The organism is Listeria marthii, from assembly GCF_014227425.1.
GTDB classification, from domain to species: domain Bacteria; phylum Bacillota; class Bacilli; order Lactobacillales; family Listeriaceae; genus Listeria; species Listeria marthii.
Genome location: NZ_JAASWB010000001.1, coordinates 346,029 through 403,699 on the forward strand (window position 1 = coordinate 346,029; position 57,671 = coordinate 403,699).

A 57,671-nucleotide genomic window follows, 5' to 3' on the forward strand; every position below is an offset into this window, starting at 1 on the left:
AAACCTTGATCTGCAATGCGTTCTTCTTCCTCGGTTGGCTCGCGTTTTAGGATGAGCAACATCGCTGCCGTGACACATGTGCCAATTAGTAGCGCTAAGCAGAATAAAAATGGTTCGTTCATCGCTGGGACAATAAACATTCCGCCTGATGGAACTGGGGAACCAATCCCCCACGTCATACTTAGTCCCCCACCAACCGCAGCTCCCAGCGTACAAGAAATAATAACGCGAATCGGGTCCACAGCGGCAATCGGAATAACGCCTTCTGTAATCATGCAAATTCCCATTGGAAAAGCAATTTTGATATTATCTTCTTCTGATTTTGTATATTTTTTCTTTTTAATCAGTTTGGAGACTACCCACGAAAGTGTAACTCCAAATGGCGGCACCATCGAGGCTAGAATTTTCACAGCTTCTGGTTCTTTGACACCTTCTAAAAGTAATCCATCGGCAAATAAGGAAGCGACTTTATTGACTGGTCCACCAAAGTCAAATGCAGCCATGGCCCCGAGTATAGCGCCGAAAACAAATCGCATACTGCCTTGCATACCTTGTAAGAAACTCGTCATCGCTTCTGTTGCCCAAACGATTGGAACACCGACAACGAAATACATTAGGAGTCCGATGACCAAGCTACTAATGAGCGGAATAATCATCATCGGCATTAAACCTTGCGCCCATTTTGGCACTTTTACATATTTGACAAGAATAAGGATAAAATAACCAACTAAGTACCCACCAAGCATCCCACCTAAGAAACCAGCACCGATGGAATTGGCGATGAGCCCCATGAGTAGCCCTGGCGCAATCCCGGGCCTGTCTGCTATCGAATAGGCAATCGCGCCGGCAATAACTGGTGCAAGTAATCCCATACCGAGAACCCCGAGAGAAACGAGCGCATCTGGAATAGAGTACGGCGCTTTGTAATTTTCAATAACCTGTCCACTTGTTAAATTTCCAATGGCAATAAGTAACCCCGAGGCAACAACTAACGGTAACATATACGAAATCGCTGTAAGTGCATGTTTTTTGATTTGCAGTTTTTTCATCATACCGGTTCACTCCCTAGTTATTTATTTCGTTGTCTATTTTATTGATAATTTGTTTTGGTGCTTTAATTGCTAAATCAGTCGGAATTTCAACCACACGTTTCCCTTTAAAACGATCTTTTCCACTGATTTTAATATCGGCTGCAATAATAACCACATCGGCATTTTTCACCTGCTCTGCTGAAAGTTCGTCTTCAATACCAATCGTGCCTTGCGTTTCAATATGGATGGTATGCCCGAGTGCGATGCCCGCTTTTGTTAATTTTTCCTTGGCAATATATGTATGTGCGATTCCTGATGTACAAGCTGCGATTCCAATAATATTCATCCCAAACTCCTCCTAATCTTGGTTTTTAGCTAATAATTTAATAAAATCTTCTTTTGTCTGTACGGTTTGAAATTGGCTAATCACCTCATCATCTGCGAGTAAAATCGCTACTTTTTGGAGTAACTTGATATGTGTTGTTGTCGCATCCGAATTTTTTACGGCAAAAAGGATAATAATATTAACTGGCTTTTCATCAAGTGACTCCCACTCTACCGGATTCCTCGTTCTTCCAACAGCAATCGATGTATTCGTGACGCTGGCTGATTTCCCGTGCGGAATAGCGACACCTGCACCGAGCCCTGTTTTCCCTTCTTCTTCGCGATATAATACATCCGCTATAAAAGTATCTCTATCTGCTACAGCGCCAGTTTTAACAAGTAAATCGGTTAATTCTTCAATTACTTCTAATTTCGTCGTTGCTGCTAAGTCCAAATCAACAAGTGCCGGACTTATCACTTTGCTAATATCTAATTCTTGGATATCCATGGGTTCGCCTCCTATAAAGTTTCCATCAATTTTTTCACCATCATTTTATCTTTTTCTGTAAACATCGCACTGACGAGCAGCGATGGAATTTCTTTGTTACTTTCTGCGTTGATTGTTGTTAGAATAAAATCAATATTCTGATAGTCTTGCAAACTATTTTTGTATCTAGTAGATGATAAAACGTCTACTATCTCGACATCTGGAAAAGCTTTTTGAACCTTTACTTTTAAAAGTTCGGACGTTCCGATGCCGCTTGAACACATGATAATAATTCGTTTGACAAGTGGGGATGCTTCCATGTGTTTGGCGAAATATATCGTGATATAGCCAACTTCATCATCAGATATTGTGCTTAACTTAAAGGTTTCCGCAACATCGCGGGCGGTTTCTTTGATGATATCAAACAGTTTTCCGTACTCTAATTTAATGTCGCTTAATAAGTTATTTTTTATGTTAATTTGATGATTCATTCGGTTGACCATCGGCTTCATGTGGCTGAGTAGCTCAATCTTTAATTGCTTTTTATTAATCGGCATATTGATTTTAGCCGCCACTTGATCGATATAAAAATCAGTCATTTCCTCCACGATAGGTAAAACTTTACTCGGAACTAATTCAATTTCATGATTAAAACGAGAAGAAATCAAGTATTGTAAAAAATGAAAGATTTCCCGCTTTGGTAAAGTCATTTTTAAATATTGTTCAATCGCTTCAATGGCTTCCACTGCAATCGTATGCAGTTTTTCATTGGTGACAATATAAGTGTCCTCACTTTCGTTAAAATCTTCCACTTCCCCTTGGCGAAAACGATTGATCAAAATATACAGATGCGAAAAAATATTAATATCGTATGGATACGGAATGTTAATCATCAGCTTGCTTTCAATCATTTCCATTTGCCTAACAATGAACTGAACATCGGCTTTATTGAGGTCGCTATATTCCGTTTTTAAATCATCGTAGCTCGATAAATCGATGTTATTAATTACTTCATTAATTGCAGTGCGAATATTTTCTTCCGTACCGACCACCCGAATTTCTTTTTGCCGTTTCTCAAGAGCCAATTCGTATTTCTCGATGGATTGATTTAAAAGCGCAAAGTCATTTTTGATTGAATTATAGCCAACGTAATAATCTTCATATAGTGCCGTTACATCCAAGTATTTAGGGGATTTAAATAATACTTGTAGTAAAATTTTTTCTCGTCTTTCTGTTGGTGTATAGCCGAAAATATCTCCTGTTGTTTCTAATTTCGCTTGAATATACGCCTTGTAATCTAGTTTAAAACCACGCCCTTTTTCAGATATAATGATATCTTTTGCTTCTGTCGTGGCGTTGATGTTTTTAATCTTTCGGTAAATGGTTTTAGAGGAAACGTCTAGAATTTCAGCTAGTTGCTTGGCTGTCAAAAAATCGTTTTTCGTTAAGAACAAGTTAATTAATGCACGCTCCGTTTGGGTAAGAAGCATTTCATCACCTCCCTCTACGCTCTATTATACACAAATAAAAGAAAACGGTTACACTAAGTTATGTCCACTACACTAGACAATTTTTTGGCAAAGTTTGTGAAAAGCTAATTGCTATAGCCCTTTACTTCTAGCAAGACAATCCCCCGATAAAACCGTATAATAAAAACAGGGAAGATTTTAGAAAGGGGTGCTCATGTGACGCTTGAACTACATAATGTGACGAAGAATTTTGGAACTAAAGTCGCGGTTAATGATTTATCGTTTCGCGTAGAACCAGGGAAAATACTCGGATTAATCGGGCAAAATGGCGCTGGTAAAACAACTACCTTTCGTCTTATTTTGCATTTTTTAGAAGCAACTTCTGGGAAAATTACGTGGGACGGCAAAGAAGTAAGTAAAATTGATCCAAATATTATCGGCTATTTGCCGGAAGAACGCGGTTTATACCCAAATGTCACCATTGAAGAACAGTTGATATTTTTCGCCGAATTAAAAGGGTATCCAAAACAAAAAATTAAAGCAGAAATTGATGATTGGCTTGAACGCGCCGAAATCGTCGGTAAAAAAACAGACTTAATCAAAACACTATCCAAAGGAAATCAACAGAAAATCCAGCTGTTAAGTACGATTATTCATCAACCAAAACTAGTTATTTTAGATGAACCATTTAGTGGACTTGACCCTGTCAATGCAGAGATTTTGAAGAAATTTGTATTTGATTTGCGTGCTTCTGGCGCGGCAATTATTTTCTCCAGCCACCGCATGGAAAATGTCGAGGAGCTTTGTGATTCCCTTTTAATGCTCAAAAAAGGAAACGTGGTACTTCAAGGAACGACCGAATCAGTAAAATCGGTATTCGGTCGTAAACGGATTTTGATTGAATCCAATCATACGGCGGACGAACTAGCCGCATTGCCAGAGGTGTTACGTGTAGAGAAGCATCGTGACGGCGTTCTTCAACTTGAAATTGCCGAAGAAGCAGATGCAGAGAAGATTTTTGACTACGTGACAAAAGATGGTTTCATCCAAACATTCAGCCTCCAAGCTCCAACGCTCGAAGAAATATTCAAATGGAAGGCTGGTGAATCTCATGAGTAAATTTTGGGTGATAACCAAGCAAGTTTACAAAAGACGTGTAAAAACTAAATCATTTTTAATTTCGCTACTCTTTCCTGTTTTAATCGCCGCACTTATCGCGGGCATTCCGAAAATGGTGGATTACTTTGATTCTACTAGCGATGTTACTAAAATCGCCGTGCTGTCTGATGATCCAGTTTTCGAAAAAGCATTAGCCTCAGACAAAAACCATTTCAAAGTAAATACGGATATCAACGACAAAAAAGTTGCCCAGTCTGCTTTGAAAAATGGCAAAATAGACGGATTTGTCACGATTACGGAAGAAAACGATACAGTTGGCGCGGTTTATACAACCCAAGAAACAGCTGGACAAGACGTGATTACGCGTTTAACAGAAGATTTGACAGCTACCAAAATCGCCGAAAAAGCTGCTGCATATAAAATTACCAATGAGCAATTGCAGTCGATTACGTCCCCTGTTTCCGTAACCAATGATTTAGAGTCCAACAACCAGCTTACTAACCACGAAAAAGATGTCATGAGCGCAGCCGTACTTGTTTTAACGCTCGTTATCTTCATTTTCGTTATGAGCTACGCAAACATTGTTGCATCAGAAATCGCTACAGAAAAAGGTACACGCATTATGGAAGTCATTTTATCGAGTGTATCGGCGACAACGCACTTATTCGCCAAATTAACAGCAATTATTTTTATGCTTCTGACACAAATTGGTTTTTATGTCGTTTGCGGCGCGGTCGTTCTGATTGCTGGTCGTAACACGGAAATGGTCCAAAATGTCTTAGATCAAATTGCCGTTTTCCCAGCATATTACCTTGTGCTAAATCTACTATTTGTTATTTTAGGTTTATTGTTATATATTTTACTCGCAGCAATGATTGGTTCGATGGTCCCAAATGTCGAAACCGTTGCGCAGTTTATTTATCCAATGACAATTCTCGCTATTATCGGCTACTGGGGATCCATTGCAGCAGCTAATGCACCTGACAATTTACTCGTTATCATCGGTTCGTACATTCCAACCTTTTCACCGATGATGATGCTAGCGCGAATGGACTTATTATCCGTTTCAACTATCGGTATTTTTAGTTCACTCGCCATTCTCCTTGCGAGCGTTATCGGCGCCTTTTTCCTCACCGTTCGCCTGTACCAAGGAAATGTCCTGCTATACAGCAACGATGGCTTGTGGAAAACATGGAAAACCTCGCTATCCTATGCAAAAAGAAAATAAAGAAAGTTGGTAAATTATGCAAATTAGACTATCTAAGCGCGAAGATGCTGCTTCTATGATTGAGTTAGAACATTTAGTTTGGACGCCGGGAACAACACCCGGCAATATCCATTTTGATAGCGAGGCAGACTTTTTACTTAAATGCCCTCCAGGTTCCAAAATTGTTGTCGCAACTGAGGATAAAGTCGTTGGGATTCTTGGTTACAAGTCCCCTATCCCGCTCTCGTCCAACCAACACGTTGTCGAAATTGATATCGCTGTCCATCCTGACTTCCAACGTGCTGGCATTGGTCAGCTTTTAATGGACAAAATGAAAGAAGTAGCGCGTGAAAAAGGCTATGTTAAAATTGCCTTGCGTGTTCTATCCATTAATAAAAAAGCGATTCACTTTTATGAAAAAAATGGCTTTAAACAAGAAGGGTTGCTAAAAAAAGAATTTATTATTCAAGGCGAATATGTCGATGATATTTTAATGGCTTATTTCCTCTGACAAAAGGCCTGGCTTAAAATGCAAACTATGACTTTATAATCATTTTACAAATAAAGCGTTTACATTTATTTAGAACGGTTATATATAGAGTACAACGAACAAATAAAAGGTGATGCGAATGACAAAAACTTGGTGTACAAGCTGATTTTTTTCTCAGCTTTGTCATATGCCGGCAAAACGTCTGGTGAAGGATTGTAAGTGTCAAACAGCTATGGTTAGCTGACAGGAGGAAGGCGAGGAGTATACGCCGCGTCAAGGACTTTACGCTAGCTTAGTTGTAGGAAGACGGAATTTCGTTACGTCGCTCGTTTATCAATATTTTTATCCTCACTACATTGGTAAATAAGCGAATAAAGTATCGTATCATTCATGGCCACTATTTAAGCAAGTTACGGGCGCTCATTTATTCGTAAGTTAGAATATCTTGAGAAGTAAGTAGCAAGACAAATAATTCGCCTACTTGTTTGAAAATGCCTCACCGTTTTCCGATTGTTGTATGTTTATTCAGAAACATCCAGACATGGTCCGGCCCATCAGATGAGTGGCAAGACAAGCTCATCCGAAAAGAAAAACCCCGCGTGACGAAATCGTCATTCGGGGTTTTTTGATTCGGAAAAAAAGATTGAAATATTTTTATCATAAAATCTTTGAATGACCAAGTGGCATTTTTCAAATTCTTTTGCTTCTAGATGTGTCACTAATTCTTCTAGCGTTTCTATCACGTCCATCGTAAAATCTTCAAAAAGTGGCTTTTCATTCTCATTCTTCATATTTCGCAGCGTTTGGCTAAGAATATCGATATTTTTCTCCATCGCCGGCATTTCAGTATAGTGAATCATACAAGCATAAAAGTTTTTCACGTGATTAATAAATACATCTGTATCTTGTTCCGCAACAGCCAGTTTGATATATACTAGCTCTTTACGAAGGCAAGTTGCGCAAATTTCTGCGTCTTGTTCTTGTAGTTTTTGTACCGCATAATTCAGATGAAAAAAAGCTAACTTTACTCGTGATTTTTCGCGATGCTGAGCTTCACTAGTCACTGCAACTGAAAAACCATTTCCTCCGCTGTTTTTGCATAATATACCACTTTTATGTAAACAATGAAGCGCACTAAAAGCTACTCGTTTGCTGACCTGAAATCGTTTCATGATGTCGTCTATATCCACTTTCTCGCCACTTTCCAAAGTGTTAGCCATTATCTCATTCTTGATTTCTCCGTAAATAGGATCTGCAACAAATCCACTTTTCTCCATAATTTGAACCTCTTTATTTTTTATTGCTTTCACTGTTATATTTTACACGAAAAAATTCCATTTAGATATGGCTTTTTGCGAAAAAATGTGTCCATTACGTTACAAAATTGATTTCCAGCACATAACATTTCAATATAAAAAGCAGAGCCACAAAGCCCTACTTTTCACATTATTCTACTGCAACTCAATCGTTAAATCCCCTGTTTTCAAGCGTTCTCTTTTAACAAGAATCGGTCTGACAATAAGTGCAATAACACCTGGCAAGACAACTGCCACCAAAATAAAAGCAGCAAGTGTGCTGAATCCGTAATTTGCTATTAAATAAAGTGGTGCAACAAAGGCGCATAAGCCAAGACCAGCAACTTCACTCGCGGCTTGAATATGAAATACCATCACACCAAGAGGTCCAGCGATTAATGTCGTCAGTAACGGCACTAACATTAAACTAGGCTTTCTAATAATATTAGGTGTTTGTAATTTCGGCGTACAGATAAGTTGCGCGAAAAATGCACCCCAGTTATTGTCCCGATAACTTAACACCGCAAATGACACGAATTGAACCGAGCAACCAATCAACGCCGCAGCACTAGCTGTTGGATCAAGTTGGAGCGCAATCGCGAGCGCAGCAGATGAAGCCGGACTAAGTATCAGTAACCCAAACACAAAAGCAATAACCATCGATGAAATCAGCGGCGAACCACCAATTAATGAACTAATTCCAAGACTTACAGAAGCTAAAATTGGCGCCATAATCTTTGCAAATAAAATACCGCTAAGTCCGCCTGCTAAAAGTGCTACGCCAGGAATTAAAATCATATCAAATTTCGTCTTCCCAGTGACTCTTTTCCCAGTCCAAACCGCCACAATAACGGCCAAAATAGCGCCCACCGGTTCTCCGCTAGTAATCCCAACACCACCACCAGCTAAAGTCACTACCGCCCCGCCGCCAATAACAGCAGATGCAGCCGCACTTATCGTCACAAGCGTATTCGCATGCAAGCACATCGCAATACCAACACCAATTCCCGGAATGAGCATCGTTTTACCAATCGCACCAATCGTTACAAGAAATGAAATTCCTGTCATCTGGCCAATCGTTTGCAACAGAAGCCCAATCCCAAGCGTTACAAGAACCGCATTCGCAATCCCCATAGAAGCCTTATAGGAACGATCTATAAAATATTCTTTCATTACTTCTCCCCTTCTAAAATGTATTCTTCCTCATTGTAATCACTCCCTTGTTAAAAAGCTAGTTTTATTTACTGATTTTCCTTTAAAAATGTTAAAAAGGTTTCCGCAATCCGATTTTCCAGTCTTTGTTTATTTTTCAATACTGAAAATTTCCGCATAAGGCTGCCTGCCTCATTGAAAACGCGTAATTTCCCTTCTGCAATTTCCGTTTTAACGACGCACCGTGAGATCACCGTGTAGCCCATTCCCTCAAGCACCATTTGTTTGACCGCCATATTACTCCAGGCAACGACTTTTTCAGTAACATTCCAACCATTCGTACTCAATACATGATCCAAATATTCGCGCGTTCCAGATCCTTCTTCTCGCGCAATCCACGTTGCCCCTTGCTCAATTTCCGCAAGCGAACCATCTGCCCGTCCAACAATGCACATTTCGTCATCCGCAAAAGCACTTATCGCCAAATCTTTCTTGCTCACTTGGCCTTCAATAAGCCCAGCATCCACTTGAAGCAGTTCGACTTTATCAGCAATTTTAGCCGTATTTTCAATGATGAGTTCGATGGTAATATCTGGATAGTGCGCATGAAACTTCGCAATCAGCGCCGGCAAATAATACTCTCCTATCGTAAAACTCGCACCAATCCGCAGTCGTCCTTTTAAATGGTGGTGATACAAACTAATTTCATCTTCCACTTGTTTATACAAACCTTCTAATTGTTTCGCGCGGTGGTATAGTATTTCTCCCGTAGCTGTTAAAATAAACTTTTTCGCTTGCCGGTAAATAAGCTCGGTTTCATAAGTCTCTTCTAATTTCTTTAGTTGCAAGGATACTGCTGGTTGGGAAATGTGCAATTCTTCGGCCGCCTTTGTAAAACTTTGCAATTCTACAACCCTTATATACGTTCTCAACGCCTCGTCCATTTGAGCACCTCCATAAAAATAACTTATCAATAATATAATTAATATAAATTTTACTAATAAAAATAGAAATGGTAAAGTAAAAGCATAGAAGAAAGGGGGATGAATATGAGTCAAATTTTATTTAAAACGAAGACTTTTTGGTATGGTATTGCGCTTACGTTCTGTATCGCTACCTTATCTTATTTTTTAGCAAAATTACCATTTTTAATGATTCTTGGGCAACTTGTTACTGCTATTTTAATCGGAATTATCATTCGTGCCCTTTTTCCAGTTCCGGATAAATGGTTTACTGGCATTCAATTTTCGAACAAAGTGATTCTTCGTGCTGGGATTATTTTACTTGGTTTCCGGCTAAATTTAGTTGATATTTATGATGCTGGCTGGCGCGTATTCTTGATTGCTGCCTTATGTCTTAGTTTTGGGATTGCAGTTGTTTACTTTTTGGCAAAACTTTTTGGCGTCGATAAAAAGCTAGCGATTCTGGTTGCTTGTGGCACAGGGATTTGCGGGGCTGCAGCTGTGGTCGCCATTTCACCACAAGTAAAAGCTGACAATAACCAAACCGCGGTGGCTGCTACAATTATTGCACTACTTGGAACTATTTTTACAATCGTGTATACATTAATTTATCCAATTCTGCCACTCGGACCAGATGGCTATGGTATTTTTGCCGGGGCTACGCTTCATGAAATTGCACACGTGATTGCTGCAGCAGATCCAGGTGGAACGTCTGCTGTCGATATGGCAGTTATCGTTAAATTAACTCGCGTGGCGCTACTTGTTCCCGTCTGCTTTGTTGTTGCAAAAATGGTGAACGCTGGAACAAATAACCGCTTTTCATGGGCTGAACTTCCTGTACCTTGGTTTATTTTTGGCTTCCTAGCTACAAGTGCTATCAATAGTTTTGGTATTATTCCAACATCTATCACCAATTTCCTCGTTGTCTGTGCCTATTTCCTTATTGCTATGTCAATGGGCGGACTTGGATTAAATGTCCACTTACCTTCTTTTGGAAAAATGGGTGGGAAACCTTTTGTGGCAGCGTTTATTGGTTCGGTCTTGCTTTCTGCTTTTGGGTTAGCTTTAGTACTTTTGTTTCATTTAGCAGGTTAAGTTATCCTCGGCAACTCAAATTGTGATACAATAGCAAGCACGAGGTGACTATTACATGACGAAAGCAATTTGGACTTGCCGAGCTTTTTTACTCGGATATTTTCTTGTTTTACATTTTACCGCTGACACGTATACTTTTTTAATTTTAAATGTTGGGCTTGCTTATATACCTTTCGAAATAGCTGTATTCCTCACAAAGAAACCTCGTGTATGGTGGATTTTTTGGCCACTCGGCATTGTTTGGTTAGTATTTTTCCCAAATGCGCCTTATCTACTCACTGACTTGCTACATTTACAGCGCTTAGAAATTTACGGAGCTGAAGGAATACTTTCGACATCGCCTTGGTTATGGCGCCACTTCACTTATATTATCGTTGGCGTATTCTTTGGATTATTTATTGGCTTCTGGTCCTTTGCAAAAATGCTCGCTGAAATAAGAAGACGCTTTAATTGGACTAGCTGGTTAAGTTATCAACTACTAACAATTGGTTTAATCTTATTATCAAGCTATGCTATTTATATTGGCAGATTTTCACGCCTGCATTCGATTCATTTACTAACACAACCAATCGATTCTATCCAAATCATGTTTAGTGTTTTTCACTGGCCATTCTGGAACTTTGTGTTCTACTTCTCGATTATTCAATATGTTATTTATACGCTATTTAGCAGGTTTTCTAGCTCACTAAAAAACTAAAAACGTTTGTATTTAAGACAATTTCTTAAATACAAACGTTTTTTTAATCGATATGCAGTTTGCTACGTTCCGCTGAAAAGCCTTGCGGATAGCGGCGTTTTAATTTTTCGATATTTAATTCGGCAACGGTTTCCATGCTTATGTCCGCCCATTTAGCAATTTGCGATACGTACCAAAGAACATCTCCTAGTTCTTTCGTCAAAGCATCTTTATCCAAATCGTGGCCATGAAAAGCATATTTCTTAATCAAATCAGCAACTTCACCGGCTTCTCCAGCTATTCCAAGTCCGTAATTCGTTAATGCCTGTTCGTGTGTTGCTGCAGTTCTATTTGCTAAAACTTGATACTCTTTAAAATCCATGTGTTGTCCTCCTTGCCTCTCTCACTTTCTTACTATAACAGATAATTTTTTTCGTTTGCAGTCTTGACTATTTGGAAATTATGCGAACTGATGCTCTATCAATGCCTTTCATCTTTAAAATTTTTTTCTCTTTAAAGGCTTATTTTTTTCCAGTTATTCCTTTATAATAGAGATAAGATTTCTGAAAGGAGCTTTTAAATGAAATTAGCTAGCTTAGTTGTACTTCTTGTTGGTCTGATCGGCTTTGGTTTTTCGTTTAGCATAACTGGACTTATCGGTTTCGGCGTTTGCATCATTTCGCTTATTTTGGTCGCAGCAGGAATTTTTGCAATGATTCGTTCCAAAAAAAGACGTAAACGATCTTATTCTTATTAAATAAAAAGCTGCTTTAGCCTATACGGATAAAGCAGCTTTTTCTATTTTTCCGGCCATATTCGTGTCCGGTTTTCTGCAAGCTTTGAACGAACAAGCTCTTCGCCATCAGCTCCCATACTTTCCGCGATTTGGAGTGCGTATATCATGACATCCGCTACTTCTTTTAAAATCGCTTCCTGGTTTTCTTTCACTGCCACCTCATCTTGTTTCCACTGAAAACATTCCAGTAGTTCTGCTGCTTCGAGCGACAAAGATATTGCTAAATCTTTTGGTTTATTATACTGATCCAACCAGTCACGTTCTTCCAGAAATGCAGTAATTTCATCTTGTAATTGTCTCAAACCCCCAACCCCTTCTGTAAATCAAATCACAAATAACGATAGAAAAAAGAGCAATAAGTCGCTTAGTAGCAAGGACTTATCACTCATTTAATTACGCGTTTAAAGAAATAGCTTCTTCGATTTTGTTTGGTGGGATAAATCCGTTTAAACGGTGGATTTCTTCTCCGCCTTTGTAAAGTACAAGTGTTGGTGTTTGTTGTACATCGCGGTCAAAAAAGAAGTTTTCGCCCATTTCTTCTAGTTTTACTTTTAATACTTTCACTTTGCTTGCGATTTCAGAGTTTTTGAATTCAGCAAACGAAAGATCAAGCATTTTACAATTAGGACAATTGTCTTTCCAATAATCTACATATACTAATTCTTCTCCGCTAATATGAGCTGCGAATTCTTCAGGTGTTTTAATTTCAATACTTGTCATTTGATTCCACTCCTTAACGCTAAAATTTTCTTGACCCAATTGTCTATTTCAGCCGCATCTTGTTCTGTGTGCGGCATTTGTTCTATTTTTAAGGTTGGGTAGCTTGTACCGAAATATTTAACCATTCGGTCGACAGCTCCGCAATAAAAATCCATACCCCATTGTGTTTCCCCAGTGCCAAAAATGGCTACGTTCTTGGGCTTTACAGCTAGTTCCGCGATAAAATCTTTCATATCTGGCGGTGTTCTTCCGTAGTCGACTGTCCATGCCCCCAACACGTACAAGTCAAAATCCTCATCAAGCGGATATGCAGCGGAAGGAGATACACGTAAGGACACAACTTCGTGCCCTTCGCTTTGTAATCTCGCTTCAATTTCATCCGCTACCATTTTGGTGTTCCCGCTTAGAGAATCATAGGCTAGCAAGATTCTCATAAATCGTCGAATCCGTTATCCATATTCGTTTTTTTATAGCTTGAATTGCGCATTTCGAAAAAGTCGGTTTTTGTTTCTGTAAAGTTATCTGCGTAAGCTTTAATCCATGTCATTGTGTTGTCGCTATGTCCTGGATAAAGTTCTGGAATACCAAGCATTCCTAGCATTTTGTTGGCACGATATTTCACGTAATCAACCATTTCTTCTACGTCAATGCCTTCAATACCTTGTAAAACTTCTTCGGACCATTCTGTTTCAAGTTCAACAGCGTGGCGGAAAGCTTCATGCGTATATTCCACTAACTCATCTGTTTGTAATTCTGGGTTTTCCCCAAGGATTGCCCGGATTACTTCAGAAATAAATTTCGAGTGAGCTAGTTCATCACGATTGATAAAGCTAATGATTTTCCCAGTTCCTGTCATTTTATTTTGACGAACAAGATTGTAGAAGTAAGCAAAGCCACTGTAGAAATTAATTCCTTCTAAAATAGAAGATTGAATCAATGCTTTGACAAGTGTTTCACCTGTTTTATTATTCATGAAATCATCATACGCTTCCATGATTGGCTCGTTACGTTTGATGATTGTTGGATGTGTTCTCGCCAGTTCAAATACGCGATTTTGTTCTTGCAAGTTTGTAATAGAAGCAAGTACATAAGAGTAACTTTCATTATGGATTACTTCTTGTTGCCCAATAATTGCTGCGTTTGCATGCACAGCTGGGTCAGTAATGTATTCCGCAATGTTGTAAATGAAACGTGTTTGCGGAGAATCAAGTGTTGCTAGTAAGCCAATGATGGCATCAAAAGCATATTTTTCTTCTTCTGAAAGATTCGGATATTGTTTTGCATCACTTTTCATATCTACTTCATCTGGAATCCAGTAGTTAGTAGAAAGTTCTTTATAAGCACGGTAGAAAGATGGGTACGGGATATCATTCCAGTTCAAAATCCCACTAGTTTCTCCGTTTATGATTGAAGTAGAACGATTAGGAAATAAAGGTTCTAAAATTTTAATACGAGTAAGTTGTTCTTTTTGGTTAGCCATCGAGGCAAGCCCTCCCTTTCATTTTTGCGTTATTCGTCAAGTGTTTAGAGATTTATCAGCTTGAGCACCATTCGCACTCTTCTACGTCGATATCGTTTGAACGGACATAGTAAGTTGTTTTTAATCCTTCATTCCAAGCAGTCATGTGTAGTTCAAGTAATTTACTTGCTTTGATGCCACTTGGTACATAGAAGTTAAAGCTTAGTGATTGGTCTACGTGACGTTGACGGCGACCATTTTGACGAACACTTGCGAATTGGTCTACTTTGTATGCACCTTTTTCGTAGTATGGGTATGTGCTTAAGTTTAAGTCTGGTGCGATTACTGGACGGCGGTAATCTTTTTTCTCTTCATAGTAGAACGCACTGTAAATTGGGTCGATGGAAGCAGTGGATCCAGCAATTTGAGCTGTACTCATATTTGGTGCTACAGCTACAAGGTACGCATTACGTAAGCCTTTTTCTGCTACTTCTTTTGCTAATTCTTGCCATTCAGCTGAATTATAGTTACGACGTGCGAAATATTCTCCAGTGTTCCAATCGCTTCCTTTGAAGACTTTGTAAGCACCTTTTTCTTGAGCTAGTTTGTTACTAGCGCGAATTGCTAAATAGTTGATTTGTTCATATAATTCATCGGCATATTTCTCAGCTTCTTCTGAGTCCCAAGCGATATTTTTAAGAGCAAGCAAGTGATGCCAACCGAATGTTCCAAGTCCGATAGAACGGTATTTTTGGTTTGTAATCGTTGCTTGTGGTACTGGTAGTTCGTTTAAGTCGATAACGTTATCAAGCATACGTACCTCAACTTCGATTAAACGTTCTAACGTGCCTTCTTCTTCTGCCACAACTGCACGGCCTAAGTTAACAGAAGATAAGTTACATACAACAAAATCTCCCGCTTGTTTTGTAATAACGATTTGATCACCAGAAATAATTTCTTGAATCATTTTTGTTGGGCTCATATTTTGCATGATTTCTGTACATAAGTTACTAGAATAAACCATGCCTTCGTGTTTGTTAGGATTCATTCTGTTTACTTCATCGCGGTAGAACATGAATGGGTTACCTGTTTCAAGTTGACTTACCATCACACGTTTCATAATATCAATTGCTTTAACGATTTTTTTGCTGATTGTTTCGTCAGCTACTAATTCGTCATATTTTTCACGGAAAGTACCTTCACCTTTTGTTTCATCGTAGAAATCTTGTAGGTACCAGCCTTTTTTCGCTTTTACTTCATGTGGATCGAATAAATACCACTCGCCACGACGTTCTACAGCTTCCATGAAAATATCAGGAATACAAACAGCAGTAAATACATCATGTGCGCGTAAACGTTGGTCACCATTGTTTAAACGTAAATCAAGGAAAGATTCGATATCTTTATGGAAAACGTCTAAGTAAACTGCAATTGCACCTTTACGTTGGCCTAATTGGTCCACGCTCACGGCTGTATTGTTTAATTGTTTAATCCAAGGAATAACGCCGCCACTTGCACCTTTTACGCCGCGGATAGCAGCTCCTGTTGAACGAACATAACCAAGATATGCGCCAACACCACCGCCATGCTTAGAAACTCTAGCCACGTCTGTATTGCTGTCATAAATACCTTGCAAGCTATCATCCACTGTATCAATGAAACAACTAGATAATTGTCCGCCAACTTTTCCTGCGTTTGCAAGCGTTGGTGTTGCTACAGTCATATATAGGTTACTTAAAGCCCAGTAAGCTTCTTCTACTAATTTCATGCGTTTTTCTTTTGGTTCATTTTGCATTAAATAAAGTGCGATAGTTAACCAACGTTCTTGTGGTAACTCATACACATTGCGTTCGGAGTCAGTTGCTAAATAACGAGTTGCAAGTAGATACAGGCCATTATACGTAAATAATTTATCTTTCTCAGGGTCAATTAATTTCCCTGCTGCAATCAAATCTTCTTTAGAATAATTTTTCAGGATATTACCGGAGTAAATACCACGTTCGCCTAAACTTTCTTGAAGTCCAACGTAAGAACCATATTTATCATCATCATTATAAAAACGGTTTTTACTCGCTTTTTTATATAATTTATTTAAATAAAGACGTGCCGCGAAATGTTCCCATTCAGGAATGTGAATATCTGTACGAGCTTCTGCTTCCCTAATTAAATAATCGACTAATTCGTCAGCCGCGTAATCTTCCTTCTTCTCTACAAAATTAAAAACCTTACGTTTGTAATCTTCTAAATCAAGTTTCGGAAATTCTTCATGGATTTTCTCTAAATAACCATCCAATCGGCTTTTGTCAAAAGGTAGCTTTCTGTTTCCCCCGTCTTTTACTATGTAAGTTGTCATTTGCAATCCCCATTTCATCCTTTTTTCCTCGTTGTAAAAATATCTGATTCATTTTGCGCTTTTCATTCGTCCCCGAACTATTTGTGGTCGTTCCATGGAGCAAAAAAATTAACTTTTAAAGGAGCAAATTCCCCTGATAAAAGTTAAAAGGCGATGAAGCAATATTTCGCTTTCGATACTATATATAGTATAACTTTTTTTATGTGAATGCAAGATATAGTACTTTGATTTTCTGGCTAAAAAGGTCAAAACTCTGATTAAAACAAGGTTTCCAGCAAATAAAAAAATTTTTTCAGGCAATTGTGTGTTTTCGAGCATATTTTCAGTACCAAAATGCTACTACTTGTAGTGGCTATTTTTTTCATAGATTCTATATTTAGTAGTTTAAAAATATGCTTTTTATAACTTCACAATCTTTTATGATTTCGTTTTGTCACCTTTCTGACAAAATTGTAAGATTAACGATTGATTTTGTTAGTTAGCAAAAGGGAAAAACTTGTCTTTTCATTGTAAACTTAATGTAATAAAACAAATCAAGAGAGGATGAAGGAGAAATGTTTAATAAAAAAAGAGGTTTAATCTTATTAGCTGCAGTTCTTCTCACTGTTTGCGCAATTTGGGAGTACGCAATGCCAACCGATGCCGCAGTAAAGTCCTACTATCTTAAAGTTGAAGCTACTGGAAAACCCGTTCAAAAAAATCAATTCAAAGGGTTCAAATATAACGCAAAAGTATATGATGATAAAGGAAAACAAAAACAACTTACCTTTTACTCAGAAAAAGAATTAACAAAAAACGACCAATTTAAAGTACTCATCGGTGAAAATAAAATGGTCGTTAATTATAAAAAAATCAAAAACGTTCCAGATACAATGAAATATTTAGCAGAACAATAAAAAACGCTTTGTTATAGCCTTATCAAAAGGCTAAACAAAGCGTTTTATTTTTTATTAAGGTGTAACAATGTTGAAGACTGGGTTAAACTCATCTAGCAACGAAGCAAACTCAGCAAATTTCTTCGCATCGCCTTCTAGTTTTACGGTTTGGTCAGCGAAGGCTTCTTCAAAACTTTTCACCCCACCGAAAATATGATTAAACGTATCGCGAGTTGTTGTTAATGTTAAGTCCGCTTTGTCATCTGCCTCACTATCACGATAAATCAATACCGAATTGTTTACGAGCAAATGATAATTTTCATCCACATCTGTCAGCTTCCAATTCATTGAAATCCGTTTATCAATCGAACGTTCGCCATTTAAACGAATACCCATATAATCTAAAATTAAGTTAAATGGCATACCCTCAACGATATCAAGTGTAACACCAGAAATAACTTCCTCTGGTACTGAATTTCTTAATTCATCTGCGCCAGCTAAGAACACATTGCGCCATGGTCCAGACTCTGATTGATAGCCAAGTTGTTCTAGCGCATCAGCAAGGAGGGCTCTGGCTTCACCATTTTCTCCGTCCGCGAAGACCGCATGTTTGACTACTTCCGCAACCGAGCGATACTCGCCCGCTTCATAAGATACGCATGCTTTTTTCAAGACTTCATCGACGCCGCCCATAAACTCCACATATTTTTTCGCAACATCTTCTGGAGGTAGTGGATAAAGATCGGCCGGATTACCGTCATACCAACCAAGATAAAATTGATAAATGGCTTTAACATCATGGTTAAGCGTGCCGTAATAACCGCGCAAATACCATTTCTCTTCTAGTGCAGGAGGGAATTTCACCGCTTCAGCGACTTCAATCGCAGTTAGGCCTTTATTAATGAAATGAAGCGTTTGGTCATGCATATATTTATAGGCATCACGTTGGTGAATCAGCATATCATTGATTTCTTCATTTCCCCATGTTGGCCAGTGATGTTGGCCGATACACACTTCATATTTGTCGCCAAATGCGCGAATCGCTTTATCAATATCTTTCCACCATTCGTACGCATCACGAATTTGTGCGCCACGTAGCGTTAAAATATTATGCAAGTTATGCACGGCATCTTCGGCGATATTAAGTAATTTAAATTGCGGGAAATACATCATATGTTCAGATGGAGCTTCTGTATTCGGCGCCATTAAAAATTCTACTTCAATCCCATCAACAACACGTTTTTCATGGTCAAACGTAATTGTATCATTTGGAGCTAATAAAGACATATGCCCTTTAGAAAGCCGTTTTTCCAAGACCAGCATCTACTTGACCTAATTCCCCGCGTGATAAACGACTACCGTACATATACTCCGCACGGCGAATCATTGCGTTTCCGGCGAAAATATTTTCACTAACCGCCGCTTCCATAAATCCTTCTGGTCCAATGAGCGCCACTTTTCCAGAGGCTACATCTTCTTTTGTAATAAGCCCTGCTACACCACCGTAATGGTCTGCATGGGAATGCGTATAAATAATCGCCTTAATTGGTTTTTTCGGACGGTGCTCATAATATAAATCGAGTGCCGCGCGTGCTGTTTCGACTGACATCAATGTATCTGTAATGACTAGGCCAGTGTCGCCTTCCATAATAGTCGTATTCGACATATCAAAACCGCGTACTTGATAAACCCGGTCTGTTACTTTGAATAAGCCGTTCGTCATATTAAGCTGAGCGATACGCCATAAACTTGGATTAACAGAATCAGGTGCTTCCCCTTCGATAAACTTGTAATCCTCTAAATCCCAAACCGCGTGACCATCATCCGTATCCACTTTTACATGATCCCATGTCCCAATAAAGCCTTTCCTTGCATCATCAAATCTTTCGTGTTCTCAAAAGGTAGTGCCTCTTTCACTTGATTATTCACTTTCTTTGTAAAAGTTGATGCTTCTTTAGGTAAGACTTTTTTTGCCATTATTAGTTTCCTCCTACACATTTTATTTGTCTATACTTTCCTTGTGTACCTCCATAAAATGGATTAAAACCTTTTGCTATTATTAGACTAAAAAAGGTAGACTTGAATTTCTCAAGTCTACCTTTTTAACTTATTCGGATAATTTCTTTTTAGCGTCGCCGGCTTTATCTTCTACTTCGCCTTTTGCTTTTTGTGCTTTACCTTCTACTTGTTTGCCTTTATCATCTGTCGCTTTACCGAACTTGTCTTTTGCGTCACCTACTACTTTGTCTTTCAGTCCTTTTGCTTTGTCTTTCATACCTTTATCTTCGCTCATTGGTTTTGCCTCCTAATTAGAATATTTTTCTAATGAAGAATCGCGTCTCCATATTAAGTGTTTTCCACATAATCAGAAGCTAAAACATCTTTTTCAGATAGAATGGATGGTTCGATTTGTCTCAGCCGCTTCAAATATGGCTTCAATCAATTTTAAAACTTGGTAAACTTGTTCGTTTTGAACGATGGGTTCACTGTCGTTATTTAAAACATCCACAAAATTATTATAGAAAGAAGTTGGTAACTCAGCAGGTGCTGGAAGGGATAATGTATTGGTTGCTTCCTCGCTTGGTGGCGCCATTGTTTTGGTTAGTCCTTGGCCCGCTTTGATTGGCGTTGGCTCGGACGTTTTAGCAAGTGCGGTCGGTTGGACGATTTCGCCGCTCAAATCCCAGTCATGGATAATGCCGGTTCCTTCAGTTCCTTTGACATACCAACGAGGTAATTTGATGAAATTGGTTGTGCCTACTTCGATTTGTGCTGTGATGCCATTTTCAAAGGTAATGAACGTTACAAATCCATCATCGACTTCATCCCCGAGCGCGTAACTTAAATTAGCAGATACGGATTTCACGTTGCTGTCGACTAAGAATAACAATTGATCAAGCAAATGCACGCCCCAATCGAGCACCATTCCACCACCATGCGCTTTCAAATGGCGCCAATCTCCTGGAATGCCATTTGCTCCGTGAACGCGCGATTCGAGGTGGAACATATCGCCAATTGTTTTTTGCTCGAACATTTCTTTAATAATCAGGAAATCTTCGTCCCAACGTCTATTTTGATGGACCATAAAATGTTTATTTACTTTTTTCGCCACATCCATAATCGCTAGCAAATCTTCACTTGTCATCGTCACTGGTTTTTCGCAAACGACATGTTTCCCTGCTTCGAGTGCTGTAATCGCTAGTTCTTTATGGCTATCATTTGGCGTCGCGATAAGGACAGCATCTACTTGTTCGTCAGCTAAAACAGCTTCAAAACTGTCGTAGATTTTCAAGCCTTTTTGAGCGGCCGCTGCACGTTTTTCTTCTAGAATGTCGAATACACCATGTACTTCTAAATTGGTAGCAGCCGATGCAAGTGTGACATGATAACTTCCCATTCCGCCGTAACCAACAATGACTAATTGATATTTTTTCATCCTAAGACACCCTTTCTTATCGTTAAGCCCACCACATATCCAGTGGCTTATCTTTAATTAAAATGGATTGTAAGTTCGTAACAGCACGGTCGAAACCTTCATCAATCGACATTAATGGGTCTTCATGTTCAATGCTGACTACGTAATCGTAACCATATGTTCTTAGCGCACTCATAATATCCGACCATTCTGTCAAACTATGACCACAACCAACCGAACGGAATGTCCAGCTTCTTGTTTGAACGTCGCCATATGGTTGCATATCAGTTAAACCATACATATTAATATTATCTTGATCTAAATAAGTATCTTTTGCGTGGAAATGATGAATCGCTCCCGCTTTGCCTAAGATTTTAATCGCACCAACCGGGTCAATTCCTTGCCACCATAAATGACTTGGGTCTAAATTAACACCGATAGAGTCATTTGTTTCTTCGCGCAATTTTAAAATGGTATATGGTGTGTGGCATAAAAAACCACCGTGTAATTCAATACCAATTTTAACACCGGAAGCTGCTGCAAGTTCGCCAATTTCTTTCCAGTAAGGAATAAGTTTTGTTTCCCATTGCCACGTTTTAATATCACTATAAACGGTCGGCCACGGAATAACTGGCCAGTTCGGCGCCTTGGCATCGTCACTATCACCAGCAGTCCCGGAAAATGTGTTAACTACCGGAACGTTCATTAATGAAGCCAGTTTAATTGATTTGCGTAAAATTTCATCAGATGCCGCCGCTTCTGCTTTATTTGGAGAAATTGGATTATCATGACAACTAAATGCGCTAATAGTTAGTCCGCGACTCGTAAATTTTTCCAAATATGCTTCACGAGCTGCTGCGCTTTCCAAAAGTTCATCTGTTGGGCAGTGATGATTTCCCGGATTTCCGCCCGTCCCAATTTCTACTGCGTCAAGCCCTGCTGCTTTCACTTTATCTAACATTTCTTCTAATGGTAAATTAGCAAATAATGGTGTAAATACGCCTAATTTCATCTTTATTTCCTCCCTATTTTTTCAAGTGGTTGATGATTTCCGTATGCTGGGTAATTTTTCCGACTTTCTGCGCACCAGTTTACTCCGTTAATAATGACTTGTTGGATGTCCGGATGGTGGTAAGTTGGATAGGATTCGTGACCTGGTTGGAAGTAGAAAATCCGGCCATTTCCTCTTTTGTATGTGATTCCGCTGCGGAACACTTCGCCACCTTCAAACCAACCTAAGAAAATCAATTCGTCTGGTGTCGGGATATCAAAATGCTCGCCGTACATTTCTTCTTCATCGAGCTCAATAAATTCGCCGATTCCTTTGGCGATTGGGTGCGTCGGGTCAACTACCCAAAGTCGCTCTCTTTCGTTAGCTTCGCGCCATTTCAAATCACAACTTGTTCCCATTAAACGCATAAAGATTTTTGACATATGACCTGAATGAAGTACGACAAGCCCCATTCCTTCTAAAACGCGCTTTTGGACACGGTCGACAATTGTATCTTCCACGCGGTCATGTCCCATGTGTCCCCACCAAATTAAAACATCTGTGTTCGCTAAAACTTCTTCCGTCAGCCCATGCTCCGGTTCTTCTAAAGTTGCGGTTTTCGCATCAAGTCCTGCTTTTTCTAGGAAACTAGCAATTTGCCCATGAATACCGTCTGGATAAATCGCCAGCACCGCATCATCTTCTTTTTCATGTAAAAATTCATTCCATACCGTCACACGTGTCATATTATTTCCCCTCCAATAAATTTGCTACATACGTATAACCTTTGGCAACACTTGTTAGTGGCTCTTCTTCAAATGCTTCTTGCTCGATAATCAGCCATTTTGTACCAGCGTCAAGCGCCGTCTTCACATAACCGGGAACATCGAGAATTCCCTCACCGATAATCGTGCTTTCTTTGTTCGTTTTCGATTTATCTTTAATATGGACAAGCGGCACCCGGTTGCGATATTTTTCGATAAAAGGGATAACACCAATGCCAGCGTGCTCTATCCAATACGTATCTAATTCGGCAACCATTTCCGGTACATTTTCAAGCAAAGCATCTAAAATAATCTCGCCATCCAATCTTTCTAACTCATGGGCATGATTATGATAGCCAAATTGCATTCCAGCTTGTTGCACAGCTTTCGTAATCTCGCGAAGTTCCGCGCTAAATTCCAGCCATTCTTGTTTCGTTTCAAAATCTGCATAAGGGCAAATGATATAGTTATTACCCAATTCGCGCTCAAAAGCAATGACCGCTTCCAAATCGGCTTCTAGTTGTTCCTTACTTATATGCGAACCCGCAACTTCTAGCCCAAGTTCCGCTAATTTCGCTTTAATTTCACTAGCAGATTTCCCGTAATAACCAGCGAATTCCACACCGTCATAACCCATTTCCGCCACTTTTTCGAGCGTTCCAAAAAAGTCATCCTCACAAGCTTCCTGAACACTCCACAACTGCAAAGCTATTTTTGCTTCCATAAAGGTAAGTCCTCCTTAATTAAAATAAACTGGTTGACCTGTTTTAGATGATTCATAAATAGCCTCTAAAATTTGCGTTACAACAAGCGCTTGTTCTGGTTTTACAACTGGATCTGTATCATTCAAAATGGCTTCTAACCATTGTTCTGCTTCGATTAATGCCGGATCATCACCCGTGCCGTCGTAAAAATCAACGCCGCCTGCTTCTAATTGGATTTTCTTTTCAAACATTTGGCTGTGGGCCTCGCCGTTAATCCGTAAACCATCTTCCATATCCGCGCCGCCTTCTGTTCCAGAAAGAGAGGTTCTCGCTTCCCCAACATCTAGTGTGTTAAGCGCCCAACTTGCTTCTAAAACAATCGTTGCACCGTTTTCCATCGTAATAAAACCAAATGCGGAATCTTCTACTGTAAATTTCTTCGGATCCCATGAGCCCCAAGCATTGGCTGCATTTTCTTTCTTCGCAAGTTTATGGTAGCTGTTTCCTACTACATATTTCGGTTTGTAATTGTCCATCATCCAAAGCGTTAAGTCCAGTGCGTGCGTCCCGATATCAATTAGCGGGCCCCCACCTTGTGCTTCTTCATCTAAAAACACGCCCCAAGTTGGCACCGCACGACGACGAATCGCTTTTGCTTTTGCATAATAAATATCACCTAGTTCACCATTTTCGCAAACTTGGTGTAAGTAATCAGAGTCTTTACGGAATCTATTTTGATATCCGATTGTCAGTTTTTTGCCTGTACGTTCTGCGGCTGCAATCATGCTTTTCGCTTCTTCGGTCGTTTTAGCCATTGGTTTTTCGCACATAACGTGTTTTCCAGCTTCCATTGCCGCAATAGAAATCTCCGCATGAGAAATATTTGGTGTACAAACATGAATGACATCGATGGATTTATCTTGGAGTAATTCTTCATAGTTTGTGTATACGCTTGCATTTTCACAACCAAATTCTTTTGCTGCAGCTTCGGCTTTTTCTAAAACGATATCGCAAAAAGCAACCATTTCTGCTTTCTCAGCTTTTAATAAACTTGGCATATGCTTACCGTTTGCAATGCCTCCACAACCAATAATCCCAACTTTTAATGTCATAATAAAAAACCTCCAATAGTTTTGATAGTTACATCATACAAAACTACTGAAGGTAATTCTTCCTATTTTATTGCTTAATTATTCCCGTATATTGTCTTTCTATATTTTAATGGCGCCACACCCATCGCCCGCTTAAACGCATGATGAAAGGTTTTCACACTACTAAAACCAGCCAGTTCAGCCACTTCGGTTACTGGAAAGGCTTCATTTAACAACATCCATTTTGCTTTATTCAACCGATAATCATTTAAAAAAGTCACGAAAGTCATGCCCGTATTTCGTTTGAAAAACTTGGTGAAATAGTAGGTACTAAATCCAGTATAATCTGCCACTTCTTGCAGGCTAACGGGCTCTTGGTAATGTTTTTCGACGTAAGAAAAAATTTGATCTAATTTATGTAGGGTTTCTTGGGATTTGAGGACTGCTTCTTCCGAAATAACACTATCCGGTTGCGTTTTTATTTGAGGGATTTCACGATAGATTAAACCAATAATCGCTAGGAGATCGGCTTTAAGAATATAATACTTGCCTGGGTTTTCGCTGCTTGATTCGGAATGAATGTTCATAATTAACGATTGCATTTTAGAAACTGTTTCTTCTGGCCATTCTCTGCTTAAATGCGCCATTTCTGTTAGCATTTCGCGCAACGTTCGATTTTGACCGTCCATTTGTATTTCTTCTTGAAATAAACTTAAATCGAATTGAATCACAATGCGTTCACTATTTGGCGAAGCTAGAAAATAATGAACATCTCCGCCATTGATAACTTGAATCTCGCCTTCTTTTAATTGAATTGGCATATCGTTCACGCCAAGATTTAGACTACCTTTTAGCGCATAAATAATTTCAATTTCTTTATGCCAATGTGGATAAACGAGCACTTCGCCTTCATTGACAAACGACCGGAATGGAAAAGCTTTATTTAATTCTGGAATTTCCAAGTATTCACTCATAGTGGAACTCCTTTTTTTCTTTCATTTTAGCATAAAAAAGAAGACAGCCGTTAGACTATCTTCTTGGTTTTATAAAATTAATGATTCATAAGGAATTTCATTGAAAAGTTTTTCTACATTTATTACAACAGGAATTTTTGTGTTTAATAAGTAGCCTTCTTTTTTCAGCTCACTAAGCGTTAAACTAAGATATTCTCTTGTAATACCCATGAATTTAGATAAAAATGTAGTAGATAATTCTTGGGGAATTTGAATGTTGTCACCATTGGAAATACCGTATTCATAACCAATTGCAGCAATAACGTGTTTTACGCGATCTTTTACTTTAAGCGTATTTAGCAAGCAGCGGCGTTGAAGTACCATGATTTCTTTTTTCGATTGATACAACATAAATTCTTCGATGCTAATATGTTTTTCCACCATAAAAATGAAAAAATCTCTATCTACTGCTGTAATAACGCTAGAACTTGGCGATAATAATTTAGCCCCAATGTTGCGTTTCAAATCCGAAGACATGAACGATGAAAAATTACATACATCCCCATGTTTTAGTAATTGATCGTAGCCAATATAATCATCAATTTGTGTTCCTTTCATAACGATACCTTTTTCAACAAAATAGATACCTGTTACAAAGTCGACGTCAAATAGTTCGTTTTTAGAAAGTTTAATACTCATACTATGTTTAGCAAAATCTCCAGACTTCTTACAAAAATGAAGTGGATTGGTCAAAATTTCATGCTGTCGTTTCTCTAATGTGTTCAATGCAAACTCCTCCTCTAAAGTATAATATCACAGAATGAAAACACCTCAGAGAAGGATTTAACCAAATAAAATAACATTATAATAATCAAAAAGAAATTTTTCTTACTATTTTCGTACTAAAACAAACTTTTTTTAGGCGAAAAATAGCCAAATAAGTATTTTTTGTGACATTTTTAATCACCGTGATTTAGATATTATTTTAACTTTTCCACCTTTTATAGCCTTAAAATCAATATATATTAAGTTTTATCAATTAAAGTGTGTCGATTTTTTTAATGACCCATGGTTTATAACTATCATCCAAAATTCCTTCTTTTCGAAGTTTCAGCACGATAATATTCGTATATTCGCGCGTCGTATTCGCATATTGAGCTAAAATAGAATTAGTAATCTCGTCCGGTAAAATATATTCTTTGTCCTTTGTAACTCTCCCCATATAGAGACCAATCTCTTTTAGACACGCTCTAATACGGCGTTCTTTCTTCATAAAATTACGTTTGCTCGCTTTGAAATAAACTTTTCTTGTATAAAGCAAATTAGATAATAAATAGTTCGCTTTTTGACCTGATTCATCTAAAACACGTTCGACAAACTCAGGATCGAGTACCCAGCAATGAACCTCCGTCAAACTGCGTAATACGGACTCTTCTGGTTCTTCTTTAATCAGCGGAATCAAATTAATCGCAATTTCACTACTTACAAAACTAATAATACCCGAGTCACCATATTCATTTTGAAGACAATAAGAGAAATAGCCACTTTCGACTAAGTAAATTTTGAAGCCTTTCGCATGGTTCATTTTGATTTCTTTGCCTCTAGGAATAATTTCTTGATAACAATAATCATGAAAGTGATAGTCTTTTTTTAATAATTGAAGCAGTGATTTTGTCGTTGTTTCTTTGAAAATTTCCTCATCTGAATGCATTGTCCAACATCCTTTCCGTTTAATTACAAAAAAACTGCAGAATGACTACTTCTGCAAGTTCTTTTTAGTTGAAATATGGGTTTGTTTGCTTTTCGTGACCGATTGTTGTTGCATCACCATGTCCGGAATAGGCTGGCAGGTCATCAGGAAGTACGAACAGCTGTGTTTTAATGCTATTAATTAACGTATCAAAATCGCCTGTAAATAGATCAGTACGACCGATACTACCTTTAAATAGCGCATCGCCAACGACAACAAACTCGTCAAAAATAAAACTTACACTACCGATAGAATGTCCTGGTGTTGGTACCACTTTAAAACGAAAACCTTCTATATTATAATCACCTAGCGTGAACTCTTGTTCCGCAGGTTGCGCCACGATTGCTTGGCCTGTGATGTGCGCTGATAGGTTTAACTCTGGATTTGAAAGCCATTCTTGCTCTAGCGGACTAACATATACGGGAATATCGTAAGTTTTCCGAATTTCTTCCAAAGCCCCAATATGATCATAGTGGCAATGTGTTAGCAAAACAGCTACTGGTTTTACGTCTAATTTCGTAATTTCTGCTTCAATTTTATTTGCTTCTGCGCCCGGGTCAACAATTAGCGCTACGTTATCTTGATAAATGATATAACAATTTTCTTGGATTATTCCTGTCATAATTCGTTTGATTTTTGTCATTCCACTTCCGCCTTTCTTCACATTCATCATTATACCGAAAAAAACGCTTTACTTCCATCAATATTCCTTGTTTGTATTCACTTCCGAGATATACTACAATAAAGGCAGAAGATTAAAAGGAGGAATAAAAATGACTGCAAAAATGTTACATACTTGTATCCGCGTAAAAAACCTAACGGACTCGATTGCTTTTTATGAAAATGCTTTAGGACTAAAAGAAGTTCGCCGTAAAGATTTCCCTGATTTTGAATTCACACTAGTTTATATGGCGTTTGAAGAAGGCGGCTTTGAATTAGAATTAACCTACAATTATGACCAAAAAGAAGCTTACGATTTAGGTAATGGTTATGGTCATTTAGCGGTTGGCGTTCCTGATGTGCGCGCTTTACTAAAAGAACACCAAGACGCTGGCTACACTGTTACAGACTTAAAAGGACTTCCCGGCGAAGAGCCATTCTATTATTTCTTAACAGATCCAGATGGTTATAAAACAGAAATTATTCAAGATGGTGCTTTATAATTCATGGGTAAATATTTCATTATTATTTTAATCGCACTAGCAATTAACGGTATTAGCATGCTATTCAAGAACGATATAGCTAGTCTTATCGCAGTTATCATCACGGCTGTTTTGCTCGTTTACTTAATGATAGATTTAACTAAAATGTACCGCCGCAAATAAAAAAGAGTCCAGCAAATCATTGCGCTTTGCTGGATTTTTTTAGCAACTAGTTGCCATCCGCAATACAAACCCTATTTCTACCAGTTAGTTTTGCTTTATATAACGCTTCATCCGCAGACTTAAATAAACCTTCACTTGTGTTTGCGCCATCTTTACTTCCGCTCACGCCTACCGAAATCGTTATTTTCACTATTTGGCCGTTTGGAATAATAAAATCATTCTCTTCCGTTTCTTTCCTCACTCGTTCAGCCACATCACTACCTTCTTCTATCGAGCAATCCAGCAACACAATCGAGAACTCTTCTCCGCCATTTCTAAAAGCTTCTGAACCGTCTGTTGTGCTCGCCTTTAAAATCACTGCCAATTGTTTTAAAATCGCATCACCAGCATCGTGACCATATGTATCATTAATATTTTTAAAATAATCAATATCAATTAACATCAGTGTGACCTGCCGACTTCCCGCATCCATCACATGATTGATTTTTTCATCAAATTGTCTTACATTCGATAATCTCGTCAAATAGTCTAGCGTAGAATCCTGCTCATATTTTTGAAAAAGTTGCTTTGATTTAATCATGTTACTCATTAATCCGGCTGCAATAACACCAATGACAAGTGCAATCGTTACAAATATCGACATATTGAGCCAGTAGTTAGCCTCTCTGGCTAAAATCAAATGCAAATTAACCACGACAAAGCCACATGCAATCACATTCAAAATAAAAACGCCCCAAATTTTGAATTTTTCTAAGCGTTTGCTGAAAAGTGCCGTTATTATGCCAATCAACATCATAACAATTCCCGCCATAACAGCCGCAGAATTCACTGAAATTAAAAAGCGTGATGCAGAAATAATAATAGCAGACACAATCGCCGGAATTGGCCCACCATAAAAGCCTACCATTATAATTGGAATATGACGTAAATCAACAATCACATTATTCGAAATCGGAATCCCAAAAATCATCAGCGCAAAACCAAGAAGCCCGGCCCATATTCCGATTACCATTTTTCTATTTGTTGATAATTCTTTTGTAATTGGTTCTTTATAAACTAAGGAAATAATATAGAATCCTGCGAGTAGAATCGCTGCATTACTTACCAACTGTTGGACCAAAAAGCATCCCCGCCTTTCACTTTGTTACTCATTACCCCATTATGCTCACAACTATGCATACACACAAAGAAACAACCTCTTAAAAACAGACGCTGTTCCAAAGCTTTATTCCTCTATTTTCTCAAAAAAAGTCCACAAAAGAAACTGATTTCCTTTTGCGGACTAAAACTTATTAGTAAGCTGTCCAACCTGCATCAGCTGTAATGACTGTTCCATTAACAAAACTGGCATCATCGGAAGCTAAAAATAGCGCGACTTTGGCAATTTCTGAAGCATCTCCGGCTCGAGGATTAATCCCCATCCCAATCATCGCACGTTCTTGCCCAAACTCATCTGGCGCATAAATCGTAGTTCCAATATTTGTATTTACTGCCCCTGGTGCAATGGCGTTACAACGAATGTTTTTATTCGCATATTGGAAGCCTACATTTTTTGTAAAACCAACGACCGCATGTTTCGACGCTGTATATGCCGCACCTGCTCTGGAGCCAAACAACCCACCAGCGGAAGCAATATTAACAATCACCCCTTGGCCTTTTTCTTCAAAGATATGGAGTGCTTCTCGAGTGGCACGCATCACGCCTGTAGTATTTATTGCAAACACTTTATCCCAAAGCTCATCTGTCAATTCACCAGCTGGAACAAAATTATCCATAATTCCCGCATTGTTTACTAAAATATCCAATGTTCCAAATGTCTCAACCGCTTGATTGATCATGTTTTCAATATCCGCTTGCTTCGTCACATTAGCCACAACCGCAAGCCCAGTTCCTTGTTCTTTTTCAACAAGTTCAACGGTTTTTTGCGCCGCTTCTAAATTCAAATCCGCCACAACTACTTTCGCGCCTTCTTTGGCAAAAAGAATCGCAATCTGTTGCCCCATTCCAGAAGCCGCACCAGTTACTACTGCTACTTTCCCAGTTAATTTCCCCATTGTTATTTCCTCCTTCACTTTTGTTACGCTAGAAAGAAAAACACCTTCTTTCTCCCTTCATTATAATCCCCGAGTAAAACGCTTTCAATATGTAAAGAAAGCCTGTTTTGTTGATTAAGCAACACTTTTGCGTTATATGTATAGTAAGAGGAAAATTTCTTCAATCGGAGGTGCAAAATCATGGATAGACGGGTTAAAAAAACAAAGCAAGCCTTCAATCAAGCCCTTTTCACACTTCTTGACCAAAAACCTTTTCAACAGATTACCATTACGGATATTGTAACCGAAGCAGATGTTAACCGCGGCACATTTTATAAACATTACCGCGATAAAGAGGAACTTTTGGATAGCATTGTGGAAGAAGTTTTGACCGATTTAAAAAGTGCTTATCAAGACCCTTATTTACAAACAGCTCATTTTTCTATTCAATCACTTACTCCTTCCATGATAAAAATCTTTGACCATGTATACGCGCATCAAGCATTCTATAAGCAAGTCATAAAATCGACCATTCATCCGAGTTTTCAAAATCAAGTGTGCGATGTTATTCGCGAACTTGTCTTAGCTGATGTTGCTAGTTTTTCGGATAGCTCAAGCGCTGATCCTTTGTTACTCGCAACCTACCAAGCCCATGCTATTTTTGGCATCATTGTTTTTTGGGCAGAAGAAGATTTTTCACATTCTCCGCAATATATGTCTGAACAACTCCTTCATATCATCCATGCCAAAAATCAAAAAATATAAGCTTACATATTTGTTATATTGCTTTCTTGCTTTGTCACTTGAATCGAGGGTCTATTCTGTTATGCCTTGCTATAATAAAGACATCATAGAAAGGTGTGTTGATTATGAATGATCATCGGGTTTTAAATGCTTTAAGTTATTTTAGCATTTTGTTTGCACCAATTATTGTTCCAGTTTTGATTTGGATTTTTGCAAAATCAGAAGAAGTTTCTCATCATGCTAAAGTGGCCTTGCTAACTCATATTATTCCAACTATCGCTGGCGTGTTATGCTTCTCCAGTTTGTTCGTTACAGCTTTGGCAAATGGCGGCATTTTCACTAGTATGAGCTTTTTCCTAACTGGCAGCTTATTTATCTTTACACTAATCGCAGTAGTTGGGCTATTTATTTATAATATTGTGCGTGGAATTCAAATGTTATGTGCGAAAAGAGAAGAAGATATTTGGATTTAAAATTTCATAAAAAACAGCTACCCTAAAATATTAGGATAGCTGTTTTTTTATTTGTTTACTTTTCTTAATAAGAACAATCCGACTGCACTAACGAGGAATCCAGAGAAAATCATATCATACGGGAACTCATCCCCTGTTGATGCTAGCTTCTGTGATGATTTAATTTCTGTTGGTTTAGCTGGGTTTAAAGTAGTGAATCGTTCATTTAGCGCTAATTGTGTTCCTGGTTTTGTTGGTGTTTTTGGATTGCTCGGTATTTCCGGGTTACTTGGTATTTCTGGGTCACTTGGTATTTTTGGGATTACAGGTGGTGCTTGGTTTTTCTCGTATAGGAAGATGACTTCTTGTACGTCTTCTTTGTATACTCCAGTTTTATTTGTCGGTTCTTCCTTCAATGTGTATCCAGTAATGCTGCGGACACTCGCCGTATACGCTCCACCCACATCACCAGTGTAGGTTTCTGTTTCCGCCAACGTATTTCCTTCCGTATCAACAAATACTACGTTCACTGTCCCCATTTTTTTCTTGTTAGTTTTCGTAACTTGTGTAGGGGTTTGTTGATTAAATACGATGCTGAATTCTACTGGTGTCCTGTCTAGTTCATAATCTGTTGGTGCCTTTGTTTCTATAAATTGATAGTCTCCTGGTGCAAGTTCTGTGACGGTTAATTCGCCGTCCACATTCGTAGTTAGGCCATCCTTGATTTTTGTTCCATCTGCTTTTTGCAACTCGAACTCGGCTCCTGCTAATGCGGTTTTTGTCACACTATCTTCTTTCGTTAAAATGACACTATCTGTTTCAGCTGCATTTTCGATAGTATAACTGCTAACTGTGCCGTCTGCATTTACAGTGACTTCTTTGCCTTCTTTCAGTTCATCGCTAATTGAGTAACCAGTTGGCGCTTCGGTTTCTATTAATTTATATTTTCCCGATTGAATACTATCAAAAACAATTTTACCTTCTGCATTCGTAGTAGCCTCTTGTCCTGATTTTTTACCATCTATCGTATAAAGCTGAAATTTTGCTCCCGCTAGTTTTTTAGTTGGATCGGCTTCATCTACCTTGGTAATTTCAAGCGAACCAATTGTAGCTATTCCACTACCGCTACCCATGGTAAAATTGGGCGTAACCGTATTGGTTGCAATTTTACTTGGATCCGAAAGCTCCCCGTAATCACTTGCATCTACCCTAACCGTATTCTTAACCGGACCCGATAATAAACTAATTGTGTCATATGTTATGCTAATTGGCGCTGTAGCTGTGTAATTTTTAAATTGGACCGTGAAAGTATTACCGTTAAAAGTAATATCGTAATACTTAGAGTCAATCAGTTTCTCCGTCTTTGTATCAATTACTTTAAAACTATTTTTCACCATTTGCGCCCCGGTTACCCCACTGTTTAATGTATCCGTCACAACTGGATTGGTAACTACGCGCTCTTCCGTAATTTCAGTAAGTTGGATTTTCCAATTTATTTTATTGTTGTAAAGCATATCAACATTTCCTGTTTTTGAAATTGGTGAGCGGAGTTCAAAAATAGCTGCTTCTGCTGAATAATCTTTTGGATTTTTACCGTTATCAGAAACTTTCGCTACATTCGTTACTGTTTTATAAAAATACCACTTATTATCTGTTGTCGTTTTATACTTAACAAATACTTGCGATGTCCCCAAATTCCCAAACTCTAAATGGATTTTCTTGTCAGTTGTTTCTATCTTAGTTGGGTAATTTTTATCGCCTTCTTTTATTAGTTTTCCTGTAGAAGTAAGTGGTTCTCTTAAGTTAATTAATTCATTTGGACCGCTAACTTGTCGAAATTCTAAAGAGCCTTCCACGTATGAAGTCCCTTCTGGCATCTCATCATCAAAAATGAGATTATCAAATTTTGTTGCCCTAGAATTCAAGGAGACAATCCAGTTAGTAGTTCCTGTTTCACTATCCCACTCACCAAATTTCGCTCCATTTTCTGAAATCTTACTATCTATTTCCAATGATGCTTCTTTCGTATCAGAATAATGTGTTATATAGCCATCATAATAAGAAATATAAGCTTTATTCTCCAGTGTTTTCGCATCATTTGCTGAATCGATTTTCGTTACAAGTTTTACGACGATTTCTTTATCTGTTGTTGCATAATTGCCGATAAGCTTAACTTTAAAACCTGCTGGCACTGCTGTTTCCGTTATCGTATAATCTACATTTTTCACCAGTTTCACAAAATCGGTTTCACTTGAATAAGCATACACATCGTGATTATCCAAGCTTTTTACGCCTGTAGAAAATTCATCAATAATGGTCATATCACTCATTTCAATTCTGTCTGTGTTCGCTGTGATTTTCCATGACATTAAATTATTAAAATAGTCTACCGTTCCGCTTTCTTTTTGAACTATATTAGGTTCAAATGATAATTTTGCTGTGGCTGTTACACCTGTTTCATCTATCACTTCGCCCACAATATCACGGACGCTAAAATCAGTTACTTTAGTAGAATACGTAATTTGGTATGCTTTTTTGTCCGTATTTTTATATCTTGTGTCAAAACTACCATTCGCTGATACCGTTGAGGTAGTCCAATTACTTGATACATCTTCATCACCAACAATCGCATCTCCTGTTGTTGGCGAGAAAGTCACTTCTCTAATTTTCAACGAATTTGGCACGTAACTCACACCATTATCTTCTAAAATATCTTTTAACACTGTGTTTGGCGTTAATTCCACTCGATCATAGTTTACATTAATCACCCAATCAATTGTTTGCGTTTTGGAATTATAAATTGCTTTTTTCTCTAAATGCTTGTACTTAATCATTTTTGCTTCCGCAGTTGCTTGACCTACCGATAATACTTCTGAATCACCAACTGTTTGAGCTCTCGTAACTAAGGAAACTAAGGCATTAGTTGTTTTGTCAATTAAACGCGTATAGCTTACTTCATATCCTTTACCATTTAAACCATTACTTAATTTGATTTTCAGTTCAGTGTCTGTAGCTTCTACGGTGTAATCTGTACCTTCTTCTAACAACTGCTTACTGCCTAGAAATGTTCCTTTGGCGCTAACATCATTTGCGTAAACTTGTAAAGTGCTCTTATCGATTTTTGTTGAACCACTATAGGTGAAATCTGTTAATCGCAGTTCTCCTACTGCATTTGCTTCTTTTGTTAAGTTAAGTTTAGCTGTAACAAATGCTTTTTCTGGGTTAATACTACCTGGGCTTAATGTTACATCTACTATTGTCGGATAGTCCACTGTTGGAATAACCTCGTATTCATAAACAGTATCACCACCCGAAGTATTGAAAACAACTTTTTGATTCGTTTTGTCTGTCTCTGTAAATGACCTAAACGCAGTCGTTATACTCACATCAAAATTACCTTCTTGCACACCATCTTTTAAAATTTTAACTGTTAATTCTCTCGAACTTGCATCAAAAGACCATTCCGCTTCTGTGGAAGGTAAAAAATCCCCACTTAAATCCGTAGAACCAAAATTAAATGCGTCTGGTAAAATCGTTGTAAATGTATCTCCCGCTTTATAATTCTTCCCCGTGAAAGAAAAATTCATATTTAAAACAACCCCACTACCATTTTCCACTCTTTCATTTGGGTTGATTTTATTTCCCTTTACATCTTGAAGTTCCACTTTCGTAAAAATATTATCGGAAATATTGGCTTTTAAATTGCCTTTTTTCACTGATGGAGTTTTGGATGAAACAGAAGTCACTAATTCTTCTTTATCTTTCAAGACGATATTGTATGCGTTCTCATCTTTTAAATAACCTTGTGGCGCTGTTGTTTCTTGCACGAGATATTCGCCTTTAGCAAGTGACTCATCTAGAACTGTTCCATTATCTTTAATAGAAAGCTTCTTGATTTCTCCCGTTTGCACATTCTTTATTTCAAAAATAGAGCCATTTATTTTTTCTTTCGAGTCTTTGTCTTCTTTGACGATTTTCAAGGACGTCTTCTCTTCTTTAACGTCCGTCAATGCTGCTAATACTGGTGAAACATTTTGAAAAACGAGTAATCCGATAACTACCGCGATAATCATTTTTTTTGATATTATAAAATTTTTCACTGTTTCGATGTCCTCCTCTTGCAAGTATTGTCTGTTGAATAAGACCTCTGACTTGTTGAATTGTATCAAATACACGAAAAGAAAACAGGACTTTAAAGAGCCAAAAAAAGTGATTTCGGGTTTTTTTATGACTTTTTAGTGAACAATTAATTAGACCCAGAATAAATGAGTAAAATAAGCGGTAAAAAAAGATGCTATCCTCTTGGAAGGATAGCATCTTTTTTTAATCATTTACTTTTTTTGATTTTCTTAATAAGAATAGCCCGATGATACTCGCAAATAATCCAGTAAAGATTATGCCATATGGCGACTCATCTCCCGTTGAAGGAAGATTTGGTTTCTTCGTTGGGTCTACTGGTTTAATAGGTTTTACTGGTGTGACTGGTTTATCTGGATTTACTACGATTGGCGTTTTATTTTTCTCGTATACGAAGGTTACTTTCTGATCTGTCTCTTTGAATACGCCCTCTTTGTTCGTAGGTTGTTTTGTTAATTTGTAACCTTTGATATCTTTTGCTTTTGTTGCATATTTTTCGCCAACGATGCCAGTGTGAATTTCTTGCTCTGCTAATACATTGCCTTTTGTATCGACAAATTCTGCGATTACTTTGCCGCTCACAACTGTTTTTAAGTTCGTTTTCGTAACTTGCAACGTATCTTTTTGATCAAAAGTGATTTTCACATCAACAGGAACTGTATCCAATTCATAGCCTGCTGGTGCTTTTGTTTCAATCAATTGATAATCCCCAGGTACTAAATCAGTTATTTCTAGTTTCCCAGATGCATCTGTAGTTAGGTTTTCTGTAGCATTATTGTCTTTATCTACTAACTTGAACGTTGCATTTGCAAGAGGTGCTTTCGTCTCACCATCTGTTTTCGTTAGTACAACAGAACCAGTAGACATCGTGTTTGTTTTTGTCACTTGAATTGGTGCTTTTTGGTTGAACTCAATGGTGAATTCAACTGGTGTAGCATCTAAATCATAACCTGTTGGAGCTTTCGTTTCGACTAATTGATAATCTCCTGGTGCTAAGTTATCAATTTGCAGTTGACCATTTGCTTCTGTCACTACTTTGTCTTTCAAACTTACCCCAAGTTTTGTTTGTAGTTCAAACTCTGCCCCAGCTAAATTACTTCTTGATTTACTATCTAGCTTAGTAAGAACCACACTACCAGTTTTCGCTTTGTTTTCTTTTGTAACATTCACAGCAGTTGCTTGGTTAAATTCAACCTTAAATTTCGCCGGTGTTGCATCAAGAACATAGCCAGTTGGCGCTTTTGTTTCAACAAATTGATAGTCTCCCGGTGCCAAGTCAGTTACTTCGATTTTACCATCTGCATTAGATACTAAGTTTTCAGCAACTTTTGTACCATCAGCATTTTGCAATTCGAATTCTGCTCCTGCAATAGCATCTTTCGTTACACTATCTTCTTTTAAAAGAACTGCGCTACCAGTTTGCTCGGTGTTTTCAATTGTAACGCTTGTAGCTACATCGGCGGCAACCGTAATTTCTTTACCATCTTTGTATTCGTCACTAATTGTATAACCTGTTGGTGCTTCTGTTTCAACGAGTTTATATTTTCCAGATTGAAGCCCGTCCATGACGATTTTTCCGTCCGAATCGGTTGTTGCTTCTTGTCCCGCTTTATCCCCTTCAAGCGTATAAAGTTGGAATTTAGCACCTGTCAGTTTTTTCGAATTATCCTTTTTATCAACTTTGGTAATTTCAAGTGAACCAATTGTCGCCGTCCCGCTACCACTACCAATAGTGAAGGCTGGAGATATGCTTGTTGTTCTTGATTTATAGGTCATTGGTAAATTACCGTAGTCAGGAGAAGAGGTTGTCGCTGTGTTACTAACAAGTCCCGACATCAAGCTGATTGTACTATAGGTGACTTTAATTGGTGCAGTTGCTTTATAGTCTTTGAATTGGATAGTGAAATTATTGTCTGTATAAGTGATGTCATAATATTTTGAGTCAATATCTTCGCCTGTCGTTTCATTCATTACTTTAAAGCTACTTTTTACTACTTGTGCTCCAGTTGTTCCTGTTTTCATTGTATCTGTAATTGTTGGGTTGTTAATAGGACGATCTGCTGAGATGTTGCTAAGTGTAACAATCCAGTTAACTTTATTATCAAAAGATGGATCAATCGTAGCTGTTTTTGTCATCGCATTAAAAAGTTTGCTCGCGTATGCTTGGTAAGTATAAGATTTTTCGCCCACTCCATTATCGCTCACTTTCGCAGTGTTTTGTACGTAGGAGTAGTAATACCAGTTTTCGTTTGGTTTGGTACTGTATTTAATAAATACGCGTGAATTCTCCAAGTTAGCAAATTCTAAATGTAATTTATTCCCAGTAGTATCGACTTTTGTTGGATAGTTTTTATCACCTGTTTTGGCTACTGTTCCAACAGAGTTAAGCGGGATATATAGATTCATCATCTCACTTGTGGAAGCCACATTACGATATTGTAGTGAACCTTCAACGTATGTTAATCCAGTTGGAATAGCGTCGTCAAAAATCAAGTTGTCATAGTTTTTCGCCATAGCATTTACAGATACAATCCAATCGATATTCCCAGTAGTTGAGTTGTATGATCCGTACTTACCACCATTTGTCATCATGCCTGGATCAGGTGCCATTGAAGCAGTTACTTCATCAACATACTTGATAATCCCGCCATCGTAATAAGAAATGGATGCTTTATTATCAATTGTTTTTGTTACATCAGAAAGGTCAATATCTGTGACAAAATCAACAACAATTTTTTTGTCTGTGGAAGCATAATCGCCGATAAGTTGTAAATAAAAACCAGCTGGTGTCACATCTTTATTCATCGTATAATCTTTGCCTTCTGTTAATAAGACGCTATTTGTATTATCTGTATAAGCACGAACGGTGTAGCTTTTAAGGCTTTTTACCCCTGTAGAAAATTCATCCGTAATATTAAGATTCCCCATCTTAATTCTGTCGGAGTTAGCAGTAATTTTCCATGTCATCGTGTTATTAAAATAGTCAATTGTTCCAGCTTCTTTTTTCAGTAAATCTGGTTGAATCGCGATCGTTGCGTCAGCGGAAACACCATTTTCATCTGTAATTTCATTTTTAATTTTGCGATCACTAAAGTCGGTGATTTTCGTTGAATAAGTGATTTCATATGCGTTGGTATTAGTGTTTTTATACGTTAAATTAAAATTCCCATTTGCCGAGATTGCTGAGGTTGTCCAATCACTTGAAGCATCACTTCCAACGATTGGCGACCCATTAGTTGCATTAAAAGTTACTCGTTTAATTTTAAGTGAATCTGCTACATAAGCGACATCACTATCTGCTAAAACATCGGTAAGCACTGTTGAAGGAGATATTTCGTCTTGATCAAAGTTAAAATTAATTTTCCAATCAATACTTTGAGTTGAGCCGTTGTAAGTAGCTTTTTTCTCAAGATGCTTATAATTTGTCATCGTCAGGTAAATATAAGCAGAGTTACTTGATAATGTACCTGCATCACCTACTGTGTAAGCTTGTGTTGACATATAAGAAAGTGAATCACTCGGTTTGTTTATGGTGCGATCATAGGTTACTTGGTAGCCTTTCCCAGCAAGCCCACCGTTTAACGTAACAGTCAGAGAAGTTGCGGAATAAGTTAACGTATAGTCCGTACCTTCTACAAGTAATTTCTTCGTGCCGATAAAGGTTCCTCCAGCACTAACATCACTTGAATAGACTTTGATGCTATCTTGGTTAATTGTGGTTGTTCCACCTGAAGTATAATCAGTAAGTTTCAGTTCACCCTTAGCATCTTTTTCTTTCGTTAAGTTGAATTTCGCATCCACTTGTCCTTTAGTTGGATTCACTATCCCCGGATTAGCTGTGATTGCTACAGTAGTTGGATAGTTAACAACTGGAACTACTTCAATTTGATAAACGGTATCTTTCCCAGCTGTTTTGAAAACAACTTCTTGAATCGTTTCTTCTGTTGATGTGAATACTTTGAAGGCAGTACTAATATTGACGTTATAGTCGCCTTCTTGAATACCATCTTTTAGGAACTTAATCGTAAGTTCACGCGTTGTTACATCTAGCGTCCATTCCGCTTCTGTAGATGGTAAGAAGTTTCCGCTTAAATTTTTATTCCCAAAGTTGAACGCGTCTGGTAATACGGTTGTAAATGTATCTCCAGCTTTGTAATTTTTTCCAGAAAACGCAAAGTTCATATTAAGCACAACACCACTACCATTTTGAATCCGGTCAGAAGTATTGATTTCGTCGCCATTTCCATCTTTTAACGTTACTTTATTGAAAATATTATCTGTAATCACTGCTTTTACGTTCGCACGTGGCGTTGTTTTTGGCGCAGCAGCTGGCTCTGTTTTTTCTTTTGTTGAAGTCGAGGTTACTACTTCCTCTTTATCAGAAAGTGTTACATTATACGCTTTCTCATCCAAAGTATAACCAGAAGCAGCTGTTTTTTCTTTAACAAGGTATTCTCCGGCTGAAAGGGAATCTATTGTCCCGGTGCCGTTTTCTTTTATAGAAAGTTCTTTTGTTTCTCCACTAGCTTTATCTTTCACTTCAAAAATAGAGCCATTGATTTTTTCTTTCGTGTCCGTGTCTTCTTTTATAATTTTCAATGTTGTAGTTCCTGTTGTATCATCTTTTATCGTTGCTAAAACTGGTGAAACGTTCTGAAAAACTAGTAGCCCAATAATAGTTGCAATAACTAGTTTTCGCCAATGTCTAAAATTTTTCACTACGATTTATCCTCCTATAATAAAAGTCCAATTGATATCTTTTAATAAAGCTCCAACCTACATTTAAAAGGCTAGATTATTATTAAATGTTCATCTTTTATGCTTGGTAGTGAATTTTCAGCCGTATGGTCCGGTTAGCAATTCTTGGAGGATAATCTGTTTGTTGTATGATTCTAATATGAAGTATTTTACGGGTGCACTACTGTTGTCTGTAGCGATAATACTCGCTTGATGTGTTTTTTTGAAAGAGTTGATGGATCTGGCTACTCGTTTGGGTGGAGGGCTGCTCTTCTCCAATTATCCCCTGATAAACTCGCATTAAATGTTCTATTTCGCTGCTTCTTGTAAAGGTTTCGAAGTCTCATCATTTTAAGTCGTTTCTATGTAACCTTCTTAAACATTATTTCTTATGCGTGTTTTACCTCTTCCTCTTTCTCCCGCTTCTATAAAAATGGTAGAAGTGAAATAACGAGTGAAGCATAAATTATTATTTTAGATGACCCTCAATCTCTTACTTAAGACTAATTATTTCATAGGAGGAGACCTCGAAATGTTCTTTCGATACATAAATTCGCTACGTTTGTTACAGAAATGTGAAATATTTTACTCTTTTGTACTTATTTAATAGTAAAATTAACAAAAACAGCCAAAGTTGTTAAAATAGATAACAACTTTGACTGTTTTCATTTACCTTATTCGAATCGATTCGCTCTCTACTAACCTGGCACCTTTTACTTCTTCGCCAGATTTTAGTAATTCAGCAATTCGCTTTTTATCAATTTTAGGTTCTTGCAGTATAAAGAAGGGTTTTAGCAATGCTTCTTCCACTATTTCCACGCTTGCCGGGTTCTTCTGGATTTGTATCGTGAAAAGCGTGCTATTTATCTTTCTAATATCCATTCGTTCCATTTCGGACTGTAAATAGATTTTTAATCGTTGCGCATTGTTTTCTAACGCTTGTTTCCGCTTTAAAAGTCGTTTTGTTTCGATTCCCGCCATTTCCGCATCTGCCGTTAAAGACTTAATGATTTTGGCGATATTTTCCGCTTTATCATGAAACCCGTCCGTGATGGCATCTAATGTGTCGCTCACAGCCTCGGTTTTATTTTCTTCTAAAAGTTCTTGCAACCGTAAATAATTATCGGTTAGTTCATATAATTTCATTGTTCGCACCCTTTCCAACAAGAAAAAAAGCCCAAAAGCAGCTGTCGTCTTTTGGTGCTTCCTCATTTTGCTACTAGTTTCCCTTGAATAACCATGCGTCCTTTTTCATAATCTTTCTCCGTATCACAAGTCGAAAGCGTGATAATGCGGTCCTTCCCACTCACTTCTACATTTGATTTATACATAGATTGTTGTTTTACTTTTTGTAAATAATCGTTAAAATCGTTCGTTTCCGGAAATTCCGTTTCAATATAATAAAAATCCGTCGTCGTTTCATACACAGCAAAAATCTCTACTTCATAATTTGCTAGTCCCGATTCATAAGAAAAAGTCGGATGTGCCTCAAAAAAATCCTTATCCAAGTATTTTCGTAAATCCGCAAACATCGAGCCATCTTTCATGTTATGCCCGTAAATAATCGTATTTTTATCCACAAACTCATTCGTATTGCGATAATCTTTAAAAATACTGCCGGCTCTTGCTTTTTCATTTTTGTAATTATGATGCAAATAATAGTCATTATCGGTACTTTGCAAAATCGGATAATCAATTTCTGTATCCGCCATCGTTAACCAGCCTGTCATATCTTTATTTAACTTCTGCAAATCTTTGAGCTCATCGCGCACTTCACCGTTCACATTAGTCGTAGTAACATCTTTCGTATAAAGAGCCTTGGCATCATCCAAAATGTTCCGATTATGATAATTTTCATATAGCTCCATCCCAATTTTCCAACCAGAAAAAAGAAATACCCCTAAAATAACTAAAGTCAAACTCTTCCCCAAAAACGATTTCATTTTCACGTTCTAAAACTCCTTTCGTCTTTGAGGAACAATGTATTTCCCAGTTTTCGCATCATCTAAAACCTCAGCAACCACTCCATACGTTTCTGCAATCAGTTCGGTTGTTAGCAATTTCCCCGGTTCTCCTTTTGCCACAACTTCCCCATTTTTCATCACAATCAATTGATCACTATAAGCTAGCGCCTGGTTTAAATCATGCAAAATCATCACAATCGTCAAATTTTCTTCTTGATTCAACCGTTTCACCAACTCTAAAATTTCCAATTGAAAATACATATCGAGAAACGTCGTCGGCTCATCCAAAAGCAAAATCGGCGTATCTTGAACTAAAGCTGTCGCAATAAACACCCGTTGCCGTTCCCCGCCAGAAAGACTATCAACAAATTGCTCTGCTTTTTCAGTTAGCTCCGTTTGTTCCAAAGCCCGTTCAACTGCAAAATCATCCGCCTTCGTCCGCGTCATCCGCCAATTTTTATAAGGCAGACGACCAAAGTACAACAGTTCCTTCACCGTCAGCTCGCTTGGAAGCAGATTATTTTGATGAACAATCGCCACATTTTGCGCAAATTCTTTCGCTTTCCATTCAAAAATCGATTTTCCTTCTAGCAAAACATCTCCAGAACTAGGCGAAAGAAGTCTAGCCAAAATTTCTAACAAAGTGGATTTCCCGCTCCCATTCGGCCCAACAATCGTATTGATTTTATTTTTCTGGATAGTAAATGAGACATTTTTCAAGATTGGATTTGTTCCATTATAACTAAAATTAACGTCCCTTACTTCCATAAAAATCACCCTTTCGCATTAAAAAGATTAAGAATGGACCGCCGATAATAAGCATGATTACAGATGCCGGGATTTCCATTTGTTGAAATAACGTTCTGCCAAGTGTATCTGCAAACAAGAGCAACAATGCGCCAAATAAAATTGAAAAAGGCACAAGTATTTGATAATTCCCGCCAACTAGTTTTCTCGCAATATGTGGCACAAGTAAACCAACAAAGGCAATAACGCCAACAACCGCCGTAGTAATCGACGCAAGCAAAACCGCAATTAAAGCCAACCAAATCCTCGTTTTATTAACCGGCACACCAAATCCTCTAGCCATTTTATTTTCAAGCCCTAACACATTGCACCATTTAGCAAGTAATAGTGCGCAAATCAGACCAATCGTCACATAGATTAACAACGTTTCCACATCGGACCATTTTTTCATCGCAAGGCTCGCCGCACTACTCGCAGACTGACTAGAAACAAGCGCTACTTGCGACGATAACGCATCACTAAGCCCCGTAAAAACCGCATTAATCGCAATACCAATAATAATAAAACGAAGCGGATTAAAATCAGACCGGTAACTAAACAAAAACACTAGAAAACACGCAAGCGCCCCACCAATAAACGAAAAAAGTGGCAACCAAAAATACAATTCCGGTAAAAATAAAATGATTACAAAACTAAAAAACTTTGCTCCCGCTGAAATCCCAATCACCCCAGCATCAGCAAGCGGATTCCGCATCACAGCTTGCAACAATAAACCAGAAACCGAAAGCGCCGCACCAGCCAGTAAAGCAATAATAATCCGCGGAAAACGCAAATCAATCACCACATCGACCATTTCATTCCCGCCGCTAAAAACGCCCTTTAAAAAAGTTGGAATCGACATCGCCAAACTCCCCGCCTGAACCGCCCATAAAATCGTCCCAATTAACAAAACAACGACTACACCAAACGAACTTTTTTGCTTAATTGTCATAAAGCATCTTTTCCATTTCGCGTAGTGCTTCTGGGGCATTTAAGCTTGCTGTCATACCAAATAAATTTTCGTCCAAGTCATATACCCGATCATTTTTCACCGCATCAAAATGTTTCCAGATATCGTTTGTTTTAAATTCCTCATCGAACATTTTCACAACCTCCGCCGGCATTCCATGAGCTGCTCGCAAAATAATATCCGGATTCGCATTTTGTAAGTATTCTGTATTAGAAGCTAAATATTCCACTTTTTGATTGGTAATCACATTTTCCCCACCAGCAAGTTTCACCAAGTCACCGATGTACGCATGTTCCGTCACAACCAAATAGCTTCCCGGAACACCCATCAGTATTAAAACAGTCGGCTTTTTCTTTTTAGCAACATTAGACTTCACCTTATCAATTTCACTTGTTAAATCAGCATTTAATTTCGTCGCTTCATCTTTGCGGTCAAATTCTGCGCCGAGTTTTTTAATTTCACTTTGCATCGAAGCAATACTCGTAAAGTCCAAAAAGTCCGCTTTTAAACTAGCACCCTCAAAACCAGCCTTTAAGTCCGCTTCTAGCGTTTTTGTTGAAAGAACCATGTCCGGCTTTAACATCCGAATAATTTCCAAATCAGGCCCCATAGGCGAACCAGTTTCCTGTACATCAGCATAACGTTCCGGAAGTTTTTTAGAACTAGTCGGAATTCCAACCAGCGGCAAATCGAGTTTATCCATAATTTCGGTAATCGCTACCGTAGTCGCCACAATCTTAGGCTCCTTTTCCGATGTTTGCTCGGTCTTCTGAGCCGCCTGTTCATTCCCGCAACCAACTAAAAAAAGTAATAACACCAAAGATATGACAGCTATTTTCCTCATCAACAATTCCCCCATTTATAAAATAAAATCGGTAAAGCGAGTTAAGCAAAGGAAAACCCCGACCTAACTCGCTTTTACCAGTTTTATTAACTCAATCTTTTACGTTTTAATCGATAAGCTAAATAAAGGAAGGAAGCCCCAAATAATGTCACGTACCAAGCCATACTTGATGAATCATTTGTTTTTGCATTTTTCTCTGCTTTATTCGCTGTTTTTTGAACAGAATTTGTATCATCAAAATCTGGTTTAGCTAATTTTGGTCCAGCATTATTATTGTTCGCTACATTACCCGTATTTAAAAGATCATTTTTGACAGGCTCTTTTAACGTTACATCTTTCCCTGTAATGTCTTTAATGGTTGCTGCATTCAGTTTTACTTGAACAGTATATTCGTGATCGTAAGCGAATCCTGGCATATCTTCAATTAATACGTGCGTTTTCACATCCGTATTAGCCGTGCCATCTTTCACAGGATATTTAACTGTTCTCGTATTTTTATTAATATCTCCAGAAACAACTTCCATATCTTTCCAAACACCATTTTGTTTATATTGGAATGTTTTAATCCAACTGCTGTTTGTTAACGTTAAATAAACATATGGTTGGTTATTTTCAACTTTGATTACAGCCGGTTTCATCACATAACTTTCCATCATCGAAGTTTCTGTTGTTCCATCTTTAAACACATCAAAATCAATCGAATACGTATGATTATTTAATAGATTTTTAGGATCAACTACCACTGGTTTACTTGGAGTTGTAGGCGGTGTTGTCACTGGTGGATTTGTTGTGCCTGGATCTGGTTTTGTCACAGGTGGATTCGTTTCACCCGGATCCACTACTGGAGGCGTTTCATCGCTACCCGGATACGAACTTGCCACAACTGCTTTCGTTGTATCAAACACATAACGGAAGTCCGCTTGCCCTTTATAAACCGAACCATTGAATGGTGCTTCATAATTAACATGAGCCGCAAGTGGTTGATTTAAGTCTTCCACTTCAAATTCTACAATCCGTGTATTAGCATCTTTATCTTCCGAAACAACTTTTACATCTTGCAAAGCTCCAGCCAAATTCGTTTTTAAAGCTGTTACTGTTTTATTATCATTAACAGTCATCGCAACCATTTTCTTACCATTTTTCACTTTCAACCACGCAGGATTGTTAAAGTAATTTTGCATACTTGAATTACTATCATCATTTGCCTTTTTCGCTACAAACGGAATCGTATAAATCCCATCAGAAAGCGTTACTGGCGTAGTAACTGCTGGCTCTGAAATCACTTTAAAAGTACTTGGATCAATCGTCAAATCTACTTGATACCAGTGATCATAACTAATCGCATCAACTTTAATATGCATATAAGAAAAAATAACATCATCTAAAGAACTAAGCTTGAATTTCTCTACACGCGTATCTTTCGTTGCATCTGTGCTGACAGTTTGAACATCTTGATAGCTAGCTTGGTAAACTTCCGCTTGCGCTGGCTTTTCTGGACGAGTTCCATCTTTTGAAACCGCCATTGTTTGCCACCAGCTGCTATTTGTAATCGTTAAGTACATGTAAGGTTGACCATTTTCCACTTTAATCGTTGCAGTATGGTCAATATATTTATCTGCTTCTGAAGATTCTTTTGTAGTCTTCCCAGTATTATCTTTATAAAAATTCACTTGAACCTGATATTCTCCGCCATCTTTTAGACGAGAATCAGCCGCATTCGCAAACCCTGGTATCAATTGAAAAATAAGTGTCAAAGCTAAAAAAGCGACTAAACCTTTTTTCCATAATTTCTTCATTATAATCCCCCTTTATTTAAAAATCGCCCGTCTTTTAAGTAAAACTAACCCAGTTCCCGCAGCAACAAAAATAATGACGTATAAAAACATTTGGCTAGAATCACTAGACTTTGGATTTGCTACTTGATTATTTGAGTCGTTCGTCGTTGTTGTATTACTATTATCAGAAGATTTCACAGCCCCTGCTAAAGATTTAGCAGACCCTTCGTCAAAACGTAACTTGATTTGATATTGATGATGATAATTTAAATTGTCGTCATCAATATCTACTTTAATTTTTGCACTCACTGGACTACTTAAAGTCGACACTGGGAAGGACACTTTTCGAGTATCATTGGAAGTGTTTTTCGAAGTCACACTGACCGCACTGCCTTCCACCCATAAACCAGTAATCCATTTACTATGATTCACTTGCAAACTAACAGTAGATTTCCCTCCATTTACTGTTACCGTTGCAGGCTTATCAAAATAGTCATTCGCCATAGAAACAGAATCACTATCCCCTTGAAGCACCGTATAATCAACCGAATAGGTCCCATCCTTAAGTGCAGCTTGTGCCGTTAATCCACTTGAAAGAAATGAAAAACTAAATACGGCAACAAAAGCAGCCAAAACTAAAAATTTCTTCATCCTTAAATCTCCCTTCTTTAATAAAAACTACTATTTATAAAAAACCCCCACAAACACTTGCGGAGTAAAAGTTTATGTAAAAGGATACGTTAATTATCATTTTAATTGATAATGATTATCATTGTCAACAACATTATGTTTTTTAAACTATCGTCACAATCAAAAAAACCATGAATAGCAACACCTATCCATGGTTAATAATTATTTACTTTTCTAATGACTACTCTTCCATTTGAAAATAGCGATCATATAATAGCTCCCCTTTTAAAGTTAGCGTATAGCGTTTTTCGGAAATATTATTATTTCTAGTTAAAAAGCCATTTTCTTCCAACCAATAAAGCGTTAATAGCACTTCATTTTTCGTGTAGTTCCGCAGATTCCCAAAATCAATCACCTCAAGCGACATATCGTTAATCTTCGTATCCACACTTCCCGCAAAAAGAAGCACTTCTCGTAATAAGTGTTCATCTTTAAATTCCATCATTAATCATCCTTTAATTCTGAGTTAGTAACTTAAAATAACGTAAAAAGCCGTAGCTAAGTGCCACGGCTTCTTACAGCGCAATCAAAAGGAGAAATTCACACAATCAAATAAAGGGGGTATTTGTTTGTGATTTATTTCACGGTTATAATATACCATATTACCACTTATAATTCAATAGTTCACATAGCTATTTTTATTTGTACATTTCGTGAATACTGGCACCACTTAAACACAAGAAAAAAAGACACGTTAGCGGTAATGACTACGTGTCTTTTTTTAGCAAATTTCACAAACAATTATTTAACTAGTTTTTCTAATTCATCTAACCGTTGTTCGAATACTTTTAAAGCATCATCTACAGGATTAGGTGTCGCCATATCAACGCCGGCTTTTTTCAAAACATCAATCGGATAATCCGAGCTTCCCGCTTTCAAAAAGTCAATATACGCTGTTACAGCAGTTTGACCTTCTGTTAAGATTTTTGCGCTCAATGCAGAAGCTGCCGAAAAACCAGTCGCATATTGGAACACATAATAGTTCATATAGAAATGCGGAATACGAGACCATTCATAGCCAATTTCTGCATCATAAACCATTGCTTTCCCGTAATATTTCTTATTAATATCAAAATACGTTTCTGTTAAATAATCTGCAGTCAGAGCCACACCTTCTTGGTCTGCCTGATGAATCGCATGCTCAAATTCAGCAAATTGTGTTTGACGGAATACCGTTCCTTTAAATCCATCTAAATAATGATTTAATAAATAAGCACGTACTTTTGGATCATCGTATTTTTTAAGCAGATAATCAGTCAATAAATTCTCATTCGTAGTAGAAGCAACTTCCGCCAAGAAAATCGAATAATCGCCATAAACAAATGGTTGATTTTTCCTAGTATAATAACTATGCACACTATGTCCAAGTTCATGAGCCAACGTATACACATTATTAATATTATCTTGCCAGTTCAGTAAAATATAAGGATTCGTACTATATGAACCAGAAGAATATGCTCCACTACGTTTCCCTTTATTTTCCATCACATCAATCCAGCGACCATCAAATGCTTCTTTCAAAATTGCCTGATACTCTTCCCCAAGCGGTTTTAACGCCTCAAGTACAAGCTCTTTTGCTTCCTCGTACGTAAATTCCAAATTAACATCATCTGATAGTGGCGTATAAAGATCATACATATGCAATTCTTCTAAACCAAGTAACTCTTTACGCAATTTCACATAACGATGAAGTAAACTAGCATTGGCATTCACAGATTTCAGTAATGCATCATAAACTGTTTCAGGAATATGGTTCCCCGAAAGAGCAGCCTCACGAGCCGATGTATATCCACGAGTAGCAGCATAAAAGTTAGATTTTTTCACTTGACCATTTAAAGTAGAGGCTAACGTGTTTTTTAACCCTTCATAAACAGAATATACTCCAAGAAACGCATCGCGACGAACACGCGGATCATTACTTTCTAATAGCTTACCAAAACGGCCATGTGTAATTTCGATTTCTTCGCCATTTTCATCTTTAATCGTTGGAAACTTCATATCCGCATTATTTAACGTATTAAATGTATTGGAAGAACTTCCAAGAACCTCACCCGCATTCGCAAGTAACGCCTCTTCTTTTTCACTCAAAATATAAGGTCGACTTAAATTCAACTCTTCTAATAAATGAGCATATAATTGTAAATCTTTATTTTCATCTAAAAATTGTTGTAAGGTATTCTCATCCATCGCTAAAATTTCAGGATCATAATAAGATAGTGCAGACATTAGTTTAGTAACGAGACTTCCCGCACGGCTATATAGCCCTTGATATTTCGCATTGGCTGTATCTTGGTCCATTTTTAAATGAGCGTAAACGTACAAGTTACTAATCAAATCATACGCGTTATCACGAAATTGAAGTGCTTCAAAAAGTGTTTGGCTACTTTCTGCTAAACGACCTTTAAATTGCTCGCTTTCTTCGGTAATCTTTTGCAAATCTACAAAAGCCTGTTCCCAAGCCTCATCATTCGGATAAATCGTCGTTAAATCCCACGTTAGATTTTCTGGTACTTCTTCTCTTAAAGGTAATGCATTTGTTTTACTCAATATTAAAACCCCCAACCATAATCATTTTGTTATTATTATGAGCCAAAATAACTAAAAAAGCAAAACAGATGATTATATTTACCCCACTCGTGTATTAGCAAATGCCATGATTCGCCTCACGCGATAACGATTTTCTGGCATTGCCGATAAAACTCCCTTACTAATTAAGTAAGAAATATACGCTTTTCCTAACTTCCAATTTTCTTTAGGCGACAGCCAAATCGTTAAAATTGAGGTTACAACCGATTGAAAGCTTTCTAAAAAACAATGCTCACTAAAAGTATCTCCCTTCTCTAACCCTCTAAAAAACCTTTCCCATAAGTCAAATTGCCATTCTACAGCCGGCGTTATAACTAAAAATTGCTCTTCTAAATCCACTCCTATCTCTTTCGGTAAATAATGTAAATAATATCCCGCATTATATAACTTCTGCATAAATTGACCATGTTTTTTAAATTTGGCATAGTAAAAACAAATTTTTTGTCTTTCTAATTCCCTATCTCGCTTGACATAGGCTTTACGGCTTATAATTCGCGCCATCTTCCGCTCCCATTCCTTAAAAGGCACTTTCATCGAAAATGGCATCTCACTTGCGAAAAACCGATTTCCTTTCTCAAATGTTAGATGATAATACAATGTACAAACCTCACGTTCTGCTGAGTAATGCCAAAAATGATAACCTAATTTTGAGTCAGATTGAATAAAGGCTTGTTGAAAAGCAGTAAGACAAATACGTCCTTTCTCTTTTTTCATCACCTGACCAAGTACCCACTGAACCTTGAGACCAAGAGACAAATAATCCATCGTACGTTGAATCATTTCACTAATCGGAACCGAAGAACGTTGAAATTCAATAACAGTATTACCATTCACAAAAACGTCCGCTTGCCGATTAATTTCCGGAAAATAACTTTCTAACTCTACTGGCATTCCTTGATAGCAAAGCCACGCCATGATTTGTCGCTTAGCTGCTAAATGTTCTTCACTCTCTCCCTCCGAGGCAAAAGCACACTTCATTGCCTTCTCATGAGCAAAATGTGGTATCTTAATCTGCCCTGCTTTGATCACGACTGGGCTTGCACATGACTTACAAAATAGCTTTTCTTCTTGCTTGATACGGTCGACGTTCATCTTAGTAATAGTAAAAGTTTTTCCTGTGCTATTTCTGGCGGTAAAAATAATAATCACTCTCCTATTAGCTCTTTAATATTATTATTCGCCACGCAACAGCCTAATTCCTTTCTTATTTTTAAAATCGCAAAAAAGACCCGTTTGGCTCATTTTCCAGCACAAACGGGTCTTCAAAATGAAGTTTTAAAAATGTTTTCTTATTTGCTTTAATGCAGGAACGTCAAAGATTACTTTTCCGTACTCCGCAAGCATATAACCAGTTAAATTCGACTCTAAACCGTACTCCAGTAAAATACTAACGGCATTGTCAATGTTAGATTCATCATATTTATTCTCAGGAAATTCTACATTCAAATAATACTTTCCTTGATACGAAAATAGCTTAGTTACTAAATTTTCCAGTCCTGTTGCACGTGAAAGTGAAATAGCATCTTCAAAATCACGGAACTCTAAAATAAACTCTAGCGTATCATCTTCTCCGAGTGATTCTTTCCTCACTGGATTGAAGTTTTCTTCGAGTAGTTTTTCGATTTTTTCTTCTGCAAGCTCATCTGGGGAGCTAAGCGTGACATCAAAGCCATCTTCGCCTTTTCCACCAATTGTAGCTTTTGTTACGAATACTTCTAAGCCATGTTTTAAGGCTTGGACTTGTATCCAGAGCGGACCTTCCGGAGAGAACTCTTCTTCATATTTCAGCTCATCCATCATATCCCAGAAAAGTTCTTCACTTTTCTCGCGATCATACCAAACATCTTCTTGGTTAAAACCTCGCTCTTCCAAATCCAGATAAGAGATATAAAACTTGATTGTATCCTCATTAATTCGTTCAATTTCCATCGTCACACTCTCCCTTCCTTCTTAGTCATTGACAATGAAGGGTGAAACTTAATTGGTTAAATTCATTGTAGCTCATATTAGCAAATAGTACCACCATTTTTCCTTCGTTTTCGTTGGTGGATTATTATCTTAGCTGAAAAACGAAAAAAATTCAAGAACTATTACTCCAATTACAAAAAAAGCGCCAAGAATCCAACTGAATGGAATTCTCGGCAACCACTTTTATCAATCTTAGTTAACCATTTTTTGCGCTTCACGTAGTTGATACGTACGTACACGGCGCGGTAAGAAACGGCGAATTTCATCTTCATTGTACCCAACTTGCAAACGTTTTTCATCAATAATGATAGGACGTCTTAATAAGCCAGGATTTTTCTGGATTAATTCAAATAGTTGTTGCAAAGGAAGGCTATCTAAATCCACGTTCAATTTTTGGAACGTTTTTGAACGAGTGGAAATAATTTCATCTGTACCGTCCTCAGTCATACGAAGAATTTCTTTAATTTCATCCAAACTAAGTGGCTCAGAAAAAATGTTTCTTTCCTTATAAGGGATATCATGTTCTTCCAACCATGCACGAGCTTTTCGGCAAGATGTGCAACTAGGTGAAGTGTATAACGTTACCATTAGACATTCACACTCCTTATCGGGTATTGTTTCATTCATATAACGAAATTCTAGCAATATCTCTATTTGGAAAATTCATTAAAGAACTTACACTTCATTATACACTAATTTTGTGAAATTCTATATACTATTTTTTAAAATTTTCTTTCCAAATATGTAAAACCATTGTTAGCAAGCCGTTATGTATATGATACCCCTACTATAACTTGTTTAAACTAAAATCACATGAAAAAAAACGCTTTTTTATGAGAATTTCATGAGAATTTTAATTTTGTGAAAAAAACATCAATCAAATTTTACTCTGATTGATGTTTTAGTGTTATTTTGTAGCGGCTTCAGCAGTTAGCTTAGCATGCTTTTCTTTATACATAACTTCTTCTTCTTCTGAACAATAAACAAAGTGTCCAGGAGCGATTTCGCGCATTTTAATTTCATCGCCATCTTTATAGTTATGAGAAGTTGGATCATATGCTTTACGCACACGAGTACGCTCATAATTTGGATCTGGCAAAGGAATCGCGGATAAAAGAGATTCCGTATACGGGTGAAGCGGTGCATGATATAAATCATTGGCAGGCGCTAACTCGACTAATTTACCGAAGTACATTACACCGATACGATCACTAATGTATTTAACCATTGATAAATCGTGGGCAATGAAAAGGTATGTTAGATTTTTTTCTTTTTGTAATTGACGTAATAAGTTAACTACTTGCGCTTGGATAGATACATCCAGTGCGGAAATAGGCTCATCGGCAATAATAAATTCTGGCTGAACAGCAAGCGCACGAGCAATACCGATACGTTGACGTTGACCACCGGAGAATTCATGCGGGTAACGACCAGCATGTTCTTTACTTAGACCAACTGTTTCAAGTAGCTCATAAACTTGTTGATTCGTTTCTTCAGGCGTTTTAGCAAGGCCGTGGATACGAATACCTTCTGCAATGATATCTTTAACTTTCATACGCGGATTTAAAGACGCATATGGATCTTGGAAAATCATTTGCATTTTACGGCGGAATTCAAGCATTTCTTTACGGCTTTTACGTGCATGCACATTTTTGCCATTATAAATAACTTCTCCACCAGTTGCATCGTATAAACGAATAATAGTACGTCCAGTTGTAGATTTACCACAACCTGATTCTCCTACTAAACCAAGTGTTTCACCTTTATAAATATCAAAAGAAATATCATCAACAGCGCGTACTTCACTTGCAGTACCTTTGTTAAAGTATTGCTTTAGATTATGAATTTCTAATAATTTTTCTCTTTGTTCAGTCATTCTACTTCTACCCCTTTCGCATGGACAGCTTGCATGCCAGGATGAAGTTCCGCAAACTGCTCTTGGCGACGTAATACAGCATCAGGAGGCGTTACTTCTGGTGCATCAGGATGAAGCAACCATGTAGCCGCATAATGCGTATCAGACACCTTAAATAGTGGTGGCTCTTCTTCAAGGTCAATTTGCATTGCGTATTTATTACGTGCAGCAAATGCGTCCCCTTTTGGAGGATGAAGTAAATCTGGTGGTGTACCTGGGATAACAAATAATTCTTCATCATCTGTATCCAAAGTAGGCATCGAACTAATTAATCCCCATGTATAAGGATGTTGCGGATTATAGAAAATTTCATCAACCGTACCGATTTCAACAATTTTACCACCGTACATAACGGCAACGCGGTCTGCAACGTTTGCTACAACACCAAGGTCATGGGTAATAAAGATAATCGATGTGTCAATTTTTTTCTGTAAATCCTTCATTAAGTCTAAAATTTGCGCTTGGATAGTTACATCTAGCGCTGTTGTTGGCTCATCTGCAATAAGAATTTGCGGGTTACAAGCAAGTGAAATCGCAATAACAACCCGTTGACGCATCCCACCAGAAAATTGGTGAGGATATTGTTTAATTCTTTCTTCTGCATTTGCAATACCAACTAATTGAAGTAAACGAAGAGCTGTTTTGTGCGCTTCATGTTTACTGATTTTTTGGTGCTTAATAAGTGGTTCAGAAATTTGTTTACCAATTGTCATCGTTGGATTTAAGGATGTCATTGGATCTTGGAAAATCATAGCTATATCTTTCCCACGAATTTTTTGCATTTGTTTTTCGTGAGCTTTAGCGATATCCATTCCGTTAAATAAAATTTGGCCACTTTTAATTTCTGAGTTACCTTCTGGAAGTAAACGCATAATCGATTTTGTCGTTACTGATTTACCAGAACCAGATTCGCCAACAATCGCTAAGGTTTCCCCTTTATATAAGTCAAAATTAACTCCACGAATCGCCTTAACTTCTCCGGCATATGTGTGGAATGAAATATTTAAATCTTTAACTTCTAATAGCTTTTCCATTTTTCCTCACCTCTCTTTTAATCGCGCATTTTAGGATCAAAGGCATCGCGCAAACCATCTGCAATTAAGTTAAATGCAATCATGATGATACAAAGTACAATACATGGATAAAGAATCATATACGGTAATACTTGTAATGTTTTATATCCATCATTAACCAAGACACCAAGAGACGCTGCTGGCGCTGGAAGACCAAGTCCAATAAAGCTTAAAAAGGCTTCAAAGAAAATCGCACTAGGAATACTAAACATAATGTTAATGATAATAATCCCAGAAATATTTGGTATTAAATGTTTAATAAGAATTTTAGGAGTAGATTCCCCTAAAGTTGTGGAAGCCATAACGAATTCTTGATTTTTGAGTTTTAAAACTTGTCCCCTGACTACCCGGGCCATCGTTATCCAACTTGTCATCGCAATCGCTATGATAATAGAAATTATCCCTGGATCAAGTATTAGCATCATTAAAATAACGACAACTAAGTTTGGAATAGCACCAATAACTTCTAGCACACGTTGCATAAAGTTATCGACACGACCTCCAACATAACCAGAAATCAAGCCGTAAGTAACACCAATGATTAAATCACATAGTGCTGCAACAACAGCAATAATAAGAGATACACGTGTACCAGCCCAAATACGAGCAAATTGGTCACGTCCAAGCGTATCACTACCTAACCAGTAGTAAGTACCCTCTTTAATATTATTTTGTTTATAAATATCAACGTCTTCGCCACCAATGGATTGATGTCCATTCCAGAAAGGCATATTTTCAAAGCCTTGAACTTTTGGAGGAAGACTCGCATTTTCAGTAATCTGTCTATTAATATCATGTTTTGGTCCTAAGTTTTGTGACAAATAAGGGCCTACAATTGCCATGATAATAACAAGTGCTAATACAATCAGCGACACTAACGCCGCTTTATTTTTACGAATACGAAGCCAAGAATCTTGCATAAACGTCAAACTTGGACGAGTAATTTTTTCCGCTTCGGCATCTAGAATGTGTGCTGGCTGGAATCTTTCTTTTGCAATTTTATGTTCTGCCATTATTTTCTACCTCCAGACACACGGATTCGTGGATCAATCAATCCGTAAAGAATATCTACTACCAAGATAACAAATACAAGCATAGCAGCAAATAATAATGTAGTTCCCATGATAACTGGGTAATCGTTCATTTGAATAGAAGAAACGAATTGGCTACCGATACCAGGGATACTGTAAATATTTTCAATAACAAGGGAACCAGTCATCAGTGCAACCGATAATGGTCCTAAAACTGTAATTAAAGGAATAAGTGCATTACGAATCGCATGCTTAACCGCTACTTCCGTTCTACTATTCCCTTTCGCTTTTGCAAGTAGAACATAATCAGATGCAAATACATCGATTAACTCTGTTCTCATGAAACGAGCTGCTGTCGCTAGTGGGAACATCGCAAGTGCGAATGCTGGCAGAATAGTATCTGCAAACGTCCCCCAACCTGCTACTGGGAAAATTTGAAGTTTTGCTCCAAGCCAGTATTGTAAAACAGTCGCAAATACGAAAGATGGGACTGACTTACCTAATATTGCTATAAATGTACTCGTATAATCCGGCCACTTATTCTGATACATGGCCGCTACTACCCCGAGTAAAATACCAAAAATAACACCAAATACCATTGCCTCGAGGGCTAATTGGACAGATGGACCAATCAGTGCACCTAAAATCTCAGACACTGGTCTATTATCAAGTTGGAAAGAAACACCTAAGTCCCCTTTTACCAAACCTGTCATATAATTAAAGTATTGGACTGGAATTGAATCATTTAGTCCGTATTTTTCATTCATCATGTGAATTTGTTCGTCAGATAGTTTCTCCTGATTACGGTAAGGCGTACCAGGTAAGAATTTCATAAGAACAAACGTAACCGAAGCAATGATGAATAACGTTATAAGCATATATAATACTCTTTTTAACGTATATTTAACCATCTATCTCTACACCTCCCAGTTTTAATAAATATATAAAAAAAGTCATTCCTAACCAAATCCGCAAGTTTAGTGAGCCTTTTTCTTCATTTCTAAACTTTTATTGCATTAGCGCAAATTAGTTAGGAAAAAAACTTCATTTTTCGAATGTTAGGTTTCTAGATAACTAGAAAAGGATACTTTAATTTTAAATTATAACACATGAAAACATGAAAATCATCAGCAAAAGGAGAGAGCATATCGAAATATACTCTCTCTTTCCGTCAAGCATTTCTTAAAGACTAATATTTTATTTAGTCAAGTATGTTTCTTTGTAAGTGTAATCTGGACCAAATGGATTTTTTTGCAAGTTTTTAATGTAGTCTTTTTGTAGGTATGCAGTAGAACGTTGATAAAGTGGTTGAATAGCTACATCATCCGTAAGAAGGATTTTTTCTGCTTTAACCATTTCATCCCAACGTTTTTGATCGTCAGCTGCATAAGTTACAGAAGCATCATTTAAAATCTTGTCATAGTCTTTGTTAGAATAACTCATTCTGTTTTGTGCACCATCAG

Annotated in this window: 55 protein-coding genes and 1 pseudogene (2 of these 56 cut by a window edge); 11 read left to right on the forward strand and 45 right to left on the reverse strand. The window is 37.7% G+C overall.

The features are described 5' to 3' along the window. The 4 genes in view from HCJ55_RS01795 to HCJ55_RS01810 are tightly spaced (at most 16 nt apart) and all read right to left on the reverse strand, a layout consistent with a single transcriptional unit that may run on beyond the window. A protein-coding gene (locus HCJ55_RS01795) for a PTS fructose transporter subunit IIC (protein WP_185392584.1) crosses the window boundary here: on the reverse strand, positions 1-1,049 show its 5' portion. The gene continues 46 nt to the left of window position 1, outside the view; the window shows 1,049 of its 1,095 coding nt (coding positions 1-1,049); it begins with the start codon at positions 1,047-1,049; the stop codon falls past the left edge of the window. 16 nt (positions 1,050-1,065) lie between these two features. Next, entirely contained in the window at positions 1,066-1,377 is a 312-nt protein-coding gene (locus tag HCJ55_RS01800; protein WP_008948450.1) for a PTS fructose transporter subunit IIB, read from the reverse strand. Between the two features lie 12 nt (positions 1,378-1,389). Beyond that, a complete protein-coding gene (locus tag HCJ55_RS01805; RefSeq protein WP_185516783.1) occupies positions 1,390-1,863 on the reverse strand; it encodes a PTS sugar transporter subunit IIA in 474 nt (157 codons plus the stop codon). 11 nt (positions 1,864-1,874) lie between these two features. Beyond that, positions 1,875-3,332, reverse strand: a complete 1,458-nt coding sequence (locus HCJ55_RS01810) for a BglG family transcription antiterminator (protein WP_008948452.1) — start codon at positions 3,330-3,332, stop codon at positions 1,875-1,877. A gap of 195 nt (positions 3,333-3,527) precedes the next feature. On the opposite strand from HCJ55_RS01810, the gene HCJ55_RS01815 reads away from it, so the two are divergent. The 3 genes from HCJ55_RS01815 to HCJ55_RS01825 are packed head-to-tail and all read left to right on the forward strand — an operon-like array spanning position 3,528 to position 6,148. Further along, entirely contained in the window at positions 3,528-4,430 is a 903-nt protein-coding gene (locus HCJ55_RS01815) for an ABC transporter ATP-binding protein (RefSeq protein ID WP_185506089.1), read from the forward strand. Then, complete coding sequence (locus HCJ55_RS01820; protein WP_185501908.1) at positions 4,423-5,658, forward strand: ABC transporter permease; 1,236 nt, start codon at positions 4,423-4,425, stop codon at positions 5,656-5,658. Before HCJ55_RS01815 ends, HCJ55_RS01820 begins: the two co-directional genes overlap by 8 nt. Before the next feature lie 16 nt (positions 5,659-5,674). After that, a complete protein-coding gene (locus tag HCJ55_RS01825) occupies positions 5,675-6,148 on the forward strand; it encodes a GNAT family N-acetyltransferase (protein WP_185516785.1) in 474 nt (157 codons plus the stop codon). A gap of 590 nt (positions 6,149-6,738) precedes the next feature. Here the strand turns inward: HCJ55_RS01825 and HCJ55_RS01830 are convergent. The 3 genes from HCJ55_RS01830 to HCJ55_RS01840 form a co-directional block, all read right to left on the reverse strand. Further along, entirely contained in the window at positions 6,739-7,404 is a 666-nt protein-coding gene (locus HCJ55_RS01830; protein ID WP_185516788.1) for a GntR family transcriptional regulator, read from the reverse strand. A 174-nt stretch (positions 7,405-7,578) separates the two neighbouring features. Then, complete coding sequence (locus HCJ55_RS01835) at positions 7,579-8,595, reverse strand: PTS sugar transporter subunit IIC (RefSeq protein ID WP_008948457.1); 1,017 nt, start codon at positions 8,593-8,595, stop codon at positions 7,579-7,581. Between the two features lie 68 nt (positions 8,596-8,663). After that, complete coding sequence (locus tag HCJ55_RS01840; protein WP_185516790.1) at positions 8,664-9,518, reverse strand: LysR family transcriptional regulator; 855 nt, start codon at positions 9,516-9,518, stop codon at positions 8,664-8,666. Positions 9,519-9,623: 105 nt separating this feature from the next. Here HCJ55_RS01840 and HCJ55_RS01845 point away from each other — a divergent pair, with 105 nt between their 5' ends. Next, positions 9,624-10,631, forward strand: coding sequence for a YeiH family protein (locus HCJ55_RS01845; RefSeq protein ID WP_008948459.1), 1,008 nt, complete (start codon positions 9,624-9,626; stop codon positions 10,629-10,631). A gap of 55 nt (positions 10,632-10,686) precedes the next feature. Further along, positions 10,687-11,328 (forward strand): DUF1361 domain-containing protein, encoded by a 642-nt coding sequence (locus HCJ55_RS01850; RefSeq protein ID WP_185501900.1) that lies wholly within the window; start codon positions 10,687-10,689, stop codon positions 11,326-11,328. A gap of 43 nt (positions 11,329-11,371) precedes the next feature. Here the strand turns inward: HCJ55_RS01850 and HCJ55_RS01855 are convergent, their stop codons facing one another. Then, positions 11,372-11,689 carry a nucleoside triphosphate pyrophosphohydrolase family protein gene (locus HCJ55_RS01855; protein ID WP_185392549.1) on the reverse strand — a complete coding sequence of 106 codons (318 nt, stop codon included), beginning with the start codon at positions 11,687-11,689 and terminating at the stop codon, positions 11,372-11,374. 198 nt (positions 11,690-11,887) lie between these two features. Between HCJ55_RS01855 and HCJ55_RS01860 the strand changes: the two genes are divergently transcribed. Beyond that, entirely contained in the window at positions 11,888-12,064 is a 177-nt protein-coding gene (locus tag HCJ55_RS01860; protein WP_008948462.1) for a hypothetical protein, read from the forward strand. Between the two features lie 41 nt (positions 12,065-12,105). Here HCJ55_RS01860 and HCJ55_RS01865 read toward each other — a convergent pair whose 3' ends face one another. The 5 genes from HCJ55_RS01865 to HCJ55_RS01885 all read right to left on the reverse strand — a co-directional run bounded on the left by HCJ55_RS01865 (position 12,106) and on the right by HCJ55_RS01885 (position 16,653). Next, positions 12,106-12,405, reverse strand: coding sequence for a nucleotide pyrophosphohydrolase (locus HCJ55_RS01865; RefSeq protein ID WP_185516792.1), 300 nt, complete (start codon positions 12,403-12,405; stop codon positions 12,106-12,108). A 91-nt stretch (positions 12,406-12,496) separates the two neighbouring features. Then, complete coding sequence (locus HCJ55_RS01870) at positions 12,497-12,823, reverse strand: thioredoxin family protein (protein WP_185501899.1); 327 nt, start codon at positions 12,821-12,823, stop codon at positions 12,497-12,499. Beyond that, complete coding sequence (locus HCJ55_RS01875) at positions 12,820-13,257, reverse strand: flavodoxin (protein WP_185501898.1); 438 nt, start codon at positions 13,255-13,257, stop codon at positions 12,820-12,822. Before HCJ55_RS01875 ends, HCJ55_RS01870 begins: the two co-directional genes overlap by 4 nt. Continuing rightward, the gene (locus HCJ55_RS01880; protein WP_008948466.1) at positions 13,254-14,303 is read right to left on the reverse strand and encodes a ribonucleotide-diphosphate reductase subunit beta; all 1,050 of its coding nucleotides are present in this window, start codon (positions 14,301-14,303) and stop codon (positions 13,254-13,256) included. The genes HCJ55_RS01875 and HCJ55_RS01880 overlap by 4 nt, the downstream gene beginning before the upstream one ends. Before the next feature lie 55 nt (positions 14,304-14,358). Then, positions 14,359-16,653 carry a ribonucleoside-diphosphate reductase subunit alpha gene (locus tag HCJ55_RS01885; protein ID WP_185501897.1) on the reverse strand — a complete coding sequence of 765 codons (2,295 nt, stop codon included), beginning with the start codon at positions 16,651-16,653 and terminating at the stop codon, positions 14,359-14,361. A 536-nt stretch (positions 16,654-17,189) separates the two neighbouring features. On the opposite strand from HCJ55_RS01885, the gene HCJ55_RS01890 reads away from it, so the two are divergent. After that, the gene (locus HCJ55_RS01890) at positions 17,190-17,531 is read left to right on the forward strand and encodes a YxeA family protein (protein ID WP_185501896.1); all 342 of its coding nucleotides are present in this window, start codon (positions 17,190-17,192) and stop codon (positions 17,529-17,531) included. A 54-nt stretch (positions 17,532-17,585) separates the two neighbouring features. On the opposite strand, the pseudogene HCJ55_RS01895 reads toward HCJ55_RS01890, so the two are convergent. The 11 genes and pseudogenes from HCJ55_RS01895 to HCJ55_RS01945 all read right to left on the reverse strand — a co-directional run bounded on the left by HCJ55_RS01895 (position 17,586) and on the right by HCJ55_RS01945 (position 27,821). Further along, a pseudogene (locus HCJ55_RS01895) lies at positions 17,586-19,487 on the reverse strand (alkyl/aryl-sulfatase). A 130-nt stretch (positions 19,488-19,617) separates the two neighbouring features. Continuing rightward, entirely contained in the window at positions 19,618-19,803 is a 186-nt protein-coding gene (locus HCJ55_RS01900) for a CsbD family protein (protein ID WP_008948472.1), read from the reverse strand. A gap of 93 nt (positions 19,804-19,896) precedes the next feature. Next, positions 19,897-20,946, reverse strand: coding sequence for a Gfo/Idh/MocA family protein (locus HCJ55_RS01905; RefSeq protein ID WP_185516794.1), 1,050 nt, complete (start codon positions 20,944-20,946; stop codon positions 19,897-19,899). A gap of 22 nt (positions 20,947-20,968) precedes the next feature. Next, complete coding sequence (locus tag HCJ55_RS01910; protein ID WP_008948474.1) at positions 20,969-21,937, reverse strand: sugar phosphate isomerase/epimerase family protein; 969 nt, start codon at positions 21,935-21,937, stop codon at positions 20,969-20,971. Between the two features lie 2 nt (positions 21,938-21,939). Beyond that, entirely contained in the window at positions 21,940-22,662 is a 723-nt protein-coding gene (locus HCJ55_RS01915) for a ThuA domain-containing protein (protein WP_185516796.1), read from the reverse strand. Between the two features lies 1 nt (position 22,663). Beyond that, positions 22,664-23,404 (reverse strand): sugar phosphate isomerase/epimerase family protein, encoded by a 741-nt coding sequence (locus tag HCJ55_RS01920; RefSeq protein WP_185516797.1) that lies wholly within the window; start codon positions 23,402-23,404, stop codon positions 22,664-22,666. A 15-nt stretch (positions 23,405-23,419) separates the two neighbouring features. Next, positions 23,420-24,496 (reverse strand): Gfo/Idh/MocA family protein, encoded by a 1,077-nt coding sequence (locus HCJ55_RS01925; protein ID WP_185501891.1) that lies wholly within the window; start codon positions 24,494-24,496, stop codon positions 23,420-23,422. A gap of 74 nt (positions 24,497-24,570) precedes the next feature. Next, positions 24,571-25,449 carry an acid resistance transcriptional regulator GadR gene (gene gadR, locus HCJ55_RS01930; RefSeq protein ID WP_185516799.1) on the reverse strand — a complete coding sequence of 293 codons (879 nt, stop codon included), beginning with the start codon at positions 25,447-25,449 and terminating at the stop codon, positions 24,571-24,573. A 69-nt stretch (positions 25,450-25,518) separates the two neighbouring features. Next, on the reverse strand, positions 25,519-26,214 hold the full coding sequence (locus HCJ55_RS01935; protein ID WP_003729570.1) for a Crp/Fnr family transcriptional regulator: 696 nt from the start codon (positions 26,212-26,214) through the stop codon (positions 25,519-25,521). 253 nt (positions 26,215-26,467) lie between these two features. Further along, positions 26,468-27,139 (reverse strand): cyclic nucleotide-binding domain-containing protein, encoded by a 672-nt coding sequence (locus tag HCJ55_RS01940; protein WP_008948478.1) that lies wholly within the window; start codon positions 27,137-27,139, stop codon positions 26,468-26,470. A gap of 64 nt (positions 27,140-27,203) precedes the next feature. Beyond that, positions 27,204-27,821 carry an MBL fold metallo-hydrolase gene (locus tag HCJ55_RS01945; RefSeq protein ID WP_185501889.1) on the reverse strand — a complete coding sequence of 206 codons (618 nt, stop codon included), beginning with the start codon at positions 27,819-27,821 and terminating at the stop codon, positions 27,204-27,206. A 130-nt stretch (positions 27,822-27,951) separates the two neighbouring features. Between HCJ55_RS01945 and gloA the strand changes: the two genes are divergently transcribed. Together gloA and HCJ55_RS01955 are read left to right on the forward strand one after the other, a co-directional pair. Continuing rightward, on the forward strand, positions 27,952-28,341 hold the full coding sequence (gloA, locus tag HCJ55_RS01950) for a lactoylglutathione lyase (RefSeq protein WP_185501888.1): 390 nt from the start codon (positions 27,952-27,954) through the stop codon (positions 28,339-28,341). A gap of 3 nt (positions 28,342-28,344) precedes the next feature. After that, positions 28,345-28,503, forward strand: a complete 159-nt coding sequence (locus HCJ55_RS01955; protein WP_185506103.1) for a hypothetical protein — start codon at positions 28,345-28,347, stop codon at positions 28,501-28,503. 46 nt (positions 28,504-28,549) lie between these two features. On the opposite strand, the gene HCJ55_RS01960 is transcribed toward HCJ55_RS01955, so the two are convergent. Then, a complete protein-coding gene (locus tag HCJ55_RS01960; RefSeq protein ID WP_185516801.1) occupies positions 28,550-29,623 on the reverse strand; it encodes a GGDEF domain-containing protein in 1,074 nt (357 codons plus the stop codon). Between the two features lie 172 nt (positions 29,624-29,795). After that, the gene (locus HCJ55_RS01965; protein ID WP_185504075.1) at positions 29,796-30,557 is read right to left on the reverse strand and encodes an SDR family oxidoreductase; all 762 of its coding nucleotides are present in this window, start codon (positions 30,555-30,557) and stop codon (positions 29,796-29,798) included. A gap of 180 nt (positions 30,558-30,737) precedes the next feature. Between HCJ55_RS01965 and HCJ55_RS01970 the strand changes: the two genes are divergently transcribed. Next, entirely contained in the window at positions 30,738-31,301 is a 564-nt protein-coding gene (locus tag HCJ55_RS01970; protein ID WP_185516803.1) for a TetR/AcrR family transcriptional regulator, read from the forward strand. A gap of 104 nt (positions 31,302-31,405) precedes the next feature. After that, positions 31,406-31,753, forward strand: a complete 348-nt coding sequence (locus HCJ55_RS01975; protein ID WP_185501883.1) for a magnetosome magnetite crystal formation protein family — start codon at positions 31,406-31,408, stop codon at positions 31,751-31,753. A gap of 47 nt (positions 31,754-31,800) precedes the next feature. Here HCJ55_RS01975 and HCJ55_RS01980 read toward each other — a convergent pair whose 3' ends face one another. The 19 genes from HCJ55_RS01980 to HCJ55_RS02070 all read right to left on the reverse strand — a co-directional run. After that, on the reverse strand, positions 31,801-35,805 hold the full coding sequence (locus HCJ55_RS01980; RefSeq protein WP_185516924.1) for a SpaA isopeptide-forming pilin-related protein: 4,005 nt from the start codon (positions 35,803-35,805) through the stop codon (positions 31,801-31,803). Between the two features lie 250 nt (positions 35,806-36,055). Then, complete coding sequence (locus HCJ55_RS01985; RefSeq protein WP_185516805.1) at positions 36,056-40,588, reverse strand: SpaA isopeptide-forming pilin-related protein; 4,533 nt, start codon at positions 40,586-40,588, stop codon at positions 36,056-36,058. Positions 40,589-41,275: 687 nt separating this feature from the next. Next, on the reverse strand, positions 41,276-41,752 hold the full coding sequence (locus HCJ55_RS01990; RefSeq protein ID WP_185516807.1) for a siphovirus Gp157 family protein: 477 nt from the start codon (positions 41,750-41,752) through the stop codon (positions 41,276-41,278). Positions 41,753-41,814: 62 nt separating this feature from the next. Then, the gene (gene srtB / locus HCJ55_RS01995; RefSeq protein ID WP_008948491.1) at positions 41,815-42,555 is read right to left on the reverse strand and encodes a class B sortase; all 741 of its coding nucleotides are present in this window, start codon (positions 42,553-42,555) and stop codon (positions 41,815-41,817) included. A 3-nt stretch (positions 42,556-42,558) separates the two neighbouring features. Beyond that, positions 42,559-43,338 carry an ABC transporter ATP-binding protein gene (locus HCJ55_RS02000; RefSeq protein ID WP_185516809.1) on the reverse strand — a complete coding sequence of 260 codons (780 nt, stop codon included), beginning with the start codon at positions 43,336-43,338 and terminating at the stop codon, positions 42,559-42,561. After that, positions 43,319-44,308 carry a FecCD family ABC transporter permease gene (locus HCJ55_RS02005; RefSeq protein WP_185516811.1) on the reverse strand — a complete coding sequence of 330 codons (990 nt, stop codon included), beginning with the start codon at positions 44,306-44,308 and terminating at the stop codon, positions 43,319-43,321. The genes HCJ55_RS02000 and HCJ55_RS02005 overlap by 20 nt, the downstream gene beginning before the upstream one ends. After that, positions 44,298-45,170 carry a heme ABC transporter substrate-binding protein IsdE gene (gene isdE, locus HCJ55_RS02010; protein WP_185501878.1) on the reverse strand — a complete coding sequence of 291 codons (873 nt, stop codon included), beginning with the start codon at positions 45,168-45,170 and terminating at the stop codon, positions 44,298-44,300. The genes HCJ55_RS02005 and isdE overlap by 11 nt, the downstream gene beginning before the upstream one ends. Before the next feature lie 86 nt (positions 45,171-45,256). Next, the gene (gene hbp2, locus HCJ55_RS02015) at positions 45,257-46,966 is read right to left on the reverse strand and encodes a hemin/hemoglobin-binding protein Hbp2 (RefSeq protein WP_185516814.1); all 1,710 of its coding nucleotides are present in this window, start codon (positions 46,964-46,966) and stop codon (positions 45,257-45,259) included. 12 nt (positions 46,967-46,978) lie between these two features. Beyond that, positions 46,979-47,596, reverse strand: a complete 618-nt coding sequence (gene isdC / locus HCJ55_RS02020) for a heme uptake protein IsdC (RefSeq protein WP_008948496.1) — start codon at positions 47,594-47,596, stop codon at positions 46,979-46,981. 220 nt (positions 47,597-47,816) lie between these two features. Then, positions 47,817-48,077 carry a DUF3116 family protein gene (locus HCJ55_RS02025; protein ID WP_185516926.1) on the reverse strand — a complete coding sequence of 87 codons (261 nt, stop codon included), beginning with the start codon at positions 48,075-48,077 and terminating at the stop codon, positions 47,817-47,819. A 299-nt stretch (positions 48,078-48,376) separates the two neighbouring features. Next, positions 48,377-50,182: an oligoendopeptidase F gene (pepF, locus tag HCJ55_RS02030; RefSeq protein WP_185516816.1), complete on the reverse strand. Its 1,806-nt coding sequence runs from the start codon at positions 50,180-50,182 to the stop codon at positions 48,377-48,379. Between the two features lie 78 nt (positions 50,183-50,260). Beyond that, positions 50,261-51,370 (reverse strand): competence protein CoiA, encoded by a 1,110-nt coding sequence (locus HCJ55_RS02035; protein WP_185516818.1) that lies wholly within the window; start codon positions 51,368-51,370, stop codon positions 50,261-50,263. 126 nt (positions 51,371-51,496) lie between these two features. After that, a complete protein-coding gene (mecA, locus tag HCJ55_RS02040) occupies positions 51,497-52,150 on the reverse strand; it encodes an adaptor protein MecA (protein ID WP_185392519.1) in 654 nt (217 codons plus the stop codon). 231 nt (positions 52,151-52,381) lie between these two features. Then, entirely contained in the window at positions 52,382-52,777 is a 396-nt protein-coding gene (gene spxA, locus HCJ55_RS02045) for a transcriptional regulator SpxA (RefSeq protein ID WP_003720569.1), read from the reverse strand. Between the two features lie 319 nt (positions 52,778-53,096). Continuing rightward, the gene (locus HCJ55_RS02050) at positions 53,097-54,065 is read right to left on the reverse strand and encodes an oligopeptide ABC transporter ATP-binding protein OppF (protein ID WP_185392518.1); all 969 of its coding nucleotides are present in this window, start codon (positions 54,063-54,065) and stop codon (positions 53,097-53,099) included. Further along, positions 54,062-55,138, reverse strand: a complete 1,077-nt coding sequence (locus tag HCJ55_RS02055; protein WP_003722316.1) for an ABC transporter ATP-binding protein — start codon at positions 55,136-55,138, stop codon at positions 54,062-54,064. Before HCJ55_RS02055 ends, HCJ55_RS02050 begins: the two co-directional genes overlap by 4 nt. A gap of 17 nt (positions 55,139-55,155) precedes the next feature. Then, entirely contained in the window at positions 55,156-56,190 is a 1,035-nt protein-coding gene (gene opp3C / locus HCJ55_RS02060; RefSeq protein ID WP_185392517.1) for an oligopeptide ABC transporter permease, read from the reverse strand. Continuing rightward, positions 56,190-57,119: an oligopeptide ABC transporter permease gene (gene opp3b / locus HCJ55_RS02065; RefSeq protein WP_008948503.1), complete on the reverse strand. Its 930-nt coding sequence runs from the start codon at positions 57,117-57,119 to the stop codon at positions 56,190-56,192. Before opp3b ends, opp3C begins: the two co-directional genes overlap by 1 nt. A 286-nt stretch (positions 57,120-57,405) precedes the next feature. After that, positions 57,406-57,671, reverse strand: the 3' end of a protein-coding gene (locus HCJ55_RS02070) for a peptide ABC transporter substrate-binding protein (protein ID WP_185501872.1). The gene runs 1,411 nt beyond the window's last position; 266 of the gene's 1,677 nt are visible here — the last part of the coding sequence; the start codon falls outside the window, past its right edge — the gene reads right to left on this strand; it ends in the stop codon at positions 57,406-57,408.

Bases quoted from the DNA above. Each gene is read 5' to 3' on its own strand.
- HCJ55_RS01800 (WP_008948450.1), bottom strand. From the start codon at position 1,377: ATGAATATTATTGGAATCGCAGCTTGTACATCAGGAATCGCACATACA.
- HCJ55_RS01805 (WP_185516783.1), bottom strand. From the start codon at position 1,863: ATGGATATCCAAGAATTAGATATTAGCAAAGTGATAAGTCCGGCACTT.
- HCJ55_RS01810 (WP_008948452.1), bottom strand. From the start codon at position 3,332: ATGCTTCTTACCCAAACGGAGCGTGCATTAATTAACTTGTTCTTAACG.
- HCJ55_RS01820 (WP_185501908.1), top strand. From the start codon at position 4,423: ATGAGTAAATTTTGGGTGATAACCAAGCAAGTTTACAAAAGACGTGTA.
- HCJ55_RS01825 (WP_185516785.1), top strand. From the start codon at position 5,675: ATGCAAATTAGACTATCTAAGCGCGAAGATGCTGCTTCTATGATTGAG.
- HCJ55_RS01830 (WP_185516788.1), bottom strand. From the start codon at position 7,404: ATGGAGAAAAGTGGATTTGTTGCAGATCCTATTTACGGAGAAATCAAG.
- HCJ55_RS01835 (WP_008948457.1), bottom strand. From the start codon at position 8,595: ATGAAAGAATATTTTATAGATCGTTCCTATAAGGCTTCTATGGGGATT.
- HCJ55_RS01840 (WP_185516790.1), bottom strand. From the start codon at position 9,518: ATGGACGAGGCGTTGAGAACGTATATAAGGGTTGTAGAATTGCAAAGT.
- HCJ55_RS01845 (WP_008948459.1), top strand. From the start codon at position 9,624: ATGAGTCAAATTTTATTTAAAACGAAGACTTTTTGGTATGGTATTGCG.
- HCJ55_RS01850 (WP_185501900.1), top strand. From the start codon at position 10,687: ATGACGAAAGCAATTTGGACTTGCCGAGCTTTTTTACTCGGATATTTT.
- HCJ55_RS01855 (WP_185392549.1), bottom strand. From the start codon at position 11,689: ATGGATTTTAAAGAGTATCAAGTTTTAGCAAATAGAACTGCAGCAACA.
- HCJ55_RS01860 (WP_008948462.1), top strand. From the start codon at position 11,888: ATGAAATTAGCTAGCTTAGTTGTACTTCTTGTTGGTCTGATCGGCTTT.
- HCJ55_RS01870 (WP_185501899.1), bottom strand. From the start codon at position 12,823: ATGACAAGTATTGAAATTAAAACACCTGAAGAATTCGCAGCTCATATT.
- HCJ55_RS01875 (WP_185501898.1), bottom strand. From the start codon at position 13,257: ATGAGAATCTTGCTAGCCTATGATTCTCTAAGCGGGAACACCAAAATG.
- HCJ55_RS01880 (WP_008948466.1), bottom strand. From the start codon at position 14,303: ATGGCTAACCAAAAAGAACAACTTACTCGTATTAAAATTTTAGAACCT.
- HCJ55_RS01885 (WP_185501897.1), bottom strand. From the start codon at position 16,653: ATGAAATGGGGATTGCAAATGACAACTTACATAGTAAAAGACGGGGGA.
- HCJ55_RS01890 (WP_185501896.1), top strand. From the start codon at position 17,190: ATGTTTAATAAAAAAAGAGGTTTAATCTTATTAGCTGCAGTTCTTCTC.
- HCJ55_RS01900 (WP_008948472.1), bottom strand. From the start codon at position 19,803: ATGAGCGAAGATAAAGGTATGAAAGACAAAGCAAAAGGACTGAAAGAC.
- HCJ55_RS01905 (WP_185516794.1), bottom strand. From the start codon at position 20,946: ATGAAAAAATATCAATTAGTCATTGTTGGTTACGGCGGAATGGGAAGT.
- HCJ55_RS01910 (WP_008948474.1), bottom strand. From the start codon at position 21,937: ATGAAATTAGGCGTATTTACACCATTATTTGCTAATTTACCATTAGAA.
- HCJ55_RS01915 (WP_185516796.1), bottom strand. From the start codon at position 22,662: ATGACACGTGTGACGGTATGGAATGAATTTTTACATGAAAAAGAAGAT.
- HCJ55_RS01920 (WP_185516797.1), bottom strand. From the start codon at position 23,404: ATGGAAGCAAAAATAGCTTTGCAGTTGTGGAGTGTTCAGGAAGCTTGT.
- HCJ55_RS01925 (WP_185501891.1), bottom strand. From the start codon at position 24,496: ATGACATTAAAAGTTGGGATTATTGGTTGTGGAGGCATTGCAAACGGT.
- gadR (WP_185516799.1), bottom strand. From the start codon at position 25,449: ATGAGTGAATACTTGGAAATTCCAGAATTAAATAAAGCTTTTCCATTC.
- HCJ55_RS01940 (WP_008948478.1), bottom strand. From the start codon at position 27,139: ATGCATTCAGATGAGGAAATTTTCAAAGAAACAACGACAAAATCACTG.
- HCJ55_RS01945 (WP_185501889.1), bottom strand. From the start codon at position 27,821: ATGACAAAAATCAAACGAATTATGACAGGAATAATCCAAGAAAATTGT.
- gloA (WP_185501888.1), top strand. From the start codon at position 27,952: ATGACTGCAAAAATGTTACATACTTGTATCCGCGTAAAAAACCTAACG.
- HCJ55_RS01955 (WP_185506103.1), top strand. From the start codon at position 28,345: ATGGGTAAATATTTCATTATTATTTTAATCGCACTAGCAATTAACGGT.
- HCJ55_RS01965 (WP_185504075.1), bottom strand. From the start codon at position 30,557: ATGGGGAAATTAACTGGGAAAGTAGCAGTAGTAACTGGTGCGGCTTCT.
- HCJ55_RS01970 (WP_185516803.1), top strand. From the start codon at position 30,738: ATGGATAGACGGGTTAAAAAAACAAAGCAAGCCTTCAATCAAGCCCTT.
- HCJ55_RS01975 (WP_185501883.1), top strand. From the start codon at position 31,406: ATGAATGATCATCGGGTTTTAAATGCTTTAAGTTATTTTAGCATTTTG.
- HCJ55_RS01980 (WP_185516924.1), bottom strand. From the start codon at position 35,805: ATGATTATCGCGGTAGTTATCGGATTACTCGTTTTTCAAAATGTTTCA.
- HCJ55_RS01990 (WP_185516807.1), bottom strand. From the start codon at position 41,752: ATGAAATTATATGAACTAACCGATAATTATTTACGGTTGCAAGAACTT.
- HCJ55_RS02000 (WP_185516809.1), bottom strand. From the start codon at position 43,338: ATGGAAGTAAGGGACGTTAATTTTAGTTATAATGGAACAAATCCAATC.
- HCJ55_RS02005 (WP_185516811.1), bottom strand. From the start codon at position 44,308: ATGACAATTAAGCAAAAAAGTTCGTTTGGTGTAGTCGTTGTTTTGTTA.
- isdE (WP_185501878.1), bottom strand. From the start codon at position 45,170: ATGAGGAAAATAGCTGTCATATCTTTGGTGTTATTACTTTTTTTAGTT.
- hbp2 (WP_185516814.1), bottom strand. From the start codon at position 46,966: ATGAAGAAATTATGGAAAAAAGGTTTAGTCGCTTTTTTAGCTTTGACA.
- isdC (WP_008948496.1), bottom strand. From the start codon at position 47,596: ATGAAGAAATTTTTAGTTTTGGCTGCTTTTGTTGCCGTATTTAGTTTT.
- HCJ55_RS02025 (WP_185516926.1), bottom strand. From the start codon at position 48,077: ATGGAATTTAAAGATGAACACTTATTACGAGAAGTGCTTCTTTTTGCG.
- mecA (WP_185392519.1), bottom strand. From the start codon at position 52,150: ATGGAAATTGAACGAATTAATGAGGATACAATCAAGTTTTATATCTCT.
- spxA (WP_003720569.1), bottom strand. From the start codon at position 52,777: ATGGTAACGTTATACACTTCACCTAGTTGCACATCTTGCCGAAAAGCT.
- HCJ55_RS02050 (WP_185392518.1), bottom strand. From the start codon at position 54,065: ATGACTGAACAAAGAGAAAAATTATTAGAAATTCATAATCTAAAGCAA.
- HCJ55_RS02055 (WP_003722316.1), bottom strand. From the start codon at position 55,138: ATGGAAAAGCTATTAGAAGTTAAAGATTTAAATATTTCATTCCACACA.
- opp3C (WP_185392517.1), bottom strand. From the start codon at position 56,190: ATGGCAGAACATAAAATTGCAAAAGAAAGATTCCAGCCAGCACACATT.
- opp3b (WP_008948503.1), bottom strand. From the start codon at position 57,119: ATGGTTAAATATACGTTAAAAAGAGTATTATATATGCTTATAACGTTA.